This is a genomic window from Bradyrhizobium sp. USDA 10063 (genome assembly GCF_054063735.1).
On record NZ_JBSSGP010000002.1, the window covers coordinates 459616 to 516165 of the forward strand.

The 56550-nt window shown below is 64.3% G+C and carries 50 protein-coding genes, 1 tRNA gene and 2 pseudogenes (2 of these 53 cut by a window edge); 38 read left to right on the top strand and 15 right to left on the bottom strand.

Annotated elements, in window-relative coordinates; all coding sequences use genetic code 11:
• The 7 genes from ACVJGD_RS04015 to ACVJGD_RS04045 form a co-directional block, all read left to right on the top strand.
• A protein-coding gene (locus tag ACVJGD_RS04015; RefSeq protein WP_456633145.1) for a hypothetical protein crosses the window boundary here: on the top strand, positions 1-297 show its 3' portion. 36 nt of this gene lie to the left of the window's left edge; the window shows 297 of its 333 coding nt (coding positions 37-333); the start codon falls outside the window, past its left edge; its stop codon occupies positions 295-297.
• A complete protein-coding gene (locus tag ACVJGD_RS04020; protein ID WP_456633146.1) occupies positions 294-1031 on the top strand; it encodes a TonB C-terminal domain-containing protein in 738 nt (245 codons plus the stop codon). Before ACVJGD_RS04015 ends, ACVJGD_RS04020 begins: the two co-directional genes overlap by 4 nt.
• Positions 1032-1077: 46 nt before the next feature.
• On the top strand, positions 1078-2952 hold the full coding sequence (locus tag ACVJGD_RS04025) for a putative porin (protein WP_456633147.1): 1875 nt from the start codon (positions 1078-1080) through the stop codon (positions 2950-2952).
• Between the two features lie 8 nt (positions 2953-2960).
• Positions 2961-3554, top strand: a complete 594-nt coding sequence (locus tag ACVJGD_RS04030; protein ID WP_456640158.1) for a hypothetical protein — start codon at positions 2961-2963, stop codon at positions 3552-3554.
• Positions 3555-3607: 53 nt separating this feature from the next.
• Complete coding sequence (locus ACVJGD_RS04035) at positions 3608-4627, top strand: peptidylprolyl isomerase (RefSeq protein WP_456640159.1); 1020 nt, start codon at positions 3608-3610, stop codon at positions 4625-4627.
• 165 nt (positions 4628-4792) lie between these two features.
• Positions 4793-5329 carry a YbjN domain-containing protein gene (locus ACVJGD_RS04040; RefSeq protein ID WP_456633148.1) on the top strand — a complete coding sequence of 179 codons (537 nt, stop codon included), beginning with the start codon at positions 4793-4795 and terminating at the stop codon, positions 5327-5329.
• A 14-nt stretch (positions 5330-5343) separates the two neighbouring features.
• Positions 5344-5838, top strand: coding sequence for a hypothetical protein (locus ACVJGD_RS04045; RefSeq protein ID WP_456633149.1), 495 nt, complete (start codon positions 5344-5346; stop codon positions 5836-5838).
• 104 nt (positions 5839-5942) lie between these two features.
• Here the strand turns inward: ACVJGD_RS04045 and ACVJGD_RS04050 are convergent.
• A tRNA-Gln gene (locus ACVJGD_RS04050) sits at positions 5943-6016 on the bottom strand.
• 560 nt (positions 6017-6576) lie between these two features.
• Here ACVJGD_RS04050 and ACVJGD_RS04055 point away from each other — a divergent pair.
• From ACVJGD_RS04055 to ACVJGD_RS04075, 5 genes are all read left to right on the top strand, one after another.
• Entirely contained in the window at positions 6577-7830 is a 1254-nt protein-coding gene (locus ACVJGD_RS04055) for an ABC transporter substrate-binding protein (protein WP_456633150.1), read from the top strand.
• 207 nt (positions 7831-8037) lie between these two features.
• The gene (locus tag ACVJGD_RS04060; protein WP_456633151.1) at positions 8038-8901 is read left to right on the top strand and encodes a branched-chain amino acid ABC transporter permease; all 864 of its coding nucleotides are present in this window, start codon (positions 8038-8040) and stop codon (positions 8899-8901) included.
• Entirely contained in the window at positions 8901-9896 is a 996-nt protein-coding gene (locus ACVJGD_RS04065) for a branched-chain amino acid ABC transporter permease (RefSeq protein WP_456633152.1), read from the top strand. Before ACVJGD_RS04060 ends, ACVJGD_RS04065 begins: the two co-directional genes overlap by 1 nt.
• The gene (locus ACVJGD_RS04070) at positions 9886-10653 is read left to right on the top strand and encodes an ABC transporter ATP-binding protein (RefSeq protein WP_456633153.1); all 768 of its coding nucleotides are present in this window, start codon (positions 9886-9888) and stop codon (positions 10651-10653) included. Before ACVJGD_RS04065 ends, ACVJGD_RS04070 begins: the two co-directional genes overlap by 11 nt.
• Positions 10650-11366 (top strand): ABC transporter ATP-binding protein, encoded by a 717-nt coding sequence (locus ACVJGD_RS04075; protein ID WP_456633154.1) that lies wholly within the window; start codon positions 10650-10652, stop codon positions 11364-11366. The genes ACVJGD_RS04070 and ACVJGD_RS04075 overlap by 4 nt, the downstream gene beginning before the upstream one ends.
• Positions 11367-11601: 235 nt before the next feature.
• Here the strand turns inward: ACVJGD_RS04075 and ACVJGD_RS04080 are convergent, their stop codons facing one another.
• Positions 11602-14745 carry a multidrug efflux RND transporter permease subunit gene (locus ACVJGD_RS04080; RefSeq protein WP_456633155.1) on the bottom strand — a complete coding sequence of 1048 codons (3144 nt, stop codon included), beginning with the start codon at positions 14743-14745 and terminating at the stop codon, positions 11602-11604.
• The gene (locus tag ACVJGD_RS04085; RefSeq protein WP_456633156.1) at positions 14742-15911 is read right to left on the bottom strand and encodes an efflux RND transporter periplasmic adaptor subunit; all 1170 of its coding nucleotides are present in this window, start codon (positions 15909-15911) and stop codon (positions 14742-14744) included. Before ACVJGD_RS04085 ends, ACVJGD_RS04080 begins: the two co-directional genes overlap by 4 nt.
• A gap of 294 nt (positions 15912-16205) precedes the next feature.
• Between ACVJGD_RS04085 and ACVJGD_RS04090 the strand changes: the two genes are divergently transcribed.
• The 5 genes and pseudogenes from ACVJGD_RS04090 to ACVJGD_RS04110 all read left to right on the top strand — a co-directional run bounded on the left by ACVJGD_RS04090 (position 16206) and on the right by ACVJGD_RS04110 (position 19536).
• The gene (locus ACVJGD_RS04090; protein WP_456633157.1) at positions 16206-16664 is read left to right on the top strand and encodes a MarR family winged helix-turn-helix transcriptional regulator; all 459 of its coding nucleotides are present in this window, start codon (positions 16206-16208) and stop codon (positions 16662-16664) included.
• A gap of 395 nt (positions 16665-17059) precedes the next feature.
• Positions 17060-17266: pseudogene (locus ACVJGD_RS04095) on the top strand (PKHD-type hydroxylase); the annotation flags it as partial.
• The gene (gene exbB, locus ACVJGD_RS04100) at positions 17263-18261 is read left to right on the top strand and encodes a tonB-system energizer ExbB (RefSeq protein WP_456633158.1); all 999 of its coding nucleotides are present in this window, start codon (positions 17263-17265) and stop codon (positions 18259-18261) included. The pseudogene ACVJGD_RS04095 and the gene exbB, both read left to right, overlap by 4 nt.
• A gap of 3 nt (positions 18262-18264) precedes the next feature.
• The gene (exbD, locus tag ACVJGD_RS04105; protein ID WP_456633159.1) at positions 18265-18735 is read left to right on the top strand and encodes a TonB system transport protein ExbD; all 471 of its coding nucleotides are present in this window, start codon (positions 18265-18267) and stop codon (positions 18733-18735) included.
• 12 nt (positions 18736-18747) lie between these two features.
• On the top strand, positions 18748-19536 hold the full coding sequence (locus ACVJGD_RS04110; protein WP_456633160.1) for a TonB family protein: 789 nt from the start codon (positions 18748-18750) through the stop codon (positions 19534-19536).
• Between the two features lie 195 nt (positions 19537-19731).
• On the opposite strand, the gene ACVJGD_RS04115 is transcribed toward ACVJGD_RS04110, so the two are convergent.
• From ACVJGD_RS04115 to ACVJGD_RS04125, 3 genes are all read right to left on the bottom strand, one after another.
• The gene (locus ACVJGD_RS04115; protein WP_456640160.1) at positions 19732-20139 is read right to left on the bottom strand and encodes a hypothetical protein; all 408 of its coding nucleotides are present in this window, start codon (positions 20137-20139) and stop codon (positions 19732-19734) included.
• A gap of 45 nt (positions 20140-20184) precedes the next feature.
• The gene (locus tag ACVJGD_RS04120; protein WP_456633161.1) at positions 20185-20865 is read right to left on the bottom strand and encodes a site-2 protease family protein; all 681 of its coding nucleotides are present in this window, start codon (positions 20863-20865) and stop codon (positions 20185-20187) included.
• Positions 20866-20979: 114 nt separating this feature from the next.
• Positions 20980-21891, bottom strand: coding sequence for a DMT family transporter (locus ACVJGD_RS04125; RefSeq protein WP_456633162.1), 912 nt, complete (start codon positions 21889-21891; stop codon positions 20980-20982).
• 94 nt (positions 21892-21985) lie between these two features.
• On the opposite strand from ACVJGD_RS04125, the gene ACVJGD_RS04130 reads away from it, so the two are divergent.
• The gene (locus tag ACVJGD_RS04130; protein WP_456633163.1) at positions 21986-22834 is read left to right on the top strand and encodes a LysR substrate-binding domain-containing protein; all 849 of its coding nucleotides are present in this window, start codon (positions 21986-21988) and stop codon (positions 22832-22834) included.
• Here ACVJGD_RS04130 and ACVJGD_RS04135 read toward each other — a convergent pair.
• The 3 genes from ACVJGD_RS04135 to ACVJGD_RS04145 form a co-directional block, all read right to left on the bottom strand.
• A complete protein-coding gene (locus ACVJGD_RS04135; RefSeq protein ID WP_456633164.1) occupies positions 22831-23577 on the bottom strand; it encodes an SDR family NAD(P)-dependent oxidoreductase in 747 nt (248 codons plus the stop codon). The two genes, ACVJGD_RS04130 and ACVJGD_RS04135, sit on opposite strands and share 4 nt — an antisense overlap.
• A gap of 18 nt (positions 23578-23595) precedes the next feature.
• Entirely contained in the window at positions 23596-24327 is a 732-nt protein-coding gene (locus ACVJGD_RS04140; RefSeq protein ID WP_456633165.1) for an SDR family oxidoreductase, read from the bottom strand.
• Between the two features lie 135 nt (positions 24328-24462).
• Positions 24463-26271, bottom strand: coding sequence for an IlvD/Edd family dehydratase (locus tag ACVJGD_RS04145; RefSeq protein ID WP_456633166.1), 1809 nt, complete (start codon positions 26269-26271; stop codon positions 24463-24465).
• Between the two features lie 222 nt (positions 26272-26493).
• Between ACVJGD_RS04145 and ACVJGD_RS04150 the strand changes: the two genes are divergently transcribed.
• The 14 genes and pseudogenes from ACVJGD_RS04150 (at position 26494) to ACVJGD_RS04215 (ending at position 40364) form a co-directional block, all read left to right on the top strand.
• Positions 26494-27555, top strand: coding sequence for an ABC transporter ATP-binding protein (locus ACVJGD_RS04150; RefSeq protein ID WP_456633167.1), 1062 nt, complete (start codon positions 26494-26496; stop codon positions 27553-27555).
• 63 nt (positions 27556-27618) lie between these two features.
• Positions 27619-28941, top strand: coding sequence for an ABC transporter substrate-binding protein (locus ACVJGD_RS04155; RefSeq protein ID WP_456633168.1), 1323 nt, complete (start codon positions 27619-27621; stop codon positions 28939-28941).
• Between the two features lie 114 nt (positions 28942-29055).
• Positions 29056-30015, top strand: a complete 960-nt coding sequence (locus ACVJGD_RS04160) for a carbohydrate ABC transporter permease (RefSeq protein WP_456633169.1) — start codon at positions 29056-29058, stop codon at positions 30013-30015.
• Positions 30008-30916, top strand: a complete 909-nt coding sequence (locus ACVJGD_RS04165; protein ID WP_456633170.1) for a carbohydrate ABC transporter permease — start codon at positions 30008-30010, stop codon at positions 30914-30916. Before ACVJGD_RS04160 ends, ACVJGD_RS04165 begins: the two co-directional genes overlap by 8 nt.
• 45 nt (positions 30917-30961) lie before the next feature.
• Positions 30962-31949, top strand: a pseudogene (gene denD, locus ACVJGD_RS04170) (D-erythronate dehydrogenase).
• 21 nt (positions 31950-31970) lie between these two features.
• On the top strand, positions 31971-32939 hold the full coding sequence (locus tag ACVJGD_RS04175) for a sugar kinase (RefSeq protein WP_456633171.1): 969 nt from the start codon (positions 31971-31973) through the stop codon (positions 32937-32939).
• A complete protein-coding gene (gene eda, locus ACVJGD_RS04180) occupies positions 32936-33583 on the top strand; it encodes a bifunctional 4-hydroxy-2-oxoglutarate aldolase/2-dehydro-3-deoxy-phosphogluconate aldolase (RefSeq protein WP_456633172.1) in 648 nt (215 codons plus the stop codon). The genes ACVJGD_RS04175 and eda overlap by 4 nt, the downstream gene beginning before the upstream one ends.
• A 54-nt stretch (positions 33584-33637) precedes the next feature.
• Positions 33638-34804: an acetyl-CoA acetyltransferase gene (locus ACVJGD_RS04185; protein ID WP_456633173.1), complete on the top strand. Its 1167-nt coding sequence runs from the start codon at positions 33638-33640 to the stop codon at positions 34802-34804.
• Between the two features lie 157 nt (positions 34805-34961).
• The gene (locus ACVJGD_RS04190) at positions 34962-35162 is read left to right on the top strand and encodes a hypothetical protein (protein ID WP_456633174.1); all 201 of its coding nucleotides are present in this window, start codon (positions 34962-34964) and stop codon (positions 35160-35162) included.
• Between the two features lie 131 nt (positions 35163-35293).
• Positions 35294-36487, top strand: coding sequence for a CaiB/BaiF CoA transferase family protein (locus ACVJGD_RS04195; protein ID WP_456633175.1), 1194 nt, complete (start codon positions 35294-35296; stop codon positions 36485-36487).
• A 123-nt stretch (positions 36488-36610) separates the two neighbouring features.
• On the top strand, positions 36611-37777 hold the full coding sequence (locus tag ACVJGD_RS04200; protein WP_456633176.1) for an acyl-CoA dehydrogenase family protein: 1167 nt from the start codon (positions 36611-36613) through the stop codon (positions 37775-37777).
• Positions 37778-37929: 152 nt separating this feature from the next.
• A complete protein-coding gene (locus ACVJGD_RS04205; protein ID WP_456633177.1) occupies positions 37930-39066 on the top strand; it encodes a thiolase family protein in 1137 nt (378 codons plus the stop codon).
• Positions 39063-39425: a Zn-ribbon domain-containing OB-fold protein gene (locus ACVJGD_RS04210; protein WP_456633178.1), complete on the top strand. Its 363-nt coding sequence runs from the start codon at positions 39063-39065 to the stop codon at positions 39423-39425. Before ACVJGD_RS04205 ends, ACVJGD_RS04210 begins: the two co-directional genes overlap by 4 nt.
• A 411-nt stretch (positions 39426-39836) precedes the next feature.
• On the top strand, positions 39837-40364 hold the full coding sequence (locus tag ACVJGD_RS04215) for a carboxymuconolactone decarboxylase family protein (RefSeq protein WP_456633179.1): 528 nt from the start codon (positions 39837-39839) through the stop codon (positions 40362-40364).
• Positions 40365-40543: 179 nt separating this feature from the next.
• Here the strand turns inward: ACVJGD_RS04215 and glsA are convergent, their stop codons facing one another.
• The 4 genes from glsA to ACVJGD_RS04235 all read right to left on the bottom strand — a co-directional run bounded on the left by glsA (position 40544) and on the right by ACVJGD_RS04235 (position 46068).
• A complete protein-coding gene (glsA, locus tag ACVJGD_RS04220) occupies positions 40544-42403 on the bottom strand; it encodes a glutaminase A (protein WP_456633180.1) in 1860 nt (619 codons plus the stop codon).
• A 22-nt stretch (positions 42404-42425) separates the two neighbouring features.
• Positions 42426-44501: a TRAP transporter permease gene (locus ACVJGD_RS04225; RefSeq protein WP_456633181.1), complete on the bottom strand. Its 2076-nt coding sequence runs from the start codon at positions 44499-44501 to the stop codon at positions 42426-42428.
• 44 nt (positions 44502-44545) lie between these two features.
• Positions 44546-45691 (bottom strand): TAXI family TRAP transporter solute-binding subunit, encoded by a 1146-nt coding sequence (locus ACVJGD_RS04230; RefSeq protein ID WP_456633182.1) that lies wholly within the window; start codon positions 45689-45691, stop codon positions 44546-44548.
• A gap of 155 nt (positions 45692-45846) precedes the next feature.
• Positions 45847-46068 carry an acetyl-CoA carboxylase biotin carboxyl carrier protein subunit gene (locus tag ACVJGD_RS04235; protein WP_456633183.1) on the bottom strand — a complete coding sequence of 74 codons (222 nt, stop codon included), beginning with the start codon at positions 46066-46068 and terminating at the stop codon, positions 45847-45849.
• A gap of 133 nt (positions 46069-46201) precedes the next feature.
• On the opposite strand from ACVJGD_RS04235, the gene ACVJGD_RS04240 reads away from it, so the two are divergent.
• Together ACVJGD_RS04240 and ACVJGD_RS04245 are read left to right on the top strand one after the other, a co-directional pair.
• Positions 46202-47179: an IclR family transcriptional regulator gene (locus tag ACVJGD_RS04240; protein ID WP_456633184.1), complete on the top strand. Its 978-nt coding sequence runs from the start codon at positions 46202-46204 to the stop codon at positions 47177-47179.
• Entirely contained in the window at positions 47109-48668 is a 1560-nt protein-coding gene (locus ACVJGD_RS04245) for an acyl-CoA carboxylase subunit beta (RefSeq protein WP_456633185.1), read from the top strand. The genes ACVJGD_RS04240 and ACVJGD_RS04245 overlap by 71 nt, the downstream gene beginning before the upstream one ends.
• A gap of 411 nt (positions 48669-49079) precedes the next feature.
• Here the strand turns inward: ACVJGD_RS04245 and ACVJGD_RS04250 are convergent, their stop codons facing one another.
• Together ACVJGD_RS04250 and ACVJGD_RS04255 are read right to left on the bottom strand one after the other, a co-directional pair.
• A complete protein-coding gene (locus ACVJGD_RS04250; protein ID WP_456633186.1) occupies positions 49080-50417 on the bottom strand; it encodes an IS1182 family transposase in 1338 nt (445 codons plus the stop codon).
• A gap of 129 nt (positions 50418-50546) precedes the next feature.
• Positions 50547-51716, bottom strand: coding sequence for a patatin-like phospholipase family protein (locus tag ACVJGD_RS04255; RefSeq protein WP_456633187.1), 1170 nt, complete (start codon positions 51714-51716; stop codon positions 50547-50549).
• Positions 51717-51869: 153 nt separating this feature from the next.
• Between ACVJGD_RS04255 and ACVJGD_RS04260 the strand changes: the two genes are divergently transcribed.
• The 4 genes from ACVJGD_RS04260 to ltrA form a co-directional block, all read left to right on the top strand.
• Positions 51870-52652, top strand: a complete 783-nt coding sequence (locus tag ACVJGD_RS04260; RefSeq protein WP_456633188.1) for an acetoacetate decarboxylase — start codon at positions 51870-51872, stop codon at positions 52650-52652.
• 137 nt (positions 52653-52789) lie between these two features.
• Positions 52790-53809 carry a transporter gene (locus ACVJGD_RS04265; RefSeq protein ID WP_456633189.1) on the top strand — a complete coding sequence of 340 codons (1020 nt, stop codon included), beginning with the start codon at positions 52790-52792 and terminating at the stop codon, positions 53807-53809.
• A 19-nt stretch (positions 53810-53828) separates the two neighbouring features.
• The gene (locus ACVJGD_RS04270; RefSeq protein WP_456633190.1) at positions 53829-55172 is read left to right on the top strand and encodes a carbohydrate porin; all 1344 of its coding nucleotides are present in this window, start codon (positions 53829-53831) and stop codon (positions 55170-55172) included.
• 594 nt (positions 55173-55766) lie between these two features.
• Positions 55767-56550: the 5' portion of a group II intron reverse transcriptase/maturase gene (gene ltrA / locus ACVJGD_RS04275; protein ID WP_456632680.1), read on the top strand. 710 nt of this gene lie beyond the right edge of the window; 784 of the gene's 1494 nt are visible here — the first part of the coding sequence; the start codon lies at positions 55767-55769; the stop codon falls past the right edge of the window.

Genomic DNA, 56550 nt, shown 5'->3' on the forward strand with positions numbered 1-56550 from the left:
GAAGCGCTTCTCGTCAATCTGGCGAACGAACTCCGCGGCCGCGTCACGGCCGGAGAGCTGGAGGATGATCCGTTCCTGGCGACGATATCGCGCGGCCGCCGGGCGCGCCTGTCGATCGATCGCGATGCCTATGTCGAATTCAACGCCGAAGACGAGACCTTTCATCTGAAGATAGATGCCACGCCCGTCCTGACGCTGACGCTGGAGACGAAGGAGTTCGCAAGGATTGTCGAATTCGTCTTTCAGTATTTCGTCGAGCGCGATCGTGGCCTGCGGCAGGTCGAGGTCGTGTCGTGAGCAAGCCTCGGGACGATTGGAATCTCCCGGACGGGCCGTCGGCTCGTCAGCGCTCCGTGTTCCGCAGCCCCGGGATGCGCTACGGCGCGGCGCTTGCGGTGATCGCCTTGCTGTTCGGCGGGGTGGGCTACTGGTTGTTCGGTGGCGACGATCTGCCGCCGCCACGACAGGTCCGCGAGATCACGATCGTCAACATCACGCCACCGCCGCCGCCGCCTCCGCCACCTCCGCCGCCCGAGCAGAAGATGATCGAGCAGCCGAAGATGGCCGAGCCCGAGTTCAAGGAAGAAAAGCCGATCGAGAAGCCGCAGGACGAGCCGGTCAAGGACGCCAAGAACGAAGAGCCGCCGGGGCCACTCTCGCTTGACGCGAAGGCGACGGGACCCGGCGATCTCTTCAATCTCGGCGGCAAGCCGGGCGGCAATCCTTACGGGGGTGGGGGCGGCGGTGGCAGCCGCTGGGGCTGGTACGCCTCGATGGTGCAGGCGCAGATCGAATCCGCGCTGCGCGCCAACAACAGGACGCGCAGGGCGGTCATGGAGGTGCAAATCCGCCTGTGGGCCGACAGCACCGGCCGCATCAACCGTGTTCAGCTAGTGCCATCGACCGGCGATGCCGAACTCGACGCACTGATACGCAACGACATTCTCGGCGGTCTGACGCTGCGCGAACCGCCGCCGAAGGACATGCCGATGCCGATGGTGACGCGCGTGACCGCGCGTCGGCCGAGCTAACGCGACTCTGATCAAACACAACGGACTGAAGAGGACTGGGGACAACATGTTTGAGATCAATCCAGGTGCACGCCGGCGCGCGCTGCTGCTCGCTGTCTCGCTGGCTGCGCTGTCCTGCGCGGCGCCAGCACTTGGCCAGCCCGCGGACGAGGCCGGCGCGCCTGAGAAGAAGGCGGAGTCCAAGCGGCCGAAAGTGTCGGATGCCAAGCCGACCTCGCCGAATGCCACGGTCAACCTGCTCAACCTGATGGTGAAGCGCAAGCTGCTCAGCGAGGATGAGGCGCAGGCGCTGATCAAGCAGGCCGAGGACGAAACCTATGTGTCGCGGCAGGCCGCGAAGGACGCCTCAGCCAAGGCGGATGACGCCGCCAAGGCGGCGACCGCGGCCGCGGCGGCGGCCAATCCGCCCGGCACCAAGCACGTCACCTACGTGCCGGAGATCGTGAAGCGGCAACTGCGCGAGGACATCAAGAAGGAGGTGATGGCGAAGGCCGAGAAGGAGAATTGGGCCTCGCCCGGCAAGTATCCGGAATGGGCGCAGCGCATCCGCTTCTACGGCGACGTGCGCGCCCGCTATCACGGCAGCTTCTTCCCGACCGGCAACGATCCGGCGTTGTACAACTTCAACGCAGTCAATTCAGGCGCGCCTTACAACGTGTCCGACGACAACATCAACCAATTCCCGACGTACAACACCTATCAGAATCGTAACCAGGTGCGGCTGCGCGCCCGCCTCGGCATGGACGCCGATCTCACCAACGGCTTCTCGGCCGGTCTCAGGATCGCGACCGGCGAGAGCAACTCGCCGGTCTCGACCAACCAGACGCTGGGCGGCAGCGGCTCCAACTTCTCCAAATATTCGATCTGGCTCGATCGGGGCTTCCTGAAGTATCAGCTCCCGAACCAGGATCTCGCGGCGTCGGTTGGGCGGTTCGACAATCCGTTCTGGTCGCCGACCGATCTGGTCTGGTACCGCGAACTCGGCTTCGACGGCTTCGCCGTGCAGGCCAAGCAGGAGGTGATTCCTGATATCACCGCGTTCGGCGTCTTGGGTGCGTTTCCGATCTACAATACCGACTTCAACGTGGGCACCAACGCGCTTTCCGTCGATGGTGGAGCAAAGCTTCCGAGCCACGACAAATGGTTGTTCGGCGCTCAGGCCGGTTTCGCCGCACGGTTCGACCCGGTTTCCGAGTTCCGCTTCGGCGTGGCCTATTACGATTTCGAGAACGTTCAGGGACAGGCTTCTGCGCCATGTTTCGTGTTCAACGCCTCGGACAATTGCAGTTCTGACCTGACGCGCCCACTCTTCGCGCAGAAGGGCAACACCTATGCGGCGTTGCGCAACATCGTCTCGGACACCTACAACAACTTCGGAACGATCAATCAGTTTCAGTACTTTGGGCTGGTGCAGAAATTCCGGCCGGTGGTCGCGAGCGCCTCGCTCGACCTCGGCGAATTCCATCCGTTCCACATCGTGCTCGATGGCGAGTTTGTTTGGAACTCGGCCTTCAATCGCGCGCTGACGGTCGCCGGCACCGGGCCTGGGGCTCTGCCCAACGTCCCCGGCGTCGCCCTCAACAACCGCGCCGGCACCGCGGATGGGTCGGTCGGCCCCTTCAACGGCGGCGACATCGGCTGGATGGCGCGCGTCACCGTCGGCAACCGGGAGATCAAGCATTTCGCCGACTGGAACGTGCATGTCGGCTACAAATATCTGGAGTCGGACGCGACGCTCGATGCCTTCGCCGATTCCGATTTCGGGCTCGGCGGCACCAACCTCAAGGGCTACTTCCTCGGCGGCAATGTCGGCCTCAGCGAGAACGTGTGGGCGACGATGCGCTGGCTCAGCGCCAACAATATCGCCGGCTCGCCCTACGCGGTCGATGTCCTGATGGTCGACCTCAACGCGAAGTTCTGATCATGACGATGCGCATTCTCACCTTCACCCTGGCGACTGTTGTGCTGTGTTCGCACCTCGAACCCGCCCGCGCCGATGCCGAGACCGACCGGCTGCGCGAAGCCCTGCGCAGCGCCACCCTGCAGACCCGGCAATTGGAGGACCAGCGCACGGCGCTGCAGGCCAAGCTGGCGGACGCCGAGCGCGACAAGGCCGCGGCCAAGGCCCAGGTCGACGCCGCCAAGGCGCAGGTCCGCCAGGTCGAGAAGCAGCATCGCGAGGCGGTCGACGAGTTCAACAAGCGGCTTTCCGAACGCGACGAGACGCTGGAGAAATGGAAGGCGGCCTATGAGGAGGCCGCCACGGTCGCGCGCGACAAGGACGCCGCGCGCGCCAGGTTCGAGGGCGAGGCCAACGCCTACAAGGCCTCGACCAAAGGCTGCGTCGCCAAGAACGAGCAGATGCTGAAGGCCGGCCGCGAACTCCTGAAGCAGTACAAGAGCGTCACGATCGGCGACACCATCGTCGCGCAGGAGCCGATGCTGGGGCTGCGCCGGGTGGAAATCCAGAACCGGATCCAGGACAGCGGCGACAGGATCCTCGACCAGAAGGCAGTACCATGAACCTCTCTCCTCTCCGCGGTGCCATCCTGACGCGATCATGCCGTGTGGCGATGATGGCGACAGTGCTCGCCGGCCTGCCGCTCGCCGCATCCGCCCAGACGGCCGCGCCGGCGGCGCCGCCGCGTCCGGTGCAGGCGGTCGCCAAGCCGAAGCCGGCGGCACCCGCACCGGCGGCCGCGGCGACGACGCAAGGCGCGGCGGCCACCGCCAAGTCCGGCCCCAGTGAAGACGTGATCGCCCGGGTCGGCAGCACCAACATCTCGGCCGACCAGATCCGGGCCTATGTCGCTGCGCTCGGGCCGCGCGAGCGGGCCGCGTTCGGGCAGGATCCGAATCTGCTGAGCCAGGCGGTGCGCTTGATGCTGGCCAACCGCCTGGTGCTGCAGGAGGTCGCGGCGAAGAAGTGGGATCAGCAGCCGACCATCGCCGAACAGCTCGACCGGGTGCGCGAGAGCGCGGTCGTCGAATTGTACCTGCAGACGGTCTCGACGCCTCCGGCCAGCTTCCCGAGCGAGGACGAATTGCAGAAGGTCTATGATGCCAACCGGGCCTCGTTCCTGATGCCGCGGCAGTTCGAGCTCGCCCAGATTTTCGTCGCGGCGGCCAAGGACGCCGACAAGGCGGCCGAGGACAAGGCGAAGAAGACGGTCGAGGAGCTCCAGCGCAAGCTGAAGGCCCCTGGCGCCGACTTCGCCGCGCTCGCCAATGAGACCAGCGACGCCAAGAACGACGCTAAGAACGACGCCAAGAACGGCGGCGCGCTCGGCTGGGTGGCGGAAAGCCAGATCCGGCCGGAGATCCGCGCCCAGGTGATGGCGCTCGCCAAGAACGCGATCGCCGAACCGATCAAGCTCGACGACGGCTGGCACATCATCAAGCTGCTCGATACCAAGGCCTCCTACACGAGAACCTTGCCGGAGGTGCGCGACGTGCTGACCCAGCAGATGCGCAGCGAGCGCGCGGCCGCCCTGCGGCGCGCCTACCTCGCCGAACTTCTCAAGCAGAATCCGCCCATCATCAACGAGCTCGCGCTGTCGGGACTGATCGGCGGCCCGGCGCCGGCGGCGAGGTAGCCTGGCGATGCCCACCGTGCCGCCCATCGCCGACCCGGCCCCGCAACCGATGCTGACCGCAGGTGGGCTTCGGACGCTGCTCGCGATGTGCGGCTATCGCGGCGCCGTGCATTCCGCTGCCATTTGACGATCTGATCACCCTCAAGCCTGTTACGGAGTTTTCCAGTGTCCGAAGCCACGATCACCAAACTGACGCTCGACAGCCTGCGCGATCTGTTGCAGCTCGCCGGCTATCGCGTCGAGACCCTGACCGATCCGGTCGCCAACACTTCCTATCTGCGCTCCGCGACCAACGGGCTGGCGTTCGACGTCCGTCCGGGAAATCGGATCGCCGGCGAGGAGCAGAGCTTCATCGATGTCGCCCTCATCGCCGTGTTGCAGGTGCAGGGCGAGCTGCCGCTCGAGGTGGTCAACCGCTGGAATGCGACCCGCCGCTTTGCGCGCCTGCAACTCAGCCCGCCGTTCCTCGCGCTGTCGCTCGATGTCTCGGTGGCGGGCGGCGTGACGCAGAACAATCTGCGGGCCCAGATCGAAATCTGGGACCATTTGGTGCAGCAGCTCGTGAGCTATCTGCGCGAGGAACTGGCCAATCTGGCCAAGGCCAAGGCGCCGGATGCGCTAGGGGCGAGCGCCGCCTTGCAGACGCCGACTAAGGATCGCGATCGCGTCGCCGACACCGATGCGCCGCACACGGTGCAGTAGTCGCGCACATGCGGATGAAGGCCGCGATCCATACCGGCGCAGGCCGCTTCTCCTGGCGACGACGCGCCGCGCGCGGGCTCGGCGCGGCGTTGGGCGCGCTAGCCGTCTTGCTCGGGGCCAAGCCAACCGCGGCCAAGGCCGCGCCCGACGTCGATGGCAGGCTGAACGCGGCCCAGGCGCCGGCGGCCTGGCAAGACTTCGCCAAGCGCCTGCAGCTTCGATTGCAGGAGCGGCTGGCGTCGGACTCTACGCCGGCGCTCCGCTTCCATGACGCAATCGCAAGGCGTGTATCCGATACCGGGGCGGCGCCGCCGCCGATCGTCGTGCGCGTGTGGGTGATGCCCGACGGCAAAGTCCAGCGCATCGAGCTGGAGGGCCTTGACGATGACGCCTCGCATGACCTGTCCGCACTTCTGATCGGGGATGGCGTCGGCAGCACACCGCTCGATATGCCGCAGCCGCTGCGCATGCGACTCTCCTTGCGTCCGAAGACGCCCGTGGAGGATTGAAGGAGGCGGCGAGCCGCTGGTTGGCCAGTTACATGGTCCAAGTGGCACTCGACGGTCGGCGAAAAGCCGATTTCGGATCAAGCTGTTGGTGGGATTATTTGATCTGGCTGGGGAACCTGGATTCGAACCAAGACAAACAGAGTCAGAGTCTGTTGTGCTACCGTTACACCATTCCCCAAAAATTGCTCAACGGCATCAATAGTTTAAGTCTATGGCCGGGGCAATTGGCGGCGGGCGGGATCACGGCAGATCACCGCTTCGCTGCGAGGTCCTTCTACTGTTCGGTCAGGGCCTTGGCAAGCAGGTATGGCGGGTGTTTCCGGGCAAAATGCGGGCGATGGAGGATAGGGCGTCGGAGCAGCGGTTGGCTTTCGACGCGTCCCGGTTCTTTGCTCGCAGGTGAGAGACGACCGTGGTCATCAGCGTCAGCCTTATAGGCACATAAGGACAACGCTCCCTCACACCTTGCGCGGCGACGCGCGCAGTGATGCGCCATTTCACCCTCGAATGCGCACGCCGCGCGTGCAGTGCTGAACTGCCTAACGTTGAAGCAGCGGTAGGTGCGATCGGTTGCGTGATGCGCATGCGCACTCGCGGTCTGCTTGGCTTGCCGAGGTCAGGGCACCATGCGATGGTGGTGTACCAAGAAAGCAGGGGGAGCGGGGGCTGCAACGGCTCTTGGGTCTCCCATGCATAAAAAGCCCGGCACCGGGCAAGGGATATTGGAGACGTTCGGAGATGAGATTTTCACATGTCATCGGGCTGTTTTCGGCTGCCGTCATGTCGGTCGCGCTGGCGGGCAACGCTGCCGCCCAAAGCAAGACCGTCAAGATCGGCGGAATATTCCCGATGAGCGGCAATGCCGCGACCATCGGCGTTCACGTCAAGCACGCGTTCGATGTCGCGCTCGACATCATCAACAATCCCCATCCCGAGCTCGGCGGCCTCCCGCTTGCCAAGAATGGCGGTCTTGCGGGCCTCGGCGGCGCCAAGGTCGAGATCGTCTACGCCGATAACCAGGGCAGTCCTGCGGCCGGGCAGAACCAGGCGCTGCGGCTGATCACGGAAGAGAAGGTGGTGGCGCTGACCGGCGCCTATCAGTCCGGCATCACGCTGACCGCGAGCGCGATCGCCGAGAAATACAGCATCCCCTTCGTCAACGGCGAATCGGTGGCGCAGAACCTCACCGAGCGCGGCTTCAAATGGTTCTTCCGCGTCACGCCGATCGCGACCGATTTCGCGCGGGTCTATTACGAATTCCTCACCGACATGAAGGCCGCCGGCGCCAAGACCGACAATATCGCGATCGTCCACGACAACACCGAATATGGTGCCTCCGTCGCCACCACGATCGCCACGGTGTTCAAGGAGAAGGGCATCCCCATCGCCCTCGATGTCGCCTACGCCAGCAACGCGACGGACGTGCAGAGTCAGGTGCTGCAGCTCAGGGAGAAGAAACCCGACGTCGTCATCATGATCTCCTACACGTCGGATGCGATCCTGTTTTCCAAGACCATGCAGGCTCTCGACTACAAGCCGCCGATGCTGCTGGCCGACGACTCCGGCTATTCCGATCCATCCTTCATCAAGTCGGCCGGCAAGCTCTCGCAAGGAGCGTTCAACCGCTCGTCCTGGAGCGTCGGGCCCGCGGGCTCGCCGACCGCGATCATCGCCAAGATGTACAAGGACAAGAGCGGCGACGAGATGGACGACACCACTGCGCGCCAGATGCAGGCGCTGTTCGTGCTGTGCGAGGCGATCGACCGCGCCGGCTCGACCGAACCGGCCAGGATCCAGGCCGCGTTGAAGGCGACAGACCTCAAGCCCGATCAGATCATGATGGGCTACAAGGGCGTCAAGTTCGACGACAAGGGCCAGAACATCCTGGCGTCCGGCCTCATCATCCAGCTCCAGGACGGCGAGAACTACGTCTCGGTCTGGCCGAAGGCGAGCGCCGAGAAAGCGCCGATCATGCCCTACAAGGGCTGGTGATTGAGGGTATTCGCCTCTCCCAGAGGGAGAGGTCGCGCCGAAGGCGCGGGTGAGGGGATCAGGTCTCTCGATAGAGCGTAACCCCTCACCCGATTTGCACTGGACGATGCTTCGCATCGCCAGGAGCAAATCGACCTCTCCCGATGGGAGAGGTGGTCCGAGGGCTAGCGGCTAAATGATTCAACCAAGGACATCACGCGCTCATCCATGACCTTCACGCTTGTTCAGGTGATCGTCGGCGGCCTCCTGCTCGGAGCTGTCTACGCGCTGTTCTCCTCCGGGCTGACGCTGGTCTGGGGCATGATGAACGTGGTCAACTTCGCCCATGGCGATTTCGTCATGCTCGGCATGTATGTCGCGTTCGTCGTCTACACGCTGCTTGGCGGCGGGCCGCTGCTCGGCGCGCCGCTCGCGACGCTGCTGCTCGCCACCCTCGGCGTCATCGTCTATTTCGGCCTGATCCGCGACATCATGAAAGGGCCGATGCTGGCGCAGATCCTCGGCACGTTCGGGCTCGCGCTATTGCTCCGCTATTCGGTGTTCTGGTGGTTCGGCGCCAATTTCCTGTCGCTGCCGGAGAACCTCGTCGGCGGCACCTTCGACATCTTCGGCATCCGCATCCAGGCCTCGCGGCTGCTGGCCGGTGTCGTCGCGCTGTTGGTGACGCTCGGGCTCCACCTCCTGCTGACGCGCACGACGCTCGGTTCGCGGATGCTGGCGGTCGCAGAGGATGCGACGGCCGCGCAACTCATGGGCATCCGGCCCGACAGCATGCAGGCGAGCGCCTGGGCGTTCGCGGCCGGCGCCACCGGCTTGGCCGGCGCGCTGATCGCGACCTTTTTCTACATCGTGCCGACGGTCGGCGAGACGCTCGGCATCGTCGCCTTCGTGACGGTCTCGCTCGGCGGCTTCGGCAGCGTGCCCGGCGCGCTGGTGGCGGGGCTCCTGATCGGCGTGATCGAGTCGCTGTCGGGCTATCTGATCGGCGCTGTCTACAAGGACATCGTGGTCTACGCGCTGTTCCTCGGCTTCCTCTGGTTCAGGCCGCAGGGCCTGATGGGCAAGACGTGATGCGGCGCACTCTCTGGCTCCTGATCGCGCTCGCGCTGGTGATCGCTTATCCGCTGGTGTTCACGACGCCGTTTCAGCAGCGGCTCGGCGCCCTGGTCCTGCTCTATGCGATCGCGGCGTCCGCCTGGAATATCGTTGGCGGCTACGCCGGACAGGTTTCGGTCGGCCATGTCGTGTTCTTCGGCTGCGGCGCCTATGCCGCGATGGGCGCGTATACGCATTTCGCGCTGTCGCCGCTGGTCGGAATTCCCGCCGGCATCGTCTTTGCCGTCCTGATCGCGGCCATGATCGGCGGGCCGACGCTGCGGCTGTCGGGCCACTATTTCAGCATGGCGACGATCGCGGTCGCCGAGCTCGCGCGGCTGATCGTCACCAACACCGAATATCTCGGCGCGGCCGTCGGCCTGAGCGGCCCGACCGTGCCGCGCAACGTCTTCGATCTCTCCTTTATCTCGGCGCTGCCATATTACTATCTGTTCCTGACGATCCTGATCATCACGCTCGGCATCACCTGGTGGATGACGAGCAGCCGGATGGGCTTCTACCTGCGCGCCATCAAGGATTCCGAACGCGCCGCGCGCTCACTGGGGGCGCCTGCGAGCCGCACCAAGCTTTACGCCTACATGCTGAGCGCGGGGCTCACCAGCGTCGCCGGCGCGCTCTATGCGATGATGTTCGGCTTCGTCGATCCCGAGTCCGGGCTCGGCATCCTGATCTCGGTGAAGATCCTGATCATGGCCGCGCTCGGCGGCGCCGGTCTCTTGTTCGGCCCATTCGTCGGCGCGGCGATCCTGGTGCCGCTCGAGGAGATCTCCAACAGCCTGCTGGGCGGCAAGGGCGCCGGCCTAACCTTCGTCGTCTATGGCGCCATCATCGTGCTGATCGCGCGGTTCCAGCCCGGCGGCATCCTGGCGCTGATCAACCGTCTCTGGGCGAAGCGCCGGGCCAAGCCGATGGAAGAGGCGGTCGCGCAAGAGGCCAGCCATGCTTCTTGAAGCGCGCGCGGTGACCAAGGCGTTTGGCAGCTTCAAGGCAGTCGATGCGGCCAGCGTCACGCTGGAGCAGGGCGACATCCTCGGCCTGATCGGGCCGAACGGCGCCGGCAAATCCACTTTCTTCAATTGCCTGACCGGCGATCTCGCGCTGACGTCGGGCCAGGTGCTGTTCGAGGATCACAACATCACCCAACAACCGCCGGAGGCGCGCGCGGGTCTCGGCTTGGCGCGCACCTTCCAGGTGCCGCAGACCTTCGAGGGCATGACGGTGCTGGAGAACGTGATGATCGGCGCCTTCCTGCGCACGCCGCATCGCGCCCAGGCCGAGGCGAAAGCGCGCTCTGTGCTGGAGCGGGTCGGCATGATGCGCCTGGCGGACGCGCCGGCGCGCTCGCTCGGCACGCCCGGCCGCAAGCGGCTGGAGATCGCGCGGGCACTCGCGACCGAACCCAAGGTGCTCCTGCTCGACGAGGCGATGGCCGGGCTGACGCAGCGCGAGGTGCAGCTCGCGATCGAGCTGGTGCGCGACATCCATCGCTCCGGCATCACGCTGGTGATCGTCGAGCACATCATGGAAGTGATCATGTCGCTGGCGAGCCGGGTGATGGTGTTCCACCAGGGCAAGGAGATCGCGCGTGGCAGCCCGCGCGAGGTGACATCCAATCCCGCTGTCATTGCGGCCTATCTCGGCACCCGCGCGGCAAAGGCCGCCGCCGGCCACACCCCGATCGAGTTGATGGGCGGACCCGCGACATGATGGGTCCGCTCCTGAAACTCGAACATCTGGACGTCCGCTACGGCGACCTGATCGGTGTCTCCGACGTCTCGCTGGAAGTGCCCGCGGGCAGCGTGGTCGCGCTGCTCGGCTCCAACGGCGGCGGCAAGACCACGACGCTGAACGCGATCGCCGGCCTGATCCCGGTGCATGCCGGCAGCATCCATTTCAACGGCGAGGAGATCGCAGGCCAGAGCGCGTTCGCCATCGTGCGCAAGGGGCTCGCTCTGTCGCCGGAAGGCTGGCGGCTGTTCGTGCAGCAGAGCGTCGAGAACAACCTTCTGCTTGGTGCCACCCCGCTGCAGGACAAGACGCGCATCCGGACGTTGCTGGAGCGCGTCTACGAGATCTTCCCGCGATTGAAGGAGCGCCGCAGCCAGCGCGCCGGCACCATGTCCGGCGGCGAACGGCAGATGCTCGCGGTCGGCCGCGCGCTGATGAGCGATCCGAAACTCCTGATGTTGGATGAACCGTCGCTCGGCCTGGCGCCGGCCGTGGTGGAATCGATGTACGAGACCTTTGGCCGGCTGCATCGCGAGGGGCTTACGATCCTGCTCGCTGAGCAGTCGATCGAGCTCGCGCTCGAAGTCTCCGACTTCGCCACCGTGCTGCAGGTGGGCAGGAGCGTGTTGTCAGGCCCCGCCGCCGCGCTGGCGCAGGACCCGCAGGTACAGAAAGTCTATCTCGGCGCGTGATGTGTATTTCCTGCGATTTCATCGAACCTCACTCCGCTGTCGTCCCTGCGAAAGCAGGGACCCATAACCACAGGACGTTGTTGCGGCGCGAGCAAGTGGTTGCAGCGTAGCACCCAACAAAGGCCTGTGGTTATGGGTCCCGGGTCAAGCCCGGGACGACGGGCGGAGAGAGCGCGCGCCACTTCTCGCAGCCGTCATTGCGAGGAGCAGAGCGACCTCGCAATGACGGCGCTGCTCACTCCGCGGCTTCCTTGACGGAACGCTCTTCGCGATGCTCCTCGTCGTCCGCATCGGTCGAGCGGCTCCAGCCGGCGAAGAGGTTGGAAAGCTTGTCGAGATAGAGGTAGACCACCGGCGTCGTGAACAGCGTCAGCGCCTGGCTCACGATCAGGCCGCCGACCATGGCGTAGCCGAGCGGCTGGCGGATCTCCGATCCCGTGCCTGTGCCGAGCATCAGCGGCACGCCGCCGAGCAGGGCGGCCATCGTCGTCATCATGATCGGGCGGAAGCGGAGCAGGGCGGCCTGCCGGATCGCGGCCTCCGGCTCCAGGTGATCGTCGCGCTCGGCCGCGATCGCGAAGTCGACCATCATGATGCCGTTCTTCTTGACGATGCCGATCAACAAGATGATGCCGATCAGCGCGATCAGGCTGAAGTCGAAGCCGGCCGCCATCAGGATCGCGAGCGCGCCGACACCCGCCGACGGCAGCGTCGACAGGATGGTGATCGGATGGATGTAGCTCTCGTAGAGGATGCCGAGGATCAAATAGACGACCACCAGCGCCGCGAGGATCAATAGCGGCACCGTGCTCAGCGATTGCTGGAACGCCTGCGCGGTGCCCTGGAAGCTCGAATTCAGCGTCGGCGGCGCCCCCAGCTCGACCATGGCCTGCTGCACGGCATTGGTCGCCTGTCCCAGCGCCACGCCCTGCGCCAGGTTGAAGCTGATGGTGATCGCCGGGAACTGGCCCTGGTGGCTGATCGACAGCGGCCGCACCGGTACGCTGGTCCAGGTCGCAAAGGTCGACAGCGGCACCTGCTCGCCCGTCAGCGGCGACTTCAGATAGATCTTGTTCAGCGTGTCGATGCTGGCCTGCAGCTCGGGCAGCACTTCCAGGATCACGTGATAGCTGTTGAGCTGGGTGAAATACTGCGTCACCTGGCGCTGGCCGAACGCGTCATACAGCGTGTCGTCGATGAGCTGCGGCTGGATGCCGTAGCGCGAGGCGGTGTCGCGGTTGATCTTCAGCTCGAGCGTGGTGCCGTTGGTCTGCTGGTCGGTGGCGACGTCGCGCAGCTCGGGCAGGGTCTGCATCTTCGCCAGGATCTTCGGCGCCCATTCGTTCAGCTCGGCGAGATTGGCGTCCTGCAGCGTGAATTCGAACTGGGTGCGGGTCGGCCGGCCGCCGAGGCGGACGTCCTGTGCCGCCTGCATGAACAGCCTGGCACCTTCGACCTGCTCGAGCTTCGGCCGCAGGCGTGCGATGATCTGCTGCGCGCTGGCGGAACGCTGGTCGCGCGGCTTCAGCGTGATGTACATGGCGCCGTTGTTGCCGGCCCGTCCGCTGCCGCCGACGGCCATGGCGACCGTCGCGACGTCGGGGTCGGCGAGCACGATCTTGCCGAGCGCCTCCTGCTTGCGCTTCATGTCGGCGAAGGAAATGTCCTGGTTGGCTTCCGACGTCGCGGTGATCAGGCCAACGTCCTGCTGCGGGAAGAAGCCCTTCGGAATGACGACGAACAGATAGACCGACAGGCCGAGCGTCGCGAAAAAGATCATCAGCGTGGTGAACTTCCAGCGCAACGCGAGATCGAGCACGCTTTGATAGGCCCGCAGCATGGCGTCGAAGCCGCGCTCGCTCATCTCGTAGAAGCGGCCATGCTTGGTCTCGCCATGGGCGCGCAGGAAGCGCGAGGCCATCATCGGCGTCAGCGTCAGCGACACGAACATCGAGACGAAGATCGTCATCGCCAGCACGACCGCGAATTCGCGGAACAGGCGCCCGATGATGCCGCCCATCAGGAGCAGCGGGATCAGCACCGCGACCAGCGAGATGCTGATCGAGACGATCGTGAACCCGATCTCGCTCGCGCCCTTGAAGGCCGCCGCCATCGGCTTTTCGCCTTCCTCGATATAGCGCGTGATGTTCTCCAGCATCACGATGGCGTCGTCGACCACGAACCCTACTGCAATCGTCAGTGCCATCAGGGACAGGTTGTCGAGCGTATAGCCGAATACCCACATCAGCGCGCAGGCGCCCAGCAAGGCGAGCGGCACCGTCACGGTCGGGATGATCGTCGCCCAGAAGCTGCGCAGGAAGATGAAGATCACCATCACCACCAGCGCGATGGTGAGCAGCAGCGTGAACTGCACATCCTCGACCGCTGCGCGGATCGTGGTGGTGCGGTCGCTCATGACGTCGATCTTGATCGCCGGCGGGATCGCGGCAACCAGACGCGGCAAGGTTGCCTTGATCTTGTCGACGGTGTCGATGACGTTCGCGCCGGGTTGTTTGAAGATTACCAGGAACACGCCGCGCTTGCCGTTGGCCCAGGCCGCCTGCTTGGCGTCTTCCGGACCGGCGACGGCCTGGCCGATATCGCGGATTCGCAAGGGGCCGCCATTGCGGTAGGCGATGATGACGTCGTTCCAGGGCGCCGCCTTCAGGAGCTGGTCGTTGGCGTAAACCGTGTAGGCGCGGGTGTCACCGTCGATATTGCCCTTGGGACTGTCGACGGTGGCGCTGGTGATCGCGGCGCGCACGTCCTCCAGCGACAGGCCCTTTGCCACCAGCTTGCCCGGATCGATCTGGACACGTACCGACGGCTTCTGCTGGCCGCCGATGATGACCTGCGCCACGCCGGAGATCTGGCTGATCTGCTGCGCAAGCTGGGCGTCGACGGCGTCGCTCACTTCGGTCAGCGGCAGCGTGTCCGACGTCGCCGACATGATCATGATCGGCGCGTCGGCCGGGTTGACCTTGCGGTAGGTCGGCGGCGACGGCAGATTCTTGGGCAACTGGCCGCTTGCCGCGTTGATCGCGGACAAAACGTCGTTGGCGGCGCCGTCGATGTTGCGGTTGAGGTCGAACTGGATCGTGATCGCCGTAGTCCCGAGATAGCTCGTCGAGGTCATCTGGGCGACGCCGGGAATCTGTGCGAACTGGCGCTCCAGCGGCTGGGCCACCGAAGTCGCCATGGTCTCCGGACTGGCGCCGGGCAAGCTCGCGTTGACCTGGATGGTTGGGAAGTCGACTTGCGGCAGCGGCGCGACCGGCAACAGCGGATACGCCACCAGGCCGACAAAAAGAATGCCGGCCATCAGCAGCGAGGTGCCGATGGGGTAGCGGATAAAGGGAGCGGAAATGCCGTAGCTCATTCCGGCTTCACCTTGGATTGCGTCGCATCCGAGCTCGCGACCGCGGTGCTGACGAGCGCGCCGGGCGAAACTTTGTATTGGCCTGAGGTAATCACCTGCTGACCCGGCGATAACCCCTCATCGACCACGGATTTGCCGTCGATCGAGTAGCTGACCTTGATCCGGTGCAGCTCGGCCTTGTTCTCCTGGTTGACAGTATACGCGTAAAGCCCGTCCGTGCCATGCTGGACGGCATCATCGGGAACCACGGTCGCATCCTTCAGCGTCCGCACCAGCAGCCGCGTCGATACCGACTGACCGGGCCACAGCGCGTGGTCCTTGTTCTCGAACACCGCCTTCAGCCGAATAGTTCCGCTGGTCGTGTCGACCTGGTTGTTGATCAGCGCGAGAACGCCGGTGGACAGGAGGCGCTTGCCGTCGGTGGAGTAGGCGATCGTCTTCGGCGGGGAGGCCGCCAGTGCCGCCTTGATGTCAGGCAATTGGTCCTCGGGCGCGGTGAAAATCACCGCGATCGGCTCAATCTGGGCGATCGAGACGATGCCGGTCTGCGTCGCGGCATTGACGATGTTGCCGACATCGACCTGGCGAAGGCCGGCAATGCCGGTGATCGGCGCTTTCACGGTCGCGTAATCGAGCTGCGTCTGCGCATTCGTGATCGCGGCGTCGTCGGCGGCGATCTGCGCCGTCAACTGCGCAACCATGGAACGCTGCGTATCGGTCTGCTGGCGGGTCGCGAACTCCCCGAGCCGGGTGAAACGTTGCAGATCGAGCTTGGCATTGGCGAGATTTGCCTCGTCCTGCTGCTTCTTGGCCGTTGCCTGGTCGAGCGCGGCCTGGAATGGGCGCGGATCGATCTCCACCAGGACGTCGCCCTTGTTGACGAGCTGGCCTTCCTGGAAGGCGATCTTCATGATCTGCCCGTCGACGCGGGTGCGAACCTGGACGGTATTGAAGCCTTGCACAGTGCCGAGGCCGGTCAGATAGACCGGGAAATCCGCCGTTTCGACGCGCGCGATCCGAACCGGGACGGGTGGACGGGCAGGGGCGGCAGTCTTTTGCCCATCAGCCCTGGTGTGCTCCCCGCCATAGTGCTGCCAGCCAAAATAGCCGGCGGCACCGATCGCGGCGACCAGCAGGACCCAACCTATCGTTCGTGACTTGGGCATGCACGCTCATGGGTTCGGAGACAATTATAGGTGTTTAAAACCGTTCCGGGGAACCCATATAATATGTCAGCACTTAATGAGTACACACACTAACACTTGAGAATCCTAAACATTTGGAAAGGTTTAGAGCATGGTCGGGAGAAGTGGAATCCGGCTTTCCCTCGCGACAAACGCGAAGCGTTTGCGCGGAGACCGTGCTCCAACAATGAGATGAGATCATGATCTGCTTCCGTAATCGGATCACGATCCAGGAGCGCGTTCCCAAAGCCCTCAATTCGCCTGTTTGAAACCGATATGTCGCTCGATCTGAAACGCCAACTTGTTTCGCAGCTTGTCGAGAGTTCGCGCCTGTTGCGCAACTATATCGACCATCGTGCGAAGACGCGCGGCACCACGCGCGCGCAATGGATCGTGCTGTTTCGGCTGCGGGAGCAGGAGGGGCTGTCACAGGTCGACCTCGCCGATGTGCTCGAACTGCAGCCGATCTCGCTGGTGCGGCTGCTCGACCGCCTGGTCGAGCACGGACTGCTCGAGCGCCGGCCCGATCCGAAGGACCGCCGCGCCAACCGCCTGTTCCTCACCGACCGCGGCCGCCAACTCGTCGACGATCTCGACAGCCTGCGCGATGCGATCGCGACCGACGTGCTGCATGACATCTCCGATCAGAAGATCGAGGCGAGCCTCGATACGCTGCGAGACATCAAGGATCGCATCAAGTCGCTCGGCGAAGGTCCGGACGTTGCGGTGAAATAGTTGCGCCCGCGGTGCGCGTTTCCTCGCCGGCTTTGTTCTCGGTTCTCGCTGATGACGCCGCCGGGCACCGATTAAGGTTCGCTCACGACCGAACTATGCAGTGATTCCGCAGAACCCCGTCGCTCGTTTTGGAGCCACATTAGAATCGTTTCAAACAATCAGATTAGAAGCGTTCTGATCTGGATCGATTCAACTCGGCGGGCCGCGCATTCGCATTGACCCAAAATTTCCGCGTCGATACCACCCAGCCGGGAAACATGTCGCGCAACATAGCGCGCTGGTCGAAATTCATCCCGAGGCGTGTGATGCGCAACGTGAAAGAACCGAGGTTGCAGCGTCTCGAGATGGCGATCAATCCAGTGGCCGGGCGGCTTGAAGGCTACTCGGGCAAAAGGGTTGCGACGGCCGTGACGCAGGCTACGCGGGTTGCGTCTTTCTTCTGGCTGCGGAGCATGGTACGTGGTGCCAACGCCCGCAGCCTGATCGTTGATCTCGACACTGCTATCCAGGCCTTGGTGGAGCGGCTTGGGCGGGACGACCCTGAAACGGTCAAGTTGACCGGCACCTATCACAATCTGATCCGCCACTGGGCCGAAGTATGAACACCTTAACTATTCGTGCGACATTCGCTGCAATCTCCACCTTGGCGCTGATCTCGCTGGCGGCGCCGTCATCGGCGCAGCAGCAGATCGCGCCCGCCGCTCCATCCGCGCCGGGGGTGCAGCAGGCTCCGGCAGCACCGCAGGCGCCTGCGGCCGCTCCGCAGGTCGCTGCGCCGACGCAGGCTCAGCCGACCGCGCCTGCTCAGCCTGACGCGTCGGGCGGAACCGGCGAGACCGCAGGGGCCGCGCCCGTCGAAGGCGACGGCAAGAAATCGGCGACTATCGCCGGACTGAAGGAACTTTCGCCCTGGGTGATGTTCTGGAACGCCGACATCGTCGTGAAGGCGGTGATGATCGGTCTCGCCTTTGCGTCGCTCGTGACCTGGACGGTGTTCATCGCCAAGATGATCGAGCTCACCGTCGTGCAGCGCAAGTTGCGCGCCGCACTGGCCAAGATCAGCGACGTGCGCTCGCTCGCGGAGGCGCAGTTCGCGCTCGGCGCCAAGGGCAGCGTGCTGTCCGCCCTGATCGCCGCCGCGATGCGGGAAGGGCGCCTGTCGGCCGGCATCTCCAGCGACGCGGGCATCAAGGAGCGCGCAGCGTCAAGCTTTGCCGAGATCGTGCGCGCCGAAGGCCGCCGTATCCGCGTCGGCATGGGCCTGCTCGCGACCATCGGCGCCACCTCGCCCTTCGTCGGCCTGTTCGGCACCGTCTGGGGCATCATGAACAGCTTCATCGGCATCTCGAAATCGCAGACCACGAACCTCGCGGTGGTTGCGCCCGGCATTGCGGAAGCATTGCTCGCGACCGCGATCGGCCTCGTCGCGGCGATCCCGGCCGTGATCATCTACAATCATTTTTCGCGGGTGACGAAGGGTTATCTGGAACTGGTCAGCCGCGCCTCGGGCGCGGCGGCGCGGCTGCTGTCGCGCGATCTCGACCGCACCCATGTCAGCATGTCCGGCGGCGCACATTCGCGCGCAGCGGCGGAGTAGGCGATGGCCGTTTCGATTGCAGAGAACGACGGCGACGACGACGATTTCGCGGAATCGCACGAGATCAACGTCACCCCGTTCATCGATGTCATGCTGGTGCTGCTCATCATCTTCATGGTGGCCGCGCCGCTCTCGACCGTCGACCTGCCGGTCGATCTGCCGACGTCGAGCGCGACGCCGCAGAAGAAGCCTGACAAGCCGACCTATGTCAGCATCAAGTCGGACCTCACGCTTGCGATCGGCGAAAATTCCGTCAAGCGCACCGAGCTGGTGCATTCGCTCGATACCCTGGCCGACATGAGCAAGGATAAGTATGTATTCCTGCGCGCCGATCGTGCCGTGCCCTATGGCGAGCTGATGGGCGTGATGGAAATCCTGCGCTCGGGCGGCTACACTCGGGTCAAGCTGGTGACGCTCGAAGGCGTTCCGGGCGCGCCTGCTGCGCCGCAAGCTGCTGAGCCGGCAAAACCCTGACGACGGGCAGCGATGTCTGACCTCGATCTCGAGCAAAAGCCTTCCAGACGGCTATGGATTTGCGCCGCAGTGACGGCGCTTGCGCTGCATCTTGGCGGCGCGGCGCTGGCGCTCGCGAATTTGCGCGGCGACGATGTCGGCGACGGCCTGGGCGCAAATGCCGCCGAGTTCGCGGTGGAGATGGCCTCGCCCAAGGTCGAGGAGGAAAATCTGCCGCCGGGCCCTGACGCCGATGCGTCGCAAGCCTCTCCGCAACTCGCCGAGCAGAAGGCCGAGGTCAAGGAGACCGACCTTCCGAAGGACGTGCCGACCGAGTCCGAAGATCCCGACCGCATCGTCACGCCGAACGACTCGCAGAAGCCCAAGGAGGAAGAACCGGAGGTCGCGAAGGTCCAGACCCAGGCTTCAGAAGAGGCGCCCGCCCAGGAAGCAACCGCGCGGCAGACGCTGGAGGAGAAGGCGCCGGAGGCCGAGCAGGCCAAGGCCCCCAATCAGGGCATCGGCAAGGACCGGCAGAAGCTCACCGCCGACTGGGGTCGCAAGATCAGCGCCTATTTCGAGCTGCACAAGCGCTACCCGCACAACAAGAGCAAGGCGACCACCGTGAAGGTCAGCATCGTGCTCAATCGTCGCGGCAACGTGGTCAACGTCGCGGTCGCGGAGTCCTCCGGCGATCCGGCCTTCGACGACGCGGCCATCTCAATGATCCGTCGCTCCGACCCTGTCCCCGCACCCCCGGCCGAACTCACCGAAGACCAGTTCGCCTTCAGCCTCGACGTGAACTTCAAGAAGCCGAAGTAATCTGCTGGTCGGACCTCGCCCGATGCCAAACTCGCAATGACGGCGTCGTCCCCGCGAAAAGCGGGGACCCATAACCACAGGGCGTTGTCGTGTGCTCCGCTGCAACCGCTTGCTCGTGCCACAACGACGGCCTGTGGTTATGGATCCCGTCGTTCGACGGGATGACACCGGTGCAAGACGCGACGGCTCAGCTAGCTAGCGCCAGAAATAGCGGATGCCGACGTAGACCACGACGAGGCAGGCGAAGATCAGCGCCACCGGGAGCGGCCGTTTGCCTGTTGGTCCTGATACGCCCGGCTTCTTGGCGGGGAGGCGGCGGAAGGCGGTGACGTTGCCGCGGTCGGCGACCGGCTCGCGGGAAGGGGCGGGGACGTCGGGCGGCGTGCCGGCGCCGCCCATCTCGGCATAATAGCTCTTGTACATCAGCTTGATGGTGGCCTCGCTCGCCTCGGCCTCCGGCATCTGATCCAGGAGTTTTTTGTAGGTGGCTAGGAAATTCTGCGCATCCGCCGACAGAGAGGACGTGCCGTTCAGCTTGGCGAGCATTTTCCACGTCGCGAAGTCCGCCCTGGCGCGGGTGTCCGCACGTCGGGCGATCAGCATATCGGCAGCTTTGATCAAGAGGCCCTCGCGATTTTTTTCCTCAACCTACGCGTTGCCGGTGATGAGGAGAAGCGCACGTATCACATAGCCGGTCAGTGTCCGCAGTATCGCGGAAATAATATCAAGATTGAGACCAAGCTGCGAACCGAGGAGGGGCAACAGGATCAAAAGCCCGATCAGGATCAGCAGCCCGTAGGGTTCGAGCCGCGCGAGCGGCTCGGCGAGCGGCCGGGGCAGGAGCCCGACCGCCACCCGGCCGCCGTCCAGCGGCGGGATCGGCATCATGTTGAAGATCGCGAGCACGATATTGATGAGGAAAGCGTTTTTGAGATTGTCCGCGATCCAGCGCGCGCTATCCGGCGGGGCGAAGGGTAGCGCGTGGAAAGCCAGTGCGGCAACCAGAGCGAGAATGATGTTGGTGGCAGGGCCGGCCAGCGCCACCCAGACCATGTCGAGCCTGGGATGCTTGAGATTGCGGAAATTGACCGGCACCGGCTTGGCATAGCCGAACAGGAAGGGCGACTGCGACAGCAACAGCACGGCGGGCAGGATCACCGTGCCGAAGGGATCGATATGCTTCAGCGGATTGAAGCTGACGCGGCCGAGCTGCCAGGCGGTGTTGTCACCAAGCCGGTGGGCGACGAAGCCGTGCGCGGCCTCGTGGAAGGTGATGGCGATCAGGAGCGGCAGCACCCAGACGGAGATGGTGTAAAGGGAGATGTTCAAGGGGGATATCCGGTCGCGGCGGCCGCCGCTGTCAACCACACATGGTTGCCGCTGGGTTCCAGCGCAAGACGGTAACCGCGCGACCCATTGGCGCGGAACGTCGGCCCGCCGCCGTCAGCGCATCCTCGCCGGATCGGCTTCGGCGATCTCCTTGGAGCCGGATTGCGTCGTCGCGATCCAGATGCCCGCGAACACGGTGACGATGCCGGCTGCAAGATTCCAGCGCAGCGGTTCGCCCAGCAGCGTGGCGCCGACGAGCGATGCTGCGATCGGATTGAAGGTCACCGAGATCGCGACGAGGGTCGGTGTCGTGCGCTCCAGCGCGAACGCCCAGAGGTAGAACGTCAACGCGGCGCCGAAGGCTCCGAGATAGATCGCGCCGAACCATTGCGGGACGCCGAAGGCGGCGACCGGGGCAAAGCTGCCGCGCGCGAGCGAGGCGAGGGTGAGACAGGCCGCGCCGGCGGCCATGGCCATCGTGGTGAATGGAATGGGACCGGAGCGACGGATGAAGGGCTTCGACCAGATGCTGTAGAGCGCCATGCAGAGCGCGGCCGCGACCATCAACAGATCGCCGCGCCACGCCCCTTCCGGCGCGGCGCTGAGGCCGGAGAGCAGAGCCATCGAGACGCCGAGGATGGTCACCAGGACGCCAGTGGTCTTTCGCAGCGTCAATTGCTCGCTGCCAAGCGCCGCGCCGACCGCCATCGTCAATAGCGGCAAGGTCGAGAGCGCGAGCGCGCCTCGCGCCGCCGTCGTGAAGATCAACGAGGCGTTGAACAGGATCGGAAACGCGGCAAAGAACAGGAGGCCCAAGCCAGTCACTGCCGGCCAGTCGCGCCGCGCCGGCCAGCCTCTCTTTTGAATCAGGACGAGCGGAAGCAGCAGCAGCAAGCCGATGCCGAAGCGAAACGCGCCGATGGCGAGCGGGTCGATGGCGCCCACGAGATAGCGCGTGGCCCCGATCGACGTGCCGCCGAGCGCGCTCGAGAGCACTGCAGCCAAAACACCCCAAGTTTCGCCCATCCGGCTTGATCCCCTTTTCGGCTCTTGCCGACGGTAGGGGACAAGCGCTAATCAAGGAATGGAATTTATCTGATAGATCAAATCATGGTTCGTTATGAGCCTCGATCCAGATCTCCTGAAGGCATTCGTTGCGGTGGCGGACCATCGTTCCTTCACCCGCGCGGCCGTGGCGCTGAACCGGACGCAATCGGCGGTCAGCATGCAGGTGAGGCGGCTCGAAGAGCGGCTGCAGGCGGAGCTGTTTCACCGTACCAAGGCCAATGTCGATCTGAGCGCCGCCGGCGAAGGCCTGCTCGGCTATGCACGCCGCATCCTCAGCCTGAACGAGGAGGCGGTGGGGCGCGTCCGGGAGCACAAGGTGGAGGGGCGCGTCCGCCTGGGCGTCATGGACGATTACGGCACGCTATTGGTGCCGCCGCTGCTCGCCGGCTTCGTCGCCAACTATCCGCTGATCCATATCGAGATGGAAACGGGACTGACGTCCTCCATGACCGATCGGCTCGGCGAGGCTTACGATCTCGTCATCGCCATGCATCCGCAAGGAAGCGGCGAGGGCGAACTCTTGCGGCGCGAGCAGGCCATGTGGGCGGCGAGCCCGGAGCATCGCGTCGAGGAGCTGAACCCGCTTCCGGTGGCGCTCTATCCGCAAGGCTGCCTGTTCCGGAGTTGGGCGATGCAGGCGCTCGACGCAGCGAAACGGCCGTGGCGGCTTGCCTTCGTCAGCCACAGCCTGGCGGCGGTCGAGGCGATCGCAATGCAGGGACTGGCCGTGACCGTAGTCAAGGCCGGCACCTTTCCGCCGCGGCTCCGGCGCTTGTCGGACCGCGACGGCATGCCGCCGCTACCGCGCGCCGACATCCGCCTGCATCGCGCCACGGATCTGTCGCGCGCGGCGTCCCTGCTGGCCGATCATCTGGTGGCGGAGCTTCGCCAGCCGACTTAATACGTCGCGCGGCCGCCGGAGATGTCGAACACCGCGCCGGTGGAGAAGGCGCAATCCTCCGAGGCCAGCCAGGCGACCAGCGCGGCGAGCTCTTCGACGAGCACGAAGCGGCCTTTCGGGATCTTCGACAGCATGAAGTCGATATGCTGCTGCGTCATCTGGTCGAAGATCGCGGTGCGCGCCGCCGCCGGCGTCACCGCGTTGACGAGGATATCGTGCTGCGCGAGTTCCTTGCCGAGCGATTTCGTCAGCGCGATCAGGCCGGCCTTGGACGAGGAATAATGCGCCGCGTTCGGATTGCCTTCCTTGCCCGCGATCGAGGCGATGTTGACGATGCGGCCGTAGCCCTGCTTGAGCATCGCCGGCACGATCGCCTTGCAGCAGATGAAGGGGCCGTCGAGGTTGATGCGCAGCACCTTGCGCCATTCCTCGAGGTCGGTCTCCCACACGGTCTTGTTGATGCCGGCAATGCCGGCGTTGTTGATGAGGATGTCGATCTTGCCGAACGCTTTCAGCACCTCGTCGCGCGCTTTCTCGACGCCGGCGGGATCGGTGACATCGACCTTGAAGGCGGCCGCCGCCGGACCGATCTCCTTCGCTGTCTTCTCCGCCAGCGCGATGTCATGATCCCAGATCGCGACCTTGGCGCCGGAGGCAACGAAGCGCTCGGTGATCGCGCGCCCAAACCCTTGCGCGCCGCCCGTGACGATGGCACTGCGGCCGTTGAGATCGTATTTGTTCATGGTGTGCCTTCCCTAGAATTAGAGTGTCCAGCCGCCGTCGATGACATGCGCGACGCCGGTGGTGAACGCGCTCTCGTCGCTGGCGAGATAGACCGCGAGTGCGGCGATCTCTTCTGCCGTGCCGAGCCGGCCCATCGGCTGGCGCGCCACGAACATGTCGCGTCCGTTCGGACCTGCAGCAGCCGCGCGCTCAAGCATCGATGGCGTCTCGATGGTTCCGGGGCAAATGCAATTGCAGCGCACGCGCTTGATGAAGTCGGCCGCGACGGAGCGGGTGAGGGCCGCGACCGCTGCCTTCGTCGCGCCGTAGACGTAGCGGTTCGGCGCCGCCTTGAAGACGCCGGCGGCGGAGGAGATGTTCACGATCGAGCCGCCGCCCGCTTCGAGCATGCCCGGCAGGAAGGCGCGGATCGTCCGATGCATCGACTTCACATTGAGGTCGAAGGAAAAGTCCCAGTCATCATCGGAGCAATCGAGCATGGTGCCGTGATGCACGAAACCCGCGGCATTGAGCAGGATGTCGGTCTTGCCCGCGCGCTTTGCCATCGCCGCGACCGCAGCGGTGTCGCGCACATCGAGCCGGGCCACTTCGGCGACGCCCTCCTGCTTGAGAAGCGCGAGCTTCTCCTCGTCGATATCGGTGGCGAACACCGTGGCGCCCTCGCGCGCAAAGGCGACCGCACAGGCGCGGCCGATGCCCACGGCCGCTGCGGTGACGAATGCGCGCTTGCCCTTCAGGCGGTCTGACATGTTGTCTCCCTTTATTCTGCTCGTCATTCCGGGGCGTCGCAAAGCGACGAACCCGGAATCCATTGCGCCACACTTGCAAGCGGAGAGATAGATTCCGGGTTCACGCTCCGCGTGCCCCGGAATGACGGCCGTTGGTCAATGATTATCCCTGGCCACCCCGACCTTGCCGGCGATGTCGTGATAGCGGGTGGCGAGTTCGAGGCAGGCGCCAGTGGCCTGCTGGCCGACGGTCGCGCGATAGAGCTCCTGCCACGGCGTCTGGTTGGCCGGATAGCGGAAGCCGCCATTTGCTTTCAAGTCGGCATGCCGCTTCTTCACCTCGTCGTCGGAGATCAGGATGTTGGCGGTGCCCTTGTTGAGGTCGATGCGCACCCGGTCGCCGGTCTTCAGGATCGCCAGCCCGCCGTCGGCGGCCGCTTCCGGCGAGGCGTTGAGGATCGACGGCGAGCCTGACGTACCGGATTGGCGTCCGTCGCCGATGCAGGGCAAAGACAGGATGCCGCGTTTGATCAGCGCCGCCGGCGGCTGCATGTTCACGACCTCGGCGCCGCCGGGATAGCCGATCGGACCGGCGCCGCGGATGAACAGCATGCAGTGCTCGTCGATCTCGAGCGAAGGATCCTCGATCCGCTCGTGGTAGTCCTCCGGGCCCTCGAACACGATGGCGCGGCCCTCGAAGGCGTTCGGGTCCTTCGGGTTGACAAGATAGCGGTCACGGAACTCCTTGGAGATCACGCTGGTCTTCATGATCGCGGAATCGAAGAGGTTGCCGCGCAGCACCAGGAAGCCTGCGTCCTTCACCAGCGGCTTGTCATACGTCCAGATCACGTCGCCGTCAGGCTGGGCCGCTTCCTTGCAGTTGTCGCCCATGGTGCGGCCGTTGACCGTCACCGCGTCTTCATGGATGCGCTTGTGCTTCATCAGTTCGCGCACCACCGAAGGCACGCCGCCGGCGCGGTGATACTCCTCGCCAAGATAGAAGCCGGCCGGCTGCATGTTCACCAGCAGCGGCACGTCGTGGCCATATTTCTGCCAGTCGTCGATCGACAATTCGACGCCGACGTGGCGGGCGAGTGCGTTGATGTGGATCGGCGCGTTGGTCGAGCCGCCGATCGCCGAATTCACGACGATGCAGTTCTCGAATGCCTTGCGGGTGAGGATGTCGGAAGGTTTCAGATCCTCCCAGACCATCTCGACGATCCGCTTTCCGGTCTCGTAGGCGATCTGGCCGCGCTCACGATAGGGCGCGGGGATCGCCGCGCAGCCCGGAAGCGACATGCCGAGCGCTTCGGCCAGCGAATTCATGGTCGAGGCGGTGCCCATCGTGTTGCAATGGCCGACCGACGGCGCCGAGGAGGCGACGACGTTCATGAACTCTTCGTAATCGATCTCGCCCGCGGCGAGTTGCTCACGCGCCTTCCAGACCACGGTGCCGGAACCGGAGCGCACGCCATTGTGCCAGCCGTTCAGCATCGGCCCGCCCGACAGCACGATCGCAGGCAGATTCACAGTCGCCGCCGCCATCAGGCAGGCGGGCGTGGTCTTGTCGCAGCCGGTGGTCAGCACCACGCCATCGAGCGGATAGCCGAACAGAACTTCGACGAGGCCGAGATAGGCGAGGTTGCGGTCGAGCGCGGCGGTCGGCCGCTTTCCCGTCTCCTGAATCGGATGGGTCGGAAACTCCATCGCGATGCCGCCGGCTTCGCGAATGCCTTCGCGTACCCGGTGCGCGAGTTCAAGATGATGGCGATTGCAAGGCGAGAGATCGTTGCCGGTTTGCGCAATGCCGATGATCGGTTTGCCCGACTGCAGTTCCTGTCGCGTCAGTCCATAATTAAGGTAGCGCTCGAGATAGAGCGCGGTCATGCCGGGGTTGTGCGGGTTGTTGAACCATTCGCTGGAGCGGAGCTTGCGCTTGGTGACTGGCGTAACAGGCTTGTTCATTGTTTCTCCCCGAGCGCAACGGCCTATGCTGCACTGCACTCAGCCTTGTTTCATTGACGCGACTTTATGCACGTCGACCCGTTGTTCGCAATTGATTGAGCGCGGCGATATTCAACTTTGATCCAACGACATGGCGAAAAAATTCTGCTAAGAGGCACCTCAACTTGAAGAGCGGGCGGGGCCTTTATCGTCCTAACCGCCGCTAGAATCGGAGGGAATTGAATGGCGTCGGTGCAGATTAGCGACGTGCGGAAGTCGTTCGGTGGGTTTGAGGTCCTGCACGGCGTGACTGTTCCGATCGAGGACGGTGCGTTCGTGGTGTTGGTCGGCCCCTCCGGCTGCGGCAAGTCGACGTTGCTGCGCATGCTCGCGGGACTGGAGAACATCACCTCCGGAACCATCTCGATCGGCAATCGCGTGGTGAACAACGTTCAGCCGAAAGAGCGCGACATCGCGATGGTGTTCCAGAACTACGCGCTCTACCCGCATATGACCGTTGCCCAAAATATGGGCTTCTCCCTGAAATTGCGTAGCGCGAACCAGCAGGACATTACCTCCCGGGTCAAGAAGGCCGCTGAAATCCTCGCATTGACGCCGCTTCTGGAGCGCTATCCGCGCCAGTTGTCGGGCGGTCAGCGCCAGCGCGTCGCGATGGGGCGCGCCATCGTCCGCGATCCCCAGGTGTTCCTGTTCGACGAGCCGCTGTCCAATCTCGACGCCAAGCTGCGGGTCGCGATGCGCACCGAGATCAAGGAACTGCATCAGCGGCTGAAGACCACGACCGTCTATGTCACCCATGACCAGATCGAGGCCATGACCATGGCCGACAAGATCGTCGTCATGCATGACGGCATCGTCGAGCAGATGGGATCGCCGCTCGAACTCTATGACAAGCCCGACAACCAGTTCGTCGCGGGCTTCATCGGCTCGCCGGCGATGAACTTCCTCAACGGGCATCTGAAATCCAACGGCCAGATCTATGTCGAGACCGAGGAGGGCGCCAAGCTGCCGCTGGCGACGGCGCCAACCGCTTCCGATGGGAAGCCGGTGATCTATGGCATCCGGCCCGAACATCTCGACCTCGCCAGTGACGGCATCGAGGCCGAGGTCATCGTCGTCGAACCCACCGGCTCGGAAACCCAGATCGTGGCGCGCATCGGCAAGCAGGACATCATTGCGGTGTTCCGCGAGCGGCACGACGTCAAACCCGGGGAGAGAATTCATTTGCGGCCGCGCGCGTCGTCCGCTCACCTGTTCGACAAGGACACCGGCCGTCGCCTCTAGGCGGCCGGACTAACAAGCCCAAGCAAGACCATAAAATTAAGGAAGTAAGGGAGAAGACTTGAAATGAATAAGTTTACCACCGATCGCCGCTCGCTGCTCAAGGGCGGCGCGGGCCTTTTGGCTGCCGCAGCGACGATGTCGGGCGACGAGCTCTTGGGCTATGCGAAGGCCTGGGCGCAGACTTCGCCGTGGAAGCCGGAGCCGGGGGCGAAGATCAATCTGTTGCGCTGGAAGCGCTTCGTCGAAGCCGAAGACGTCGCCTTCATGAAGATCGTCGACGCCTTCCAGAAGGCCAACAACGTCACCATCAACGTTTCCAACGAATCCTACGACGACATTCAGCCCAAGGCGTCGGTTGCCGCCAACACCGGGCAGGGCCTCGACATGGTCTGGGGTCTCTACTCGCTGCCGTTCCTGTTCCCGAGCAAATGCGTCGACGTCACCGACGTCGCCGACTATCTCGGCCAGAAGTGCGGCGGCTGGACCGACTCCGGCAAGGCCTATGGCATGCTCAACGGCAAATGGATCGGCATTCCCGTTGCGGCCACCGGCGGCCTCGTCAACTATCGCGTCGCCGCGGCCGAGAAGGCCGGCCACAAGGAGTTCCCGAAGGATCTCGCCGGCTTTGCCGACCTCGTGAAGGGCATGAACAAGAACGGCACGCCGGCCGGCATGGCGCTGGGCCATGCCTCGGGCGATGCCAACGGCTGGCTGCACTGGGCGCTCTGGGCCCATGGCGGCAAGATGATCGACAAGAACAACAAGGTCGTCATCAACTCGCCGGAGACCGCGAAGTCGCTGGAATACGTCAAGGGCCTCTACGAAAACTTCGTGCCGGGCACGGCGTCGTGGAACGACAGCTCCAACAACAAGGCGTTCCTCGCCGGCCAGCTTCACCTCACCACGAACGGCATCTCGATCTATGTGACGGCGAAGAAGGAGAATCCGCAGATCGCGGAGGACATGAACCACGCGCATCTGCCGCCCGGCCTCGACGGCAAGACGCGCGAGCTTCATCTCGGCTTCCCGATCCTGATCTTCACCTTCTCGAAGTATCCGCAGACCTGCAAGGCGTTCACCGCCTTCATGCTGGAGCCGGATCAGTTCAACCCTTGGATCGAAGCGGCGCAGGGCTACCTATCCCACTTCCTCCTCGGCTACGACAAGAACCCGGTCTGGACCGCCGATCCGAAGACGACGCCTTATCGCAGCGTCGCGCAGAGCGCCTCGACCCCGGCCGGCGAGGCGCAGATGAGCGAGAACGCGGCGGCCGCGATTGCCGACTTCGTGCTCGTCGACATGTACGCGAACTACTGCACCGGACGCGAGGATACGAAGACCGCGATGGCTTCGGCCGAACGCGCGGCCAAGCGCATCTTCCGCTAAGCGAGCAGCCGGCGCGGACTGCCGCGCCGGCTTTCTGGTTGTTGAGCGATCGGGGCGACGCTCGGCGCAAGAAAACGGGCCGGGCGCTGCCTTCGATTTGGAGTTGGAGACCGAATGAGTACTGTCCAGACATCGATGCCGGTACAGGCCGCCGCAGCCGGCGAGCCGTCACTTTGGTCAAGGCTGCGCGCCAACCGCAACTGGGCGGCGCTGTGGTTCATGCTACCGGCGGCGGCTTTCCTGATTCTGTTCCTGGCCTATCCGCTTGGCCTTGGCATCTGGATGAGCTTCACGGACGAACGCATCGGCCGTGGCGGGATCTTCATCGGTCTCGAGAACTATCAATGGCTGTGGGACGACGCGATCTTCTGGCTGTCGGTCTTCAACACGATCCTCTACACGCTGATCGCCAGCGTCATCAAATTCGCGATCGGCCTTTATCTCGCGCTCCTGCTCAACCGGCACATGCCGTTCAAGGCAATGATCCGCTCGATCGTGCTGATACCCTTCATCGTGCCGACGGTGCTGTCGGCGATCGCGTTCTGGTGGATCTATGACGCCCAGTTCTCGATCATCTCGTGGTCGCTGATCAAGCTCGGCCTGATCGACCACAACATCAACTTCCTGGGCGACAGCACCTGGGCCCGCGCCAGCGTCATCTTCGCCAATGTCTGGCGCGGCGTTCCCTTCGTGGCGATCACGCTATTGGCCGGCCTGCAGACGGTCTCACCCTCGCTCTATGAAGCCGCGACGCTCGACGGCGCCACCAACTGGCAGCGCTTCCGCTACATCACCTATCCGCTGCTGACGCCGATCATTGCCGTGGTGATGACGTTTTCGGTGCTGTTCACCTTCACGGACTTCCAGCTCATCTGGGCCTTGACCCGCGGCGGGCCGGTCAATGCGACGCATCTGATGGCGACACTGAGCTATCAGCGCGGCATCATCTCCGGGCGGCTGGGCGAGGGCGCGGCGATTGCGACCGCGATGATCCCGTTCCTTCTTGCCGCGATCGCGATCTCCTGGTTCGGCATGCAGCGCCGCAAGTGGCAGCAAGGATCGAACAATGACTGATTCAGCCCTGCATTCGAAAGCACCGGCGCAGGCCGCGAGCGACGACTCCGAGGGCATGAGCTATCTGGAGTCGCTGCCGCGCCGCCTGATCACGCTCTATCTGCCGCTGTTCATCATCCTCGTGGTGCTGCTGTTCCCGTTCTACTGGATGGTGCTGACGTCGATCAAACCGGACGAGCAACTGATCGACATGGAGAAGTTCAACCCATTCTGGGTTGTGCATCCGACCTTCAAGCACATCAGCAAGCTGCTGTTCGAGACGCAGTATCCACGCTGGCTTTGGAACACGATGTATGTGGCTGTTGGCGCCACCTTCCTGTCGATCGCGGCCAGCGTGCTGGCGGCCTATGCGATCACGCGGCTGCGGTTCAAGGGCGCCGACACCGTCGGCATCCTGATCTTCTTCGCCTATCTGGTGCCGCCGTCGATCCTGTTCATTCCGCTGGCCTCGGTGATCCAGGCCTACGGCCTGTTCGACTCGCCGCTGTCCCTGATCCTGGTCTATCCGACCTTGCTCATTCCGTTCTCGACCTGGCTCCTGATGGGGTACTTCAAGACCATCCCCTATGAGCTCGAGGAATGCGCGCTGATCGACGGCGCCTCGCGCTGGCAGATCCTGGTCAAGATCATCGTGCCGCTGGCGATCCCGGGCCTGATCTCGGCCTTCATCTTCTCGTTCACGCTGTGCTGGAACGAGTTCATCTATGCGCTGACCTTCCTGCAATCGACGCCGAACAAGACGGTGCCGGTCGCGATCGTCAACGAGTTCGTCGATGGCGACATCTACAAGTGGGGATCGCTGATGGCGGGCGCGTTGGTCGGCTCACTGCCGCTCGTGATCCTTTACGCCTTCTTCGTCGAGCATTATGTGTCGGCCATGACGGGAGCCGTGAAGGAATAGCGCGAGAGGCCCACGTCGTTACCGCTGATAATAAGGAGTTGGGTCTTGCACGTTCTGATTCTCGGCGCCGCCGGCATGGTCGGCCGCAAATTGACCGACCGTCTGCTGCGCGACGGCCGCCTCGGCAAGCAGGACATCACCAGGATGACCCTGCAGGACGTGGTCGAGCCCGCAAAGCCGGCCAACGCCTCGATCCCGGTCAAGGTGGTGGCGTCCGACTTCGCCGATGCCGGCGCCGCCGCGCCGCTGATCGCCGAGCGGCCCGACGTGATCTTCCATCTCGCCGCGATCGTCTCCGGCGAGGCCGAGGCCGATTTCGACAAGGGCTATCGCATCAATCTCGACGGCACGCGTTACCTGATCGATGCCATCCGCGCGGTCGGTGGCGGCTACAAGCCGCGGCTGGTATTCACATCCTCGATCGCCGTGTTCGGCGCGCCGTTCCCGGAAAAGATCGGCGATGAGTTCTTCCATACGCCGCTGACCAGCTACGGCACGCAGAAATCGATCTGCGAGCTTCTGATCAACGACTATACCCGCAAGGGCCTGTTCGACGGCATCAGCATCCGCTTGCCGACGATCTGCGTGCGGCCGGGCCGGCCGAACAAGGCGGCATCCGGCTTCTTCTCCAACATCATCCGCGAGCCGCTCGCCGGCGAGGAGGCGATCCTGCCGGTCTCCGAGGACGTGCGGCACTGGCATGCCTCGCCGAAGTCGGCGGTCGGCTTCCTCGTGCATGCCGGGACCATGGATCTCAACGCCATTGGCCCCCGCCGCAACCTCAGCATGCCCGGGCTCTCCGTTACCGTCGGCGAGCAGATCGCGGCGCTTGAGCGCGTCGCCGGCAAGAACGTCACGGCGCGGATCAAGCGGGTGCCGGATCAGACCATCATCGGCATCGTGTCCGGCTGGCCGCGCGACTTCGTCACGGAGCGCGCGCTGAAGCTCGGCTTCACGACGGCCGAAAAGAGTTTTTGACGACATCATCCGGATTCACATCGAGGACGAACTCGGCGGCAAGTTCGCGGCCTAGTTCTCCCTTCGGAGTGCGGTCATGACGCGGGTAGCCTCTATCGGCGAATGCATGATCGAGTTGAGGCAGGCCCAGGGCGGTGCCCAAAGCGGCCACCAGGGCGGCCTCTACTCCCGGGGTTACGGCGGTGACACCCTCAACACCGCCGTCTATCTCGCGCGCCTTGGCCTCGACGTCGACTACATCACAGCGCTTGGCGACGATGCGTTGAGCGAGGAGATGATCGCCGCCTGGAAGGCCGAGGGCGTCGGGACCAAGCGCGTCGCCCGGCTGGCCGGCAAACTGCCCGGCCTCTATCTGATCCAGACCGATGAGAAGGGCGAACGGAAGTTCTTCCATTGGCGCGAGAACTCGGCCGCGCGCAAGCTGATGCACCTGCCGGAGACCGAGGACCTCCTGAATTCGCTCGCGACCTATGACCTCGTCTACCTCTCCGCCATCACGCTCTCGATCTATGATGATTACGGGCGAGGGCGGTTGATGACGGCCTTGAAGCGCGCGCGCCTGCTCGGGACGCGCTTCGCCTTCGATACCAATTTCCGTGCCCGTGGCTGGTCTGATCTGAGCGAGGCGCGCAGCGTCTATAGCGCGGCGTTCGAGGCGGCCGACATCGTGCTCGCCTCGACGGAGGATCTGCTGCCGCTCTATCCCGGCGAGAGCAATACGGCGCTGCTCGCGGGTATTCCGAGCCCGGAAGTGGTGCTGAAGCTGTCGGAGCCGGTCAGCGTGCTGCGCTTTCCCGGCGGATCGCGGGAGGTGAGGGCCGAGCCGGTGACCCAGCCGATCGTCGACACCACCGCGGCCGGCGACAGTTTCGCGGCCGCCTACCTTGCGGCCCGGCTCTCCGGCGCCGAGCCGCCGGAGGCCGCACGCGCCGGCCATCGTCTGGCCGGCGTCGTGGTGTGCTATCCCGGCGCGATCATTCCGCGCTATGCCATGCCGCCGAAGAAAGTACCGCGACCCACAACTTCGCGCAGGGCCTTGCAATGACATCGACCAGACAGGAAACCCTCGCCACGCTGTTCAGCGAGGCCAAGGTCATCCCCGTCCTCACCATCGAGCGGCGCGAGGATGCGGTGCCGCTGGCGCGCGCGCTGGTCGCAGGCGGGGTGTATGCGCTGGAGGTCACCTTGCGCACGCCGGTCGCGATCGAAGCGGCGAAGGCGATCATGGCCGAGGTGCCGGACGCGATCGTCGGCATCGGCACGATCCTGAGCCCGGACGATCTCGCCCGAGCCGAGGCGCTGGGTGCCAGGTTCGGCATCAGCCCGGGTGCGACGCCCGAGCTCCTGAAAGCCGCTGTCGGGAGCAGCCTGCCGTTCGCGCCGGGGATCGCCACCGCGTCTGAACTGATGCAGGCGCTGGCGCACGGCTTCGATCTCGTGAAATTCTTTCCCGCGGAATCGTCAGGCGGTATAAAGGCACTGCGGGGGCTGGCGGGGCCGTTCCCGAACGCGCGCTTCTGCCCGACCGGCGGCATCGGGGAGGGCAATGCCGCGACCTGGCTGGCGGAGCCCAATGTGGTCGCGGTCGGCGGGTCCTGGCTCTGCCCGCCCGCCGAGGTCTGGTCCAACAATTGGGCCGGCATAACCGCCATGTGCGACCGCACCCTGAAATCGCTGAAAGCCGGGTGAAGTCCGGTTACGGATCAGCTACAAGCGATCAGGAACATTTTTGGGAGAACGGCCATGACAGCCAGCATCGTCGGGTGGGCGCACACGCCCTTCGGCAAATTCGACGCGGAAACGGTTGAGAGCCTGGTGACGCGCGTCGCCAACGAGGCGCTGACCGATGCCGGCATTTCGGCTGGCGACATCGACGAGATCCTGCTCGGGCATTTCAATGCCGGCTTCTCGCCGCAGGATTTCACGGCCTCGCTGGTGCTGCAGGCCGATCCGCAGTTCCGCTTCAAGCCGGCGACGCGCGTCGAGAACGCCTGCGCGACCGGATCGGCCGCCGTGCACCAGGGCATCCGCGCGATCGCGACCGGGGCGAAGTTCGTGTTGGTGGTCGGCGTCGAGCAGATGACGAGGACGCCAGGTCCGGAGATCGGCCGCAATTTGTTGAAGGCGTCCTACCTGCCTGAAGACGGCGATACGCCCGCGGGATTCGCCGGCGTGTTCGGCAAGATCGCGCAGGGGTATTTCCAGAAATACGGCGACCAGTCGGACGCGTTGGCGATGATCGCCGCCAAGAACCACAAGAACGGCGTCGCCAATCCCTATGCGCAGATGCGCAAGGATTTCGGCTTCGAGTTCTGCCGCGCCGAGAGCGACAAGAACCCGTTCGTCGCCGGCCCGCTGAAGCGCACCGACTGCTCGCTGGTGTCGGACGGCGCCGCCGCGCTGGTGCTGACGGATTCGGAGACCGCGAAGACCATGGGCAAGGCGGTGAACTTCCGCGCCACCGCGCATGCGCAGGACTTCCTGCCGATGTCCAAGCGCGACATCCTGCAGTTCGAGGGCTGCACGGTGGCCTGGCAGCGCGCGCTGGAGCAGGCCGGCGCCAAGCTGTCCGATCTCTCCTTCGTCGAGACCCACGACTGCTTCACCGTCGCCGAGCTGATCGAATATGAAGCCATGGGCCTGACGCCGCGCGGGCAGGGCGCTCGCGCGATTCTGGAAGGCTGGACGCTGAAGGACGGCAAGCTGCCGATCAATCCGTCCGGCGGACTCAAGGCCAAGGGACACCCGATCGGCGCCACCGGCGTCTCCATGCATGTGATGAGCGCGATGCAGTTGACGGGGCAGGCGCCCGAGGGCATGCAGTTGAAGAACCCTGAACTGGCCGGCATCTTCAACATGGGCGGCGCAGCGGTCGCGAATTACGTTTCGCTGCTGGAGCCGGCGAAGTAGGCTGTAGGCGAAGCGGACTGCCGTAGGGTGGGCAAAGCGAAGCGTGCCCACCTTTTCTGGCATCAACCGCAAACGGTGGGCACGCTGCGCTTTGTCCACCTACAATGCGACGGAATTGCCGCGGTAAGCCGCGGCGCAGACTTTCGGAGCGTGTATCATGGGTAACGAAAGCTCGTTGTCGCTGGACGAACTCAACGATCGCATCGCGATTCTTGAAGACAACATCAGGCAGTTGATCGAACAGGCCGCCGCGGCATCCGGCGAGCAGAACGAGGCGCGTATTGCCGACCGCATCAGCCAGCAGAATGAAGAGCTCGAGAGGCTGATGAAGGAGCGCGACGCGCGGCCGCAGAGATAACCCCGCTACCCGCCGTGCATACGCCCATACGCGTGGCGCGCCTTGATCTCGTGGACGGCCTGCCGTTACTAGGTCCCCGGAAGTGATAACGCGGCCGTGATTGGCCGCCTTTCTGGGAGGATGACGAGGCCATGGGACCGCTTGAGGGCATCAAGGTCGTGGACATGACGACCGTGCTGATGGGGCCGTATGCCACGCAGATGCTCGGCGACTACGGCGCCGACGTCATCAAGGTGGAATCGCCCGATGGCGACGTCACGCGCCAGATCGGCCCGACCCGCCACGCAGGCATGGGTCCGGTGTTCCTCAATACCAACCGCAGCAAGCGCTCGATCTGCCTCGACCTGAAGAAGCCGGCCGGGCGCGAGGCCGTGCTGCGCCTGATCGCGAAGGCCGACGTGCTGGTCTACAATGTGCGCCCGCAGGCGATGGCGCGGTTGCAACTCGGCTACGATGTCGTCTCCAAGGTCAATCCGCGGCTGATCTATGCCGGCGTGTTCGGCTTCGGCCAGGACGGCCCTTATGCCGCCAAGCCCGCCTATGACGACCTGATCCAGGGCGCCACCGCGCTGCCGGCGCTGATGGCGCAGACCTCCGACGGCGTGCCGCGCTATGTGCCGAACGCGCTGGTCGATCGCATCGTGGGATTGACCGCGGTCGGTGCGATCTGCGCGAGCCTTGTGCATCGCGACAGGACCGGGCAGGGCCAGCGCGTCGACATCCCGATGTTCGAGACCATGGCCGGCTTCGTCATGGGCGACCATATGGGCGGTCTCACCTACGATCCGCCGCTCGACCGCGGCGGCTACAAGCGGCATCTGTCGCCGGACCGCCGGCCCTACAAGACGAGCGACGGCTATATCTGCGTGATCGTCTATAACGACAAGCAGTGGGACAATTTCTTCACCGCGACCGGGCGCGACGATCTGCGTAACGATTCAAGATTTGCGACCTTCGCCGGCCGCGCCGCCAATATCGATTGCGTCTACGCCGAGCTTGCGCGCATCCTCAAGACCAAGACCACCGCGGAGTGGAACGAGATTCTCGAGAAGGCCGACGTGCCGGTCATGCCGATGCACGATCTCGAAAGCCTGCTGCAGGATCCGCATATCGTTGCAACCGATGTGTTTCCCGTCATCGACCATCCGACCGAAGGCCGCATCCGCAGCATGAAGGTCTCGGCGCGCTGGTCGGAGACGACAGCCGAGCCGAAGCGGCTGGCGCCGCGGCTCGGCGAGCACAGCGCGGAGATCCTGCAGGAGGCCGGCTTCTCTGCCGACGAGATCGCCGCCATGCTGCGCGACGGAGTCACCAAGGCACCGTGATAGGATTTGAACTGGTACGAACCACGAGGGCGCTACGCTCCCTCTCCCGCTTGCGGGAGAGGTGACGGAGCCTGCTGACAGGACCGTTCAATCAAACGGCATCAAGCTATAGGACGGAGACACATGGATTTTGCGCTCTCGGCCAACCAGGAATCCATCCGCGATGCAGTCGCGAAAATCTGTGCGCGCTTTGACGACGCCTATTGGCTGAAGAAGGACAAGGAGGGCGGCTATCCCGCCGACTTCCACCGCGCGCTGGCGGATGCCGGCTGGCTCGGCATCTGCATTCCCGAGGAATATGGCGGCTCCGGGCTCGGCATCACGGATGCCGCGATCATGATGCGCACGATCGCCGAATCCGGCGCCGGCATGTCTGGCGCCTCGGCCGTGCATATGAACGTGTTCGGGCTCAATCCGGTGGTCGTGTTCGGCACCAAGGAGCAGTGCCAGCGCATGCTGCCGCCGATCATCGATGGCCGCGACAAGTCCTGCTTTGCGGTGACCGAGCCTAACACCGGGCTCAACACCACCCAGCTCAAGACCCGCGCGGTGCGCAAGGGCGACAAATACATCGTCAACGGCCAGAAGGTTTGGATCTCGACCGCGCAGGTCGCCAACAAGATCCTGCTGCTGGCGCGCACCACGCCGCTGGAAGAGGTGCGGACGCCGACGCAGGGCCTGAGCCTGTTCTACACCGATTTCGACAAGAAGCGCGTGACGGTGCACGAGATCGAGAAGATGGGCCGCAAGCCCGTCGATTCCAATGAATTGTTCTTCGAGAATTTCGAGATTCCGGTCGAGGACCGGCTCGGCGAAGAGGGTCGCGGCTTCGAATACATTTTGCACGGCATGAATCCGGAGCGCATCCTGATTGCGGCTGAAGCGGTCGGGCTTGGCAAGGTCGCGCTGTCGCGCGCGCAGGCCTATGCCAAGAGCCGCATCGTGTTCAATCGTCCGATCGGCATGAACCAGGCGATCCAGCATCCGCTCGCCAAATGCTGGATGGAGCTGGAGGCCGCGTGGCTGATGGTGCTGTCGGCCGGCTGGCACTACGACCAGGGTCTGCCGTGCGGGCCTGCGGCCAACTCCGCAAAGTTCCTGGCCGCCGAGGCCGGCTTCCGCGCCTGCGAGCAGGCGGTGATGACCCATGGCGGCTTCGGCTACGCCAAGGAGTATCACGTCGAGCGCTACCTGCGGGAATCCCTGATCCCGCGCATCGCCCCGATCAGCCCGCAGCTCATCCTGAGCTTCATCGCCGAGAAGGTGCTGGGGCTGCCGAAATCGTATTGAGGGTGGTTGCGATGACGTCTCCAACACTCACACCGTCATTCCGGGGCGCGCGCGGCGCGAGCCCGGAATCCACTTCGCCGCGTTCGCCTGTGGCTCGATGGATTCCGGGCTCGCCGCTTTGCGGCGCCTCGGAATGACGAGGAGATAGCGCTATGAGTTTCATCACCGGCGTCGGTCTCACCTCATTCGGCAAGCACGAAGGCTCGTCCTCGCTCGACCTCATGAGCAGGGCGGCTGAGCTTGCGATTGCCGATGCCGGCGTGAGGCGAGCGGAGATCGATGGCATCCTCTGCGGCTACTCGACGGTGTCACCGCACATCATGCTCGCGACCGTGTTCGCCGAGCATTTCGGCATCCGCCCGTCCTATGCCCATGCCGTGCAGGTCGGCGGCGCCACCGGGCTTGCGATGACCATGCTGGCGCATCATCTCGTCGATGCCGGCGTGGCGAAGCATGTGCTCGTGGTCGGTGGCGAGAACCGGCTGACCGGCCAGAGCCGCGACGCCTCGATCCAGGCGCTCGCCCAAGTCGGCCATCCCGATTACGAAGTGCCGCTCGGGCCGACCATCCCCGCCTATTACGGCCTCGTCGCCTCGCGCTACATGCACGAATATGGCGTCACCGAAGAGGACCTCGCCGAATTCGCGGTGCTGATGCGCAAGCACGCGCTGACCCATCCCGGCGCGCAATTCCGCGATCCGATCACGGTTGACGACGTGATGGCGTCAAAGCCGGTGGCGAAGCCGTTGAAGCTGCTCGATTGTTGTCCCGTTTCCGATGGCGGCGCGGCGTTCGTGATCAGCCGCGATCCGACCAGCGACGTCGGCGTGCGCATCCGCGGCTGTGCACAGGCGCATACGCATCAACATGTCACCGCAGCGCCAGCGCTTAGCGAACTCGGTGCCGAGATCGCGATCGCCAAGGCCAAGGCGGCCTCTAGCGTTGCGATCTCCGATGTGCGCTATGCCGCGGTCTATGACAGCTTCACCATCACGCTTGCGATGCTGCTCGAAGATCTCGGCCTGGCAAAGCGCGGCGAGGCGGCCGCGCGCGTCCGTGCCGGCTACTTCAATCAGGACGGCGAGATGCCGCTCAACACCCATGGCGGCTTGTTGAGTTACGGCCATTGCGGCGTCGGCGGCGCGATGGCGCATCTGGTCGAGACGCATCTGCAGATGACTGAGCGCGCCGGCAATCGTCAGGTCCGCGATGCCTCGGTTGCGCTGTTGCATGGCGATGGCGGTGTGCTGTCCTCGCATGTCAGCATGTTCCTGGAGCGGGTGCGATGAGCGGGAAGGTTTCGGACTGGACTACCGGCGCGGAGGCGATCGTCTATCAATCCTGCGCCGCCTGCGGTGCTGTACAATATTTCCGCCGCAGCTTTTGCGCCGCCTGCGGCGCGCCTGATCCGGTCGAGAAACAAGCCAGCGGGGCTGGGACGGTCTACGCGACCTCGCTGGTCTGCCGCGCCGCGACGCCCGAGACGCGCGCGCATGTGCCCTACAACATCGTGCTGGTGGACACCGCCGAAGGCTTTCGCATGATGGCGCACGGCGAAAACGATCTTGCGATCGGCGACGAGGTGAACGCGCGGTTTGCGCAGTTTGCCGGCCGCGTGGTGCCGTATTTTGAAAAGGCTAGAGCATGATCCCGAAAAGATCATGCTCCAGCAAAAGGATTAGATCGCGGTTACCGCCAGTAAAGCACGATGCCGGCGATGACGACCATTGCCGTCACCGCCAGCATCTGCGCGAGCGCCTCCGAGGCCGCCCTCCTTGTGGCTTCCTTCATGCCTATTCCCCCTAGACTTGGGCGTGACTCATCGTGGCGCGGCACTCCACGCAAACGATGGCCTTTTAGATTGCTACTCGGAACACCCCGCGACGCATATTCGCTCTGATTGAGTCCCCACTCGGCGAATATCGACGGTAGCAGGGTCGGATACCATTGCGGCGGCATTTTGACTCGGCTGTGTTGCTCCTGCGTCAAGCGCCAGATAGTGTTTTGAAACTTAACGGAACCGAAGCAAAACGAGAAAAAAGAAAACGAGAAGGAAAGAATGGCCCGCATCGAATACAGCGATCCCGCCGAGGCCAGCGATCGCACCCGCGAAATCCTCGACAAGAACCGCAACGCCAACATCTTCCGCATGATGGCGCATTCGCCAAGCTATTTTGAGCAATATTGCCGGCTCGGCGGCGCGATCCGCCACAGAGGCGAGCTTGATCCGATCGTGCGCGAGCTCGCGATCACCCGCACCGGAATCCTGTGCGAAGCGCCTTACGAGATCGTCGCGCACAAGCGGATCGGCAAGAATGTCGGCGTGAGCGACGAGCAGAACGAGGCGCTGGAGAACTGGCAGTCCGCCACCTGCTTCAACGAAGTGCAGCGCGCCGCGCTCGCTTTCACCGATGAGATCGTCAAGCTGAACAAACCGACGGACGCGACCTTCAACGCGATCGCATCCAAATTGACGCCAGCCGCGCTCGTCGAACTGCAGCTCTCGGTCGGCTTCTACATCATGACGTCGAAATTCCTCGAAACGTTCGAGATCGACCTGCAGCCGGTCACGGAAGTGGTGGGTTGATCGAACTGGTGCCGCGAACTCCCTTCGCCTCGCCCCGCCTGCGGGGAGAGGATCGCATCGCCAGATGCGATCCGGGTGAGGGGCTGTCTCCGCAAACACAACTATCACCGTCGTTGCGGAAGCAGCCCCTCACCCCGACCCTCTCCCCGTAAGAACGGGGAGAGGGAGATTGAGAGAGACTACGTCGACGTCAGCAAATCCACCTTCGCGTTCGCGACGATCAGCCGGTCGGCGAGCAGTTGCGCGAGGTTGCGCATGATCAGCTCGCCGGCGCGCGGATGCTGCTTGCGGAAACGTTCGAAGTCGCGCAGCGGGATTTCCCAGGCGGTCGCGGCCTGGTCCGCCAATACGTCGGCGGAGCGGACCGGCTCGATCAGCGCCATCTCGCCAAACGCCATGCCTGCGGTGAGGGTCGCGAGACGGATGCCGTCAGGCAGCGTGACATGCACCACGCCGCTGCGCAGGAAGAACAGCGAATTGGCGGGATCGCCGGCGGAGATGATCTTCTCGCCCGAGCGATGGGTGCGGGTTGCGGCGAGCGACGCCAGATCGGTCAGCTCTTCCGCGCTCAATCCGGCCAAGAGCGGCTGCTCGGACAATTCCGTGGTCTCGAAGAAATCGATCGAGCCGCCATAGCGGTAGACGATCTGGTCCTCCGCCCATTCGATCGCGGTATCGAGCAGATAGAAGTCCCTGATGTTGCCGAGCCTGGCGGTCCATTCGCGCAGCGTCTTCCATTCCTTTGACGTGCGTTTGACTCCGGACAGGATCACGGTGACGTTGAGAGCGGCGAGTTCCTCGAAAGCTTCCGCCACCAGCCGCGCGCCGGCGCGGGTGGTGGAGGTGACCCGGTGCAGGTCGAACACGACGAATTGCGGTCGCGGCTGCGAGGCCAGGCGCCGTGAGACGTAATCGACAGCGGAGAGCGAAAGCGTGCCGACCAGTTCGATGATCCGCACTTCCTGATGATGCGCCGCAAGGATGTCGCGCTCCTGCGGGCGGCGGACGCGCCGCGACGGGCTCTTGCCGATATTGTAATCGGCGATGATGCTGGTGCGCGCGTCGTCGCTACGATTCAGCATATGCAGGTCGTAATGGGCGGACAGCGCCTCGCACACCTTGATGCCGCGGACGCTGTTGCCGTGCTTGTCGAGCTTTGGCGAATAGCTGCCGAGCCCGAGCCGCGCCGGCAGCGCGGCCAGGATGCCGCCGCCGACCCCGCTCTTGGCGGGGATGCCGACGCGGTAGATCCATTCGCCCGCGAAATCGTACATGCCCGACGAGGTCATCACCGAGAGCGTGCGCGAGATCGCATAGGGCGTCATCACCTGTTCGCCGGTTACCGGATTGATGCCGCGATTGGCAAGCGTTGCAGCCATGATCGCGATATCGCGCGCAGTGACCAGCACCGCGCATTGCCGGAAATAGACATCCAGCACGGAGGCGACGTTGTCCTTGATCACGGCGTTGGTGCGCAGCAGATAGCCGATCGCCCGGTTGCGGTCGCCGGTCGTGCTCTCCGAAAGATAGACGGCTTCATCGAGCGTGAGCTCGCGCCCGGCGAAGCGGCCGAGCGCCTGGCGGATATAATCGAAGGCGGCGTCGCCCTTGGCCTCATGGATCAGCCCGGTGCAGGCGATGGCGCCGGCATTGACCATCGGGTTGAACGGATGGTTTTCGGCGTTCAGCCGGATCGAGTTGAAGGGGTCGCCCGATGGCTCGACGCCGATTGCACTTTCGACCCGGCCCGCGCCCAGCGTGTCCAGCGCCAGCGCGAACACGAAGGGTTTTGACATCGACTGGATGGTAAAGGGCACCTTGGTGTCGCCGACCTCATAGACGTGCCCGTCGAGGGTTGCGAGACTGATGCCGAAATGGGCAGGGTCGGCCTTGCCGAGCTCGGGAATGTAATCGGCGACAGCGCCGCCGGTCTCGGCGGCGAACTCGTCGTGGCATGACTGCAGGAACCGCAACAGAGGCGGTTTCGAGCGGGTCCAGGCCGTGGCGCTGGCGGGAGAAGGAGGCGGCTCCGGTTTCATCGCCTCCTGTTGTGCAACGCAATCAGGGAGCGCGCAACTGGTTCGGTATCAAGGCGTGCCGGCGGACCAGAAGCAGCGCGATCAGGACCGTCGGCACCAGGATGGCTAGGCCGAGCAGCGTCACCTGCATCTGCGACAATGGCATGATGCCGCCGCCGGGCGTCGCCACCACGAAGCCGCCGATCACGAACAGCACCCGCAGCGGCCATTCCAGCGCGCCTGTACGGCTGAGATCGCCGACAAAGACCTGGTAGCCCTGGATGCCGCCGCAGATGAACAGCGTTCCGAAGCCGGCGAGCGCCATCAGGCCGAGGCCGGTGAGATAGGGGGCGGGTCCCTGCAGCACCAGTGCCGGGTTCAGCACGAAGAAGAACGGGATGAAATAGATGATGCTGCCGACCCACATCGATTCCCACCCCGTCTTCATCGCCGGCGATCCGGCGATGCCGGCAGCCGCGAAGGAAGCGATCGCGACCGGCGGGGTGATTGACGACAGCATGCCCCAATAGAAGATGAACATGTGGACCGCTATCCGGTTCAGCCCGAGCTTCTCCAGCGCCGGCGCCACCAGGATCGCGAGGAAGATATAGCAGGCCGTGGTCGTCAGCCCGAGGCCGAGGATCAGGCTGGTGAAGGCACACATCGCCAGCAGCAGGAAGGCGTTGTCGCCCGCGATCGTCAGCAAGTCGTTGGCGAGGCTCGAGACCACGCCGGTCATCGAGAACGCGCCGATCAGGAGCCCGCAGCCGGCGAGAATGCCGACCAGCTCCACGAAGGTGCGGCCATTGACCTCGAGGAATTTTGCGATCGTGGCCGGCGTCCAGCGCGTGTCCTTGGAGAAGATCTGGTTCAGCACCAAGAGCAGCGCGGTGGCGTAGAACGGCGCGTGGCTTTCGCGCTTGAAGTAGAGCAGCATCACGATCAGGAGCGCGATGACGAACACGTAGTACCAGCCGGACTTGAGCGTATCGATCACCCGCGGCAGTTCGGCGCGCGGGATGCCCTTCAGGCCATGGCGCGCGGCGTAGGAATCCACCTGCATGAACAGGCCGACATAATAGAGCGCGGCGGGAATGATTGCGGCGACCGCGACCTCGGCGTAGCTGACGTTCAGGAATTGTGCGATCACGAAGGCGGTGGCGCCCATCACCGGCGGCGCCAGCACCGCACCGGTCGAGGCGCAGGCCTCGATCGCGCCGGCATAGGAGGCGCGGAAGCCGCTGCGCTTCATCACCGGGATGGTCATCGTCCCGGCGGTGAGCACGTTGGAGATGATCGAGCCGGACATCATGCCGAGCAGGCCGCTCGCGAAGATGCAGACCTTTGCCGCGCCGCCACGGAAGGTGCCGCACAGCGCAAAGGCGATGTTGATGAAGAACTTTCCGGCGCCTGTCATCATCAGCGCGGTGCCGAAGACGAGGAAGCCGATCACGGTATCGGCAAAGGCCTGGATCGGGATGCCGAGCAGGCTCTCGCCCGAGAGCACGTGATAGGCGGTGGCCTGGTCGAAGGTGAGCTCGGAGCCGCGGAACGGACCGAGCCAGCTTGCTTCGGCAAACAGCGGATAGATGGTGAAGGGGAACACGCTGAGCAATAGGCTCCAGCCGCCGGTGCGGCGCAGCGCCTCCATCAGCACCGCCCACATCACGACGCCGGCCACCAGCACGTTGCGCGGCGCGCCGTCGGATTCCCAGCCAGACTCCGCCGCCTTTCGGATGTTGAGCATCAGCCAGATCGCGGCCGCAAACGTCAGCACGAACAGCGCGAGGTCGTACCAGGGAACCCGGTCGAGCGGCGCCGTGCTTGTTCCCGGAAACATCAGGAAGGTGAACGGCAGCATCAGCGCGATCAGCAGATAAAAATATTCGGTGTTGAGCTGGGTGTAACCGATCAGGAAGCGCAGTGAGAATTGCTGGTTGATGCAAAGCAGGATGGTGGCCGCGGTCGCGACCACCAGCGCCCAGCGCCAGCCGCCGCGCAAAGCCCGCACGCGCGTGACCTCGGCCTCCTGCAGATTGCCGGCGCCGGAGTGAGGATCCTCGAACTCGATCCTCTTCGGCGGCGCGGCCACGGCGCTATCGAGCGGAGAAGCTGACATCGAGAGATCCCCACAAAGTTCGTCAGTAATGGAAGCGCGCGGCTCTATTCAAAGCCGTTCGGCATGTTGGCCTTGGCCAGCGCCGCGGCGCGCGCCTTTATCCAGCCTTCCAGGAACGCCTTGTCATCCGAGGATGGATTGGACTTGCCATATTCCGCCCAGGCGGCGGTGAGCACTTCCTGGCGCTTGAACAGCGCGTTGTTGTGGGCCTCCTGCTGATCGCTCCATTGGCCCGCTTCCTTCAGCGCTTTCACTGCGCCGGGATGCACCGGCACGACCCAGTTCTTGGTCTGCCGGTCCGCGGCAAGCCCGGTCGCGCCCGGAGCGGAATCCTTGTAGGCGTCGTAGTTGACGATCATTGCCTTGGTGATGGCGTAGACCTGGTCCGCGGGCACCGACGCGTAGGCGACGAAGATCGGGTAGGGGTAGGTGCCGAGCTCGATCGGCTTTTCCGGCGAGATGCCGGCGCCGCACGTCGCGCGATGCGGGAAGAAGAACGAGCCGACCTTCTGCACGCGTTCCCATCCGGCCTTGTCATCAGCCGGAAGCGGCGGCCAGATCAGCCCGCGCGGCGAAGTCTCGGCTTCCTTCGCGGGGCCCGTGATGGTGGTGCCGAACGCCGCGTCGGTATCGTTGTTGATCAGGCCCTTCCACATTGCGCCGTAGCTTGCGAATTCGACGGCCTTGACGTCGCTCTGCTTGAGACCGCCGAAGGCGAGGATGGCGAGCGAGTTCTGGTTCAGTGCCGGCGAGCCGACCACGAAGCCGACGCGCTTGCCCTTGAGATCCTTGATCTCCTTGACGCCGATATCGGCGGCGACGCCAAGCGAGCCCGCGTTGCAGTCGACCGTGGACAGCAAGAGTTGCAGCGGCTGCGGTCCCCATTCCCTGGCGCCGAACTCGAACACGCCTTCCTGCGCGAAATAGGTGCCTGATCCCATCGCCGACATCACCGCGCGCTTGGCGCGCAGCGGCGCCAGCCGCGCCACGTCGTTGCCTGCCGGCAGCACACGAAGGTCGGTGCCGTATTTGTCCTTCATCATCTTGCCGACGCCGACCGCGATGTTGAATCCCGCGGTGCCCGTGTCATAGGCGGTCACGGCCATCGTCGGCGGCAGCTTGATGTCTTCGGCGAGCGAAGGTCCGGATGCGAGTAGGGTGACGCCAAGCGCGAGCAGACGACGGATCATGATTCCTCCCTGATGTTTCGCTGAGCGAAACGTGTTGTTTGAGAGGATCATTGCACCGCGTAGCGGTGATGGCAACGCCGCTGCGTTGGCGCGAACCACGACCATCGTCGCATCACCGGACAGATTGTCGCGGAAGAAGCTTGAGTGCGTGCGCGTCAGGTCTCGACGATGGCGACCGCCTGTCCTTCGGCGATCACCTCGTCGACGCTGACGAGGATCGATTTGATGGTGCCCGCAGCGGTCGACGTTACCGGGATCTCCATCTTCATCGCTTCGACCAGCGCGACCTCGTCGCCGTCGGCGATGCTGGCACCGGTCGCCACTGGTATTGCGCATACACGGCCGGCCACTTCGGTAATGATCTTGATATCTGGCATTCCACGCTCCCCATCCGTTTCGCGAAACGCATGGCGCTCTGCGAACGGCTTTTGTTGTGGCCGCACATTGCCTGAGGTAGCTTGTTCTGCAAGTGGAATTTTATTCCGTGTGGCGGAATGGAGCCTATAACAAATGGGAAGACGCTCGGAACGGCTTAGCCGGCAGGGAATGCTCGCCAGCGATCTCGCAGGCGAGGGCGATGTCATCCAGGTGGTGTCGCGTGCGTTTGATGTCCTGCGATGTTTCGAAGGACATGAGGCGCGGCTTGGCAATCTCGAAATATCGAACCGCTGCGGCTTGCCGCGATCGACAGTGTCGCGGCTCACGCACACGCTGACGCGGATGGGCCAGCTCGTCTATCTGCCGCGCGACCAGAAATATCGGATCGGTCCGAGCGCGGTGGCGATGAGCACCGCGATGATGAAGGGTCTGCAGCTCCGCAACCTGATCCGTCAGCGCCTGCAGGACGTCGCCGAGCAGTTGCCCGGCACCGTCGGCTTCGTGATCCCCGATCGCTTCCAGCTCGTCTATCTCGAATTCGCGCGCTCGGCGAACGCGCTCGGCCTGCATGAGGTCACCGGCAGTCGGATCTCGATGGCGACCACCGCCGCCGGCCATGCCTATACGGCGGCGCTCGAGCCTGAGGTCGGCGATGCCCTGATCGCGGAGATGGAGCGCGAGATTCCCGAGGGCGCGAAGCTGCTCAAGCCGCGCATCGAGGGCAATCGCCGTCATTTGCGCGAGCACGGCTATGTCGTTGCCTGCGGCCTGTGGAGCCCGCACATCAACGGCGTCGCGGTGCCGCTATGGTCGCCGCAATACCAGACCTATGTCGTCACGACGATCGGTCTCTTGTCGGCGATGTATGACGAGAAGCGGCTGCACAAGGAGGTCGCGCCGCCGATGGTGCAGCTCGGCGCCGCGCTCGGCAGCCTGCTCGAAGGCGCCGACGCCAGCATCTTCAACAACCGGATCGAGAGAAAATCCATTCCGGCGGCCGTGAACAATAACAACAAGATCATACAGACGGAGGAAAGGAATGAACTGGAAGCCGGAACTCGACGAACTCGCCCGGCGCGAAGCGTTCGCGCGCGAGATGGGAGGCGTTGAGAAGGTCAAACGACAGCGGGATCAAGGCCGGCTTACCGTTCGCGATCGCATCGACAAGATTGTCGATCAGAAATCCTTCCACGAGATCGGCGCCATTTCCGGCATCGCCGAATATGACGAGAACAACGAGCTCAAGCAGCTGACGCCGGCGAACTGCGTGTTCGGCCGCGCCAAGGTGGACGGCCGTTCGGTGGTCGTGGTCGGCGACGATTTCACCGTGCGCGGTGGCTCGGCCGATGCGTCGATCTCCGCCAAGCCGCTGATGGCGGAGGAGATGGCGCATGATTTCCGGCTGCCGATCATCCGCATGATCGAGGGCTCCGGCGGCGGTGGTTCGGTCAAGACGATCGAGACGCGCGGCGCCGCGAACCTGCCCGGGGGCGTCGGCGGCACGCGATGGTACTGGTACACGACGGCGAACCTTGCGCGTGTGCCGGTCGTCGGCCTCGGGCTCGGCTCGGTCGCAGGCCTTGGCGCGGCGCGTCTTGCGGCCACGCATTACTCGGTGATGACGAAGAGCTCCGCGATGTTCGTCGCGGGCCCGCCGGTGGTGAAGCGGCTCGGACAGGACCTGACCAAGCAGGAACTCGGCGGCGCCGATATCCAGACCCGCGCCGGCGCGATCGACCAGGCGGTCGAGACCGAGGAGGAGGCGTTCGCGTATGCGAGGCGCTTCCTCTCCTATCTGCCGCAATCGGTATTCGAGCTGCCGCCCACCGTTCCCTGCAGCGACGATCCTGAACGCGCCGAGGAATCGCTGATGAAGGCGGTGCCGCGCAACCGCCGGCAGGTCTACAAGATGCGGCCGATCATCGACGCCGTCGTCGACAAGGGCTCGTTCTTCGAGATGAGCGCCAATTTCGGGAAGCCGATCATTGTCGGCCTCGCGCGCCTTGAGGGCAGGGCAGTGCTGCTGCTGGCAAGCGATCCCTTCCACTATGGCGGCTCGTGGACGGCGGAAGCCTGCCAGAAGGTGATCCGCTGGGTCGATTTCGCCGAAACCTTCCATCTGCCGGTGGTCTATCTGATGGACTGCCCGGGCTTCATGATCGGGCTCGAGGCGGAGAAGAGCGCGACCATCCGCCATGGCGTGCGCGCGATGGCGGCGGTCAACCAGAGCACCGTGCCCTGGTGCACGATCATCATACGCAACGCCTTCGGCGTCGCCGGCGTGGTGCATCAGCCGGCGAACCGTTTTTCGATGCGCTACGCCTGGCCGTCGGCCTATTGGGGTTCGCTGCCGCTGGAGGGCGGCATCGAGGCCGCCTATCGCGCCGACATCGAGGCCGCGCCCGATCCGGCTTCGAAGCTGAAGGAGATCGAGGACCGCCTCAACAAGCTGCGCTCGCCATTCCGCTCGGCCGAGAAGTTCTGGGTCGAGGAGGTGATCGATCCCCGCAGGACGCGCTCGCTGCTCTGCGAATTCGCGCGCCTCGCCGAGCCGATCCGCGCACCGGGCCCGCCAAGCAACATGTCGACAAGGCCCTGATTGCCTACCCCTCATGGTGAGGAGCGCGCAGCGCGTCTCGAACCATGAGGCCCGACTGTCGCCCGCGGCCCATCCTTCGAGACGACCGCTGCGCGGTCTCCTCAGGATGAGGGTGGAGTGCGTGGCGTTCAGTGCTGCCTGCCCCTCATGGTGAGGAGCGCGTAGCGCGTCTCGAACCATGAGGCCCCGATCTCGCCTGCGGCCCATCCTTCGAGACGGCCGCTGCGCGGTCTCCTCAGAGGGTGAGAATGATTCGCCTTGTCCGGAGAATTTTACATGTGATGGGCTGGAAGGCACAGACCGTAAAGCTTTTCGGTTGAGCCGGCGCCGAATGACCGCGATCTGACCTCCGGGCCGGTGCTGCGGCTGCTGCGGCGCTTTGTGGGCACCTGCTGGCGTGGACGCCTCTGTTCATGCCGCGACCTGCGCCTTGGCGTGCAAGGCGAGGAAGCGCATCATGTTGTGAGCGACGGCGAACCACAGCAGATGGAGGCGGGCCTTGATCTTGCCGCGCAGGGTTAGCTGGCGCAGTCCCATGCGGCGGGCATGGGCATTGATGCATTCGTGCTCGGCGCGCAGTCGGTAGAATGCCTTACCGTCCTTGCTCTGCATGCGTTCACGCCAATCCGCGACGCCAACACCGTCACCCTGCTTCGGCGCATAAGGGTCGGTGCCGTGCCTGGTTTGCCCCGCCGGGCACCACAGTTTGATATCTTTGGCGTGGGCCCACTCGATGTCGTCGTTCTTGGTGAAGCCGCCGTCGACCAGATAGTTGGAGGGGTCGTAGCCTTCAGCGTGCACCGTCTCGATCCCCGGTTGCGCCAGGCCGCGATCCGAGCCGCTGGTATCGATGTCGACCGCAACGATCACCTGGTGTTCCGGCGCCGAGATGATCTGCATGTTATAAGCCGGACGCCACCCACCATCGGCCATCTTCATCACCCGCGCGTCGGTATCGGTGGTCGAAGCGCGCGGCTCCTTCTGCTTGGCCACCTGGTTCTTGTTGGTCTTCTCGCGCCGCTCCCGCTCGACCTCCAGTTCCTTCATGCGCTGCTGCGCCGCCGCGATCCGCGCCTCGCGCTCGCGGGCGCCACGCGCCTTCGCCGCCCGCTGGCGACGATCGCCAGCCGCCGGATCCGTCTCGGCTTCAGCGCGCAGGCGCGCCACCCGCGTCTGCGCCGCGGTGAGCAGATCATCAAGCCGCGCGCGCCGGCGGAAGGAACTCGCCCCGGCACCCGCGCGCACCCGCAAGCCATCCTGCGCCAACGTGTCGAGCGACACCAGGCCAGCTTCCACCATGGATGCGACCCCCTGCGCCAGCAGCCGCTCCAGAACTGCCATATGCGCGATCCGGAAGTTCGACAGGCTGTGATAGTTCATCGACACCCCGCCGCATAACCAGCGATAGACCAGATGATCGCGGCACAGCCGATCCAGTTGGCGGGCGCTGCCCACCCCATCGACCGTGGCCCACAGCCAAAGCGCCAACATCAGTTCCGGTGCTGCTGGCGGATGTCCGGGCTGGCCCTCGCGCGCCTTGATCACCTCGTGCAACGCCGACAGATCCAGCCCCTCGACGAACGCCCAGACCGAGCGGACCGGATGATCCTCCGAGATCAGATCGTCCAATGCCGCCACCTGCATGCCGATCTGACTGCGTTCCGGCACCCGCAGCCGCAGCGCACCACGCCCTTCGGCCTGCGGTCTTTCCTGCTCAGGTAACCCCTCGAACAATTGCTCGTCAGCCATCGTCAGCCCCTGCCTCGCGCGCAATGCAAGCGAATCACAGCACCGCGGCTGTGGCAAATGCTCATTGCCTAAAGATTCTCACGCTCTCAGGATGAGGGTGGAGCGCGTGGCCTGCGTCCTTCGGCAGTTCTACACCTCGCTCTCGCGGTGCACGTCGTGGACCACGATGCCCATGCCGTCGTCGGGCATCTTGATCCAGTCGCGCCGCATCAGCGTGCGCTTGGTGTCCTCGTGGCCGCTCATCCAGTGCTCGCGCATCGAAGTGCCCGAGAATTCGTGATCCTTGGCGTGGCCTTCATAGGCCTTCTGCTGATAGATCAGTTGCAGGATCGCGATGCTCGGCAGGGCGCTGTTGGAATCGCGAAGATGGCGTTCCTCCTCCGACAACTGCTCGTCCGGAAGTTTCGACAGCGCCTTGTAGAGGCGGGCGCGGAGATTGTGGGTCTTGCGATACATGTCGGTGTTGTAGCGCGTGCGCGAGGAATACATGATGTCCTTGTGGCGGGCCATCACGTCCTGGATGTCGCGGGGCAGCGCGCCGCGGGCCGAGAACAGGTCGACCTGGAACACCAGCGAATTCAGGCTGTCGGCCTGGTCCAGCAGATGCTGCAGCGGCGTGTTGGAGACGATGCCGCCATCCCAGAAATGGTCGGTGCCGACCTTCACCATCGGCAGCGCCGGCGGCAACGCGCCGCTCGCCATGATGTGCTCGGGAATGATCTCGTCATGCGCGTTGTCGAAATAGATGAAATTGCCCGAGAGCACGTTCACTGCGCCAACCGCGAAGCGCATCTTCTTGGAATTGATGCGGTCGAAATCGACGAGCTCGAGCAGCGACTCGCGCAGCGGCGCGGTGTCGTAATAGCTGGTGGCGGTCCTGGCGCCGGCCGGGCTGAACCATGGGCTGGTGGTGTGAGGCGCGAAGAAGCCGGGCTGGCCCAGCGCCGTCGTCAGCAATGAACTGGTGAAGTTGCGCGCCTTGCGAAAGATGTCGCCGTCCGGCGTGTAGTGCCAGATCTTGCGGCCGGTGATGCGGTCCCAGAACGTGTGCAATCGTTCGAGCCGCCGCTCCGGCGGATTGCCGGCGATGATCGCCGAGTTGATCGCACCGATCGAGACGCCGCATATCCAGTCCGGCTCGATATTCGCTTCGTGCAGCGCCTGATAGACGCCGGCCTGGTAGGCGCCGAGCGCACCGCCGCCCTGCAGCACCAGCGCGACGCGGTGGCATCCCTCCGGTCGCCAGCCGCGACTGGTTGTTGCTTGTTGTTGGTCGAAATGTGGGCTGCGCGCATCCATGTCCTTGCACTCCTGCGCACCAACGATTCCGTGTGCCCGTGACGCGCTGATGACAGCTACGCCGGGTCATGCCGCTGAAGGAAATCCCTCATATCAGTGTCAATGTCCGCCGCTAGCGTTCGGCCCGACCAATTGCAAACAGGGGGATTTGCGATGCGCAGGGAAGAGCTGTTGAGGCTTCCGTCGATGCCGGCCGCGGGTCCGAGCTATCCCGCAGGACCTTACCGCTTCGTCAATCGCGAATTCCTGGTCATTACCTATGAGACCGATCCCGCGTTGATCCGTGCCGGGCTGCCTGAGCCGCTCGAGCCGATTGATCAGCCGATCGTGCACTACGAATGGATCAAGATGCCTGATAGTTCCGGCTTCGGCAGCTACACCGAGTCCGGTCTGGTGATCCCGGCGCGCTTGCACGGCGAAGAGGTCAATTTTGTTTCGCAGATGTACCTCGATGATGATCCGCCGATTGCGGCGGGCCGGGAGATCTGGGGCTTTCCGAAGAAATACGCCCATCCCAAGCTCGAGATCGTCAAGGACACGCTGACCGGCACGCTTGAATATGCCGGCCAGCTCGTCGCCATGGGCACCATGGGCTACAAGCATGAGAGCATGGCCGGCAATGGCGACATCACCCGCGCGACGCTGTCGAAGACGCAAGTTAATCTGAAGATGATCCCGGGCGTCGACGGCCGTCTTGAAGTCTGCCAGCTCGTCGCGATCAACCTGACCGACATCAACGTCAAGGGCTCATGGAACGGCCCGGGCCGCTTGCATCTGGTGCCGCATGTCAATGCGCCGGTCGCGGATTTTCCGGTGCGCAGGGTGGTCGGCGCGCATCACTTCCTCGCCGATCTGACGCTGCCGTTCGGCCGCGTCGTGCACGATTACAACAGGGAAGCCGAGCAGGTTGCCGCGACCGGACTCGCGGCGGAGTAGGCTGCGACATCAAACTGTAACAAGAACGTAATTGTATCGGCGCGCGCTGGCGTGCGGGGAGGCGCCCCGCACCAATATTGTATTGCGTCGGCTAGCGCAGGGGTTCGCAATGTCTCGCGTTGAGCTTCGGGCCGGTCATGTCGGCTGAACCAGCGAAAATTGTCAGCGTGCCCGCGGGCTCCACGCCGGCGATCCCGGGCCTGGTGTGGGCATTCCGTCTGCATAGCGACGGCAGCGCTGAAGCCTTGCCAATCGATGCGCCGATCGAGTTCAGCCATGATGGCAGGCTCTGGCTGCATTTCAATCTGGCGGATGGTCGCACGCGGCAATGGCTCGCCGCCCTGCAGCTTCCTGCGCTCGCGCGCGATCTGTTGCTGTCGCACGACAATTTCCAGCAACTCCACATCATCGACAACTGCGTCTATGGCGTGTTCTCCGATCTCGTGCGCGAGATCGATTCCCCGACGGAGGAAACCGGATTCCTTCGCTTCGCGATGACCGAGCGTCTCCTGATCAGCGGCCGCCATCAGGCGCTGTGCGCGGTTGATGCTACGCGCCGCGTGCTCGAGGGTGGCCATCGTGTTGCGACGGTGGCGGCCCTGCTCGAGAAGATCATCGACGAGGTCGCCGACACCATGGATCGGATGGCCGACAAGATCGGCACCGAGATCGACGACATCGAGGAGCGGGTGCTGGCCGGCGAGACCAGGTCGGAGATGCGGGCCGGGCTAGGGCGGTTACGGCGGACCTGTCTACGGCTGCATCGTCAGCTTGCCGGCTTGCGCGTCCTGTTCCACCGGCTCGAGCAGAAAAGCCCCGAAAACCTCAGCCCGGCGCTACGCCTGCATGCCGCAAAGCTCGCACAGCGGCTCGATGGCCTCGACCACGACATCACCGAGCTGCGCGAACGCAGCCGCCTGCTAGAGGAGGAGCTTCGTTTCAAGCTGGAGGAGGAAAGCAATCGACATCTGCACGCGCTCTCGGTCGTGACCATGATGCTCCTGCCGCCGACGCTGGTCACCGGCATCTTCGGCATGAACACCAAGGGACTGCCGCTCACCGATGTCGATGGCGGCTTCCTGTGGGCTGCGGTGCTGATGATCGCCGCCTCCGGCCTTGCCTACCTGATCATGCGTCGCCTGGGCATCGTTAAATAACGGGCTGCGGTATCATTGCATGTACCGAGTGCTCATCCGCGCGGTCACTTTATTCGCGGCGATCATCGCCGTTGCCCTCGCGCCGGCCGCGCACGCGGCGGATCAGCCTGACGATACCAAGCAGGACCTGCGCGACAGGCTGGCCGATGCCGGCTACCAGTTCAGCCTGACCTACATCGGCGAGGGGCTCGCCAACGTTACCGGCGGCATGCGCACCGGCGCGATCTATACCGGCCGGCTTGACCTCGGCACCACGATCGATCTGGAAAAGGTGATGGGCTGGACCGGCGCCACCTTCCACGCCAACATGTTCCAGATCCATGGCGATGGCCTGTCGCGCAGCTACATCGGCAATCTGATGCTGGTCTCGGGCGTCGAGGCGCTGCCCGCGACACGGCTCTACGAACTCTGGATCGAGCAGCAACTGCTCGGCGGCAAGCTCGCGGTCCGCGTCGGCCAGCAGGCCTCAGACATCGAGTTCATCGACAGCCAGTACGACGACATCTTCATCAACTCCGCGCTGGGCTGGCCGGGCATCACCGGGATCAACCTGCCGGCCGGCGGACCGTCGCCGCCGCTTGCGGTCCCGGGTATCCGGATCAAGGCGCGGCTCTCCGACAAGATCACCGCCTATCTTGCGCTGTTCGATGGCACCGCCGCGCCGCCCGACGCGGACGATGCGCAGATCGCCAATCCTCACGGGCTCTTGTTTCGCGTCAACGATCCGCCCTGGTGGATCGGCCAGCTCAAATACAAGTTCGAGATCGGTGAGAGCCGGTTGCCGGCGACCATCACCGGTGGCGGCTGGTATCACATGATGTCGTTTGCCGATCAGCGCTTTTCGGCCGACGGCCTGTCGCTCGCCGATCCCAGCAGCTCCGGCGATCCACTCTGGCTACGCCGCAACAATGGATTGTTCATGGTCTACGAGCAATTGCTCGCGCGCGCGGCGCCCGGTTCGGACAAGGGCGTTGCCTTCTTCATGCGGGCCTCGGTGAGCCCGTCCGATCGCAACCTGGTCGGCGCCTATGTCGACGGCGGCTTTCTATTCACGGGTTTCAGCGATGCCCATCCGAACGACAGGTTCGGCGTCGCCGCGACCTACGCCAGGATATCCGACCGTGCCCGCGCTTTCGACCGTGACATTCAGTTCTTCACCGGCACGCCGTACCCGATCCGCGACTACGAAGTGATCTTTGAGGTCACCTATCAGCACGAAGTGAGGCCCGGCTTCCTGCTGCAGCCGGTGTTTCAATATATCGCTCATCCCGGTGGCGGCGCGGTCGATCCCTTCGATCCCACGCAAACGCATCGCATCAAGGATGGCGTGATGGTCGGCGTGCGCACGACGATTGCGTATTAGGAACAGGAGGTGCCAATTCTCCCTCTCCCGCTTGCGGGAGAGGGCGGGGTGAGGGTGTCTCCACGATGGGATCATCCGTGGGGAGAGAGCCCCCACCCGGCGCTGCCGCGCCGACCTCCCCCGCAAGCGGGGGAGGTGAAGTGAGCTCGCTGCCGATTCAAGGTGTATTGCGCTTTAGTCTTACTGCGTGTGCGCCGGGAGGCCGGCAAGGAATAGATGGTGAGAGTCCATTACGATGAAGGAGTAGCGCCCCACATCGGCCCCGAGCCGTGCGGCAGCGTCCGTGAGGGCGCTGGTGAAGCGTCGGTAGGGGAGCATGCAGGCCAGCCATTGAGCCGCGAAAGAAGATTGTCCCGGGAGTCGACGCTGTACTCAGAGCGGAAGGCGACGCGGACGGGTGCGATAACGCGAGCACCTGGACGTCCCGGCGTGGTCGTAGACCCTGGCATGTATGGACGTTCCTTGCGCGGAAACCGGGAGATCTCGAGTCTGACCGGGGGACGGCCTGGCCGCCCTGGCCCGCACCGGGAAGGCGAGGAGCCGTAGCCGGTGATGCACGGACACGAGAAGTCAGACCCCGCCATACTAGCAACGATGCTGACGAACAAAGCCGGGCTACCGGCGGCGGAGTCGGTGGAGCGAAGGGCCGGGGCCAAGGGGAACGCGAACCAGCTCAGCACGCGCCGGGCGCAGGACCGGGAAAGCGTGTCACAGGCGCTGGAGCGTGTACGTCAAGCCGCAAGGCAAAGGAAGAAGGAACGGTTCACCGCGCTCTACCACCATCTCAGCCTGCCTATGCTCAGGACGGCGTTCTTCGCGCTTAAGCGGGAGGCGGCGCCTGGAGTGGATGGGGTGACGTGGCGGGACTACGAGGCCGATCTCGATCGCAAGATCGCAGACCTGCACGTACGGGTCCATCGGGGAGCGTACCGGGCACAACCAAGCCGCCGCCGGTATATTCCGAAGGCGGATGGCCGCCAGCGCCCGCTCGCAGTGGCTGCCCTGGAAGACAAGATCGTCCAACGCGCAACTGCTGCCGTGCTGAACGCGATCTTCGAGGAGGATTTCCTCGGATTTAGCTATGGTTTCCGGCCGGGGCGCGGCCAGCATAATGCGCTGGACGCCTTGGTTGTCGGGATCAACAGCACGAAGGTGAACTACATCCTGGACGCCGACATTCGGTCGTTCTTCGATCGTGTCAGTCAATCCTGGCTGGTTCGCTTCGTTGAACATCGGGTCGGCGACAAGCGCATCATCCGCCTGATCCAGAAATGGCTCAAGGCGGGCGTTCTTGAAGACGGGATCGTCACGACCACCAATGATAAGGGAACGGGCCAAGGCTCGGTGATCTCGCCGCTCCTTGCCAACGTTTACCTTC

Excerpts from the sequence above, each read along its gene's own strand:
- ACVJGD_RS04075 (WP_456633154.1), top strand. The coding sequence starts at position 10,650 with ATGATGGGTCCGCTCCTGAAACTCGAACATCTGGACGTCCGCTACGGC.
- ACVJGD_RS04265 (WP_456633189.1), top strand. The coding sequence starts at position 52,790 with ATGTCGGCTGAACCAGCGAAAATTGTCAGCGTGCCCGCGGGCTCCACG.
- ACVJGD_RS04190 (WP_456633174.1), top strand. The coding sequence starts at position 34,962 with ATGGGTAACGAAAGCTCGTTGTCGCTGGACGAACTCAACGATCGCATC.
- ACVJGD_RS04080 (WP_456633155.1), bottom strand. The coding sequence starts at position 14,745 with ATGAGCTACGGCATTTCCGCTCCCTTTATCCGCTACCCCATCGGCACC.
- ACVJGD_RS04175 (WP_456633171.1), top strand. The coding sequence starts at position 31,971 with ATGACGCGGGTAGCCTCTATCGGCGAATGCATGATCGAGTTGAGGCAG.
- ACVJGD_RS04150 (WP_456633167.1), top strand. The coding sequence starts at position 26,494 with ATGGCGTCGGTGCAGATTAGCGACGTGCGGAAGTCGTTCGGTGGGTTT.
- ACVJGD_RS04055 (WP_456633150.1), top strand. The coding sequence starts at position 6,577 with ATGAGATTTTCACATGTCATCGGGCTGTTTTCGGCTGCCGTCATGTCG.
- ACVJGD_RS04165 (WP_456633170.1), top strand. The coding sequence starts at position 30,008 with ATGACTGATTCAGCCCTGCATTCGAAAGCACCGGCGCAGGCCGCGAGC.
- ACVJGD_RS04125 (WP_456633162.1), bottom strand. The coding sequence starts at position 21,891 with ATGGGCGAAACTTGGGGTGTTTTGGCTGCAGTGCTCTCGAGCGCGCTC.
- glsA (WP_456633180.1), bottom strand. The coding sequence starts at position 42,403 with ATGAAACCGGAGCCGCCTCCTTCTCCCGCCAGCGCCACGGCCTGGACC.
- ACVJGD_RS04215 (WP_456633179.1), top strand. The coding sequence starts at position 39,837 with ATGGCCCGCATCGAATACAGCGATCCCGCCGAGGCCAGCGATCGCACC.
- ACVJGD_RS04135 (WP_456633164.1), bottom strand. The coding sequence starts at position 23,577 with ATGAACAAATACGATCTCAACGGCCGCAGTGCCATCGTCACGGGCGGC.
- ACVJGD_RS04200 (WP_456633176.1), top strand. The coding sequence starts at position 36,611 with ATGGATTTTGCGCTCTCGGCCAACCAGGAATCCATCCGCGATGCAGTC.
- ACVJGD_RS04030 (WP_456640158.1), top strand. The coding sequence starts at position 2,961 with ATGCGCATTCTCACCTTCACCCTGGCGACTGTTGTGCTGTGTTCGCAC.
- ACVJGD_RS04115 (WP_456640160.1), bottom strand. The coding sequence starts at position 20,139 with ATGCTGATCGCCCGACGTGCGGACACCCGCGCCAGGGCGGACTTCGCG.
- ACVJGD_RS04160 (WP_456633169.1), top strand. The coding sequence starts at position 29,056 with ATGAGTACTGTCCAGACATCGATGCCGGTACAGGCCGCCGCAGCCGGC.
- ACVJGD_RS04110 (WP_456633160.1), top strand. The coding sequence starts at position 18,748 with ATGTCTGACCTCGATCTCGAGCAAAAGCCTTCCAGACGGCTATGGATT.
- ACVJGD_RS04260 (WP_456633188.1), top strand. The coding sequence starts at position 51,870 with ATGCGCAGGGAAGAGCTGTTGAGGCTTCCGTCGATGCCGGCCGCGGGT.
- ACVJGD_RS04185 (WP_456633173.1), top strand. The coding sequence starts at position 33,638 with ATGACAGCCAGCATCGTCGGGTGGGCGCACACGCCCTTCGGCAAATTC.
- ACVJGD_RS04250 (WP_456633186.1), bottom strand. The coding sequence starts at position 50,417 with ATGGCTGACGAGCAATTGTTCGAGGGGTTACCTGAGCAGGAAAGACCG.
- ACVJGD_RS04255 (WP_456633187.1), bottom strand. The coding sequence starts at position 51,716 with ATGGATGCGCGCAGCCCACATTTCGACCAACAACAAGCAACAACCAGT.
- ACVJGD_RS04145 (WP_456633166.1), bottom strand. The coding sequence starts at position 26,271 with ATGAACAAGCCTGTTACGCCAGTCACCAAGCGCAAGCTCCGCTCCAGC.
- exbB (WP_456633158.1), top strand. The coding sequence starts at position 17,263 with ATGAACACCTTAACTATTCGTGCGACATTCGCTGCAATCTCCACCTTG.
- ACVJGD_RS04045 (WP_456633149.1), top strand. The coding sequence starts at position 5,344 with ATGAAGGCCGCGATCCATACCGGCGCAGGCCGCTTCTCCTGGCGACGA.
- ACVJGD_RS04205 (WP_456633177.1), top strand. The coding sequence starts at position 37,930 with ATGAGTTTCATCACCGGCGTCGGTCTCACCTCATTCGGCAAGCACGAA.
- ACVJGD_RS04085 (WP_456633156.1), bottom strand. The coding sequence starts at position 15,911 with ATGCCCAAGTCACGAACGATAGGTTGGGTCCTGCTGGTCGCCGCGATC.
- ACVJGD_RS04235 (WP_456633183.1), bottom strand. The coding sequence starts at position 46,068 with ATGCCAGATATCAAGATCATTACCGAAGTGGCCGGCCGTGTATGCGCA.
- ACVJGD_RS04240 (WP_456633184.1), top strand. The coding sequence starts at position 46,202 with ATGGGAAGACGCTCGGAACGGCTTAGCCGGCAGGGAATGCTCGCCAGC.
- ACVJGD_RS04065 (WP_456633152.1), top strand. The coding sequence starts at position 8,901 with ATGCGGCGCACTCTCTGGCTCCTGATCGCGCTCGCGCTGGTGATCGCT.
- ACVJGD_RS04070 (WP_456633153.1), top strand. The coding sequence starts at position 9,886 with ATGCTTCTTGAAGCGCGCGCGGTGACCAAGGCGTTTGGCAGCTTCAAG.
- ACVJGD_RS04090 (WP_456633157.1), top strand. The coding sequence starts at position 16,206 with ATGTCGCTCGATCTGAAACGCCAACTTGTTTCGCAGCTTGTCGAGAGT.
- ACVJGD_RS04025 (WP_456633147.1), top strand. The coding sequence starts at position 1,078 with ATGTTTGAGATCAATCCAGGTGCACGCCGGCGCGCGCTGCTGCTCGCT.
- ACVJGD_RS04225 (WP_456633181.1), bottom strand. The coding sequence starts at position 44,501 with ATGTCAGCTTCTCCGCTCGATAGCGCCGTGGCCGCGCCGCCGAAGAGG.
- ACVJGD_RS04270 (WP_456633190.1), top strand. The coding sequence starts at position 53,829 with ATGTACCGAGTGCTCATCCGCGCGGTCACTTTATTCGCGGCGATCATC.
- ACVJGD_RS04155 (WP_456633168.1), top strand. The coding sequence starts at position 27,619 with ATGAATAAGTTTACCACCGATCGCCGCTCGCTGCTCAAGGGCGGCGCG.
- exbD (WP_456633159.1), top strand. The coding sequence starts at position 18,265 with ATGGCCGTTTCGATTGCAGAGAACGACGGCGACGACGACGATTTCGCG.
- eda (WP_456633172.1), top strand. The coding sequence starts at position 32,936 with ATGACATCGACCAGACAGGAAACCCTCGCCACGCTGTTCAGCGAGGCC.
- ACVJGD_RS04035 (WP_456640159.1), top strand. The coding sequence starts at position 3,608 with ATGGCGACAGTGCTCGCCGGCCTGCCGCTCGCCGCATCCGCCCAGACG.
- ACVJGD_RS04130 (WP_456633163.1), top strand. The coding sequence starts at position 21,986 with ATGAGCCTCGATCCAGATCTCCTGAAGGCATTCGTTGCGGTGGCGGAC.
- ACVJGD_RS04245 (WP_456633185.1), top strand. The coding sequence starts at position 47,109 with ATGAACTGGAAGCCGGAACTCGACGAACTCGCCCGGCGCGAAGCGTTC.
- ACVJGD_RS04210 (WP_456633178.1), top strand. The coding sequence starts at position 39,063 with ATGAGCGGGAAGGTTTCGGACTGGACTACCGGCGCGGAGGCGATCGTC.
- ACVJGD_RS04140 (WP_456633165.1), bottom strand. The coding sequence starts at position 24,327 with ATGTCAGACCGCCTGAAGGGCAAGCGCGCATTCGTCACCGCAGCGGCC.
- ACVJGD_RS04195 (WP_456633175.1), top strand. The coding sequence starts at position 35,294 with ATGGGACCGCTTGAGGGCATCAAGGTCGTGGACATGACGACCGTGCTG.
- ACVJGD_RS04230 (WP_456633182.1), bottom strand. The coding sequence starts at position 45,691 with ATGATCCGTCGTCTGCTCGCGCTTGGCGTCACCCTACTCGCATCCGGA.
- ACVJGD_RS04060 (WP_456633151.1), top strand. The coding sequence starts at position 8,038 with ATGACCTTCACGCTTGTTCAGGTGATCGTCGGCGGCCTCCTGCTCGGA.